This window comes from Brevibacterium sp. SMBL_HHYL_HB1 (genome assembly GCF_018208375.1).
GTDB lineage: Bacteria > Actinomycetota > Actinomycetes > Actinomycetales > Brevibacteriaceae > Brevibacterium > Brevibacterium intestinavium.
The window spans coordinates 115,343-172,069 of sequence record NZ_CP062936.1; the positions used below are offsets into that span (position 1 = coordinate 115,343).

The following is a 56,727-nucleotide window of genomic DNA, read 5'->3' on the forward strand; positions in this document are numbered from 1 at the left end:
AGGTCGACTCGCAGCTGGGGCGCAGCGCGCTCGATCCGGTGCTGGCGACCTTCACGGTCTCGGTCCCGATCGCCGTGTTCGTCCTGGGCGTCTGGCTGCTGGCGATCCGGGCCAATGCCGGCGGCGCGGTGAATGCGATCGTTCCGACCGCCTCCGTCCTCGTCCTCCTCGACCCCATCATTCCGGTCCCCACGTTCCTCACGACCTTCTTCATGGTCATCATCGTCATCACCCTCATCGTCTTCTCGCCGAAGGCCACGGACGGCGCTTCCCCGCCGAGGCGGCCGCCGGGTGAGCGGCTTGGCCGCCGGATGAGCGGCCCCGAAGCAGGACACGGAGCGGGCTGAGGGGGCCCGATGCGGGAACGGGACCGTTGCGGGATCGGCCGGTGCGGGAACGGGCCCGACGCGGGATGGGCCGGTGCGGGAACGGGCCCGACGCGGGATGGGCCGGTGCGGGAACGGGGCCGTTGCGGGACCGGGGCCCGGAGCCGGCTGAGGGCGCCGGTCAGAACGGCAGGCCGTGGTAGCGGTCGATGTGGCGCTGCTTGGCGGCGTCGACCCGGCGGGACATCTCGCCGGAATCGACTCGGGGCCGCAGAGCGCGGACGCGGCGGCGTTCGATCAGCCACAGGGCCAGCCGCAGCACGAGCCGGTCGATGCCGGTGACCTCCGTCGTCGTGTCGTGTCCGCTGTCGACGACGAGCTCCCTGGTCACGGTGATCGTGCGTTCGATGATGCGGCGGTGCTCGGCCAGGGGAGGGCGGATGGGGGCGGTGAGCGTGCTCATGACGGGGTTTCCTCTCCATCGATCAGGGGGAAGGCATTGAACTGGATCTGCACCGGACGGGAGCCGGGGTCGCTGCGTCCGCGGTACTTGTCGATGAAGGCCATGGTGGTCTTCTCGTATTCGGCGGCGATCTCGGCCAGCTGCTCCTTGGTCAGGTGCAGATTGCTCGTATCGCTGGCGGAGGCTTCGACCCATTCGAGCGGTATCCGCTTCTCGTCATAGGCGGCGTCGACGAAGTCCTCGAACGCGCGGGACATATTGCGGACGAGCTCTCGGTTGACGTAGTGAGAGGCGGTCCGTGTCGAGGGGTCGAGTTCGCGTTCGGGGCCCGGGACTCGCACGGCGCCGGGAATCCTCTCCCACCACTTCTGCCGACCGCCGCTCTCACCTGCGACCTCACGGATGAGGTGATGACGCGCCAGCTGGCGCAGGTGGTAGCTCGTCGAGCCGGAGGATTCGCCGAGGCGCTTGGCCAGGCTCGTCGCCGTCTGCGGTCCGTGATTCGTCAGCGCATCGTAGATCGCCATCCGCAGGGGATGGGCCAGGCCCTTGAGGGCCGAGGCATCGATCTCGCGCACGCCGTTCGGGGTGATTTCCTCGCTCATGATGCAAAGATACACTTGCAAAGAAAGCTTTGCAAGAGTTTCTTTGCGTCTGTGTCGGCGCGGCCTCTGTCTCGGCGACGAAGGTTCTGCCCTACAAGTTCGCGGTCGAACATGGGACGCTGGAGTCATGAGTGCACACTTCGTCGTTCCGCCCTATCTGCTCGATACGATCGCCGAGCGCGCGACCCAGCGCTTCCCCCGGGCCGCCGCGGCCGCCCGCAACTGCCGGATGTCCGACGACAGCAGCCGGGACCTGCGCCGTGCCGGCCTGCGCTACACCCCTCGCGCCGATCTCGGCAAGAACGAATCCGCTCAGGCGGCACCATCGGCGGTCGGTGCCGCTGCGACCGCCGGGCTCGAGCGTCTCATCCACGATGCCCAGAACACCGAGGTCCTGCCCGGCGAGCTCGTGCGCTCCGAGGGCGACGAACCCGTCGCCGACGAAGCGGTCAATGAGGCCTATGACGGTCTCGGCGCGTCCTACGCCCTGTTCTCCGAGGTCTTCTCACGCGACTCCCTCGACGGTCGGGGAATGCCGCTGATGGCCAGCGTCCACTACGGCACGGACTACGACAACGCGTTCTTCGACGGGCGGCTGATGGTCTTCGGCGACGGCGACGACGAGGTATTCACCGGCTTCACCGGGTCCGTGTCGATCATCGGCCACGAACTGTCCCACGGAGTCATCAACCACACCGCCGATCTCGAGTACTCCGGCCAGCCGGGAGCGCTCAACGAACACTGCGCCGATGTCTTCGGAGCCCTGACCGAGCAGCATGCGGCCGGGCAGAACGCCGAGGACGCCGACTGGCTGATCGGCGCCGGGATCTTCACCGCCGAGGTGACCGGCCGCGCCCTGCGCTCGATGATCGAACCCGGCACCGCCTATGACGACGATGTCCTCGGCAAAGATCCGCAGCCGAGCCACATGGACGACTTCGTCACCACCGAATCCGACAACGGCGGCGTCCACCTCAACTCGGGAATCCCCAACCGTGCGTTCGCGCTCGCCGCCACCGCCGTCGGCGGTCCGTCCTGGGCGAGCTGCGGACCGGTCTGGTACGGGGTGCTCACCGGTGATGCGATCACGACGCGCACCGACTTCGCCGAGTTCGCGGAACTGACCATCGCCGAGGCGGCCGAACAGTTCGGGAGGGGATCCGACGTCCACGACGCCGTCGTCTCCGGGTGGGAGGCCGTGGGGATCTCGCACGGCAGCTCGGGCCGAGGGAATCACGGGAGCAGCTGGTGAGCGACGAAAGGCCCGGGCCCAGGCAGGAGCCCGACCAGGACGGACAGGCGTGCGAACAGGCTGGGCGGTGCGGCGGCACGGACGGCTACGGGCGGGTGGTCGTCGAACGCTCCGGCGGGGTCGGCGGGATGCTCATGGCATGGGAGCTCGACATCGACTCCAGCGCTGACCGCGACGAGCTCGGCCGACAGGTGGCCGAGCTGCCGTGGTCCCAGGCCGACGCCGATGACTCCGCGGCCGCGCGCACCGGCGGGGCCGACAGCGCCGACGGCGGTGGCGGGGCCGATCGCTTCGAGTACCTCATCGAGAGCCGGTACGGCAGGGTCCGCTTCGGTGAGGCGCGAATGCCGCAGGAATGGAAGCGACTCGTCGACGATGTCCGGCACAGTCCCGAAGCGCGAAGACGCCGCCCCGGGCGCGGATGAACCCCGTCGGCGGACCCGAAGCGCGTCGGTGCCTTCGCCGCATGCCTTTAGGCTGGAGCCCATGACCGAGAACAGAACGACTGCGGAGAAGAACGAACGCGATCTCGAAGAGGAGATCCACACGGACCTCAAAGAGACCATGACCTACGGGTCCTACCTCGACCTCGACCGGCTGCTCGGTGCCCAGCACCCCGTCAGCAGGCCCGAGCACCACGACGAGATGCTGTTCATCATCCAACATCAGACCACGGAGCTGTGGTTCCGGCTCGTCATCCATGAACTCCTCGACGCCAGACGACTCATCGCTGAGGACGAGCTGCAGACCTCGCTCAAACGCATCGCACGCGTCAAGCACATCCAGAAGACCCTGACCGAGCAGTGGTCGGTGCTGGCCACGCTGACCCCCAGTGAGTACGTCGGGTTCCGCGACCATCTGGGACGGGCTTCGGGGTTCCAGTCCTGGCAGTACCGGGCCGTGGAGTTCCTGCTGGGCAACAAGAACAGAGCGATGCTTCCCGTCTTCGACGGTGAGCCCGAGGCCCGTGACCGGCTCGAGCAGTATCTCAACGAGCCGAGCATCTACGACGAGTTCCTCGCCTGCCTGGCCCGCCGCGGACTCCCGGTGCCCGCCCGGCTGCTCGATCGCGACTTCAGCGTCGCCCACACCTTCGACGAGGAGCTGCTGGAGACCTTCCGGATCATCTACGAGAACCCGCAGAAGTACTGGCAGGAATACGAAAGCTGCGAAGAGCTGGTCGACCTCGAGGAGAACTTCCAGTTCTGGCGCTTCCGGCACATGCGCACGGTCCAGCGGATCATCGGCATGAAACGCGGCACCGGCGGCTCGAGCGGAGTCGGATTCCTCCAGAAGGCACTCGACCTGACCTTCTTCCCCGAACTCTTCGACATCCGCACCGGCATCGAGAACGGGCCGGGCATCAGCCCCGAGGGCATCTGAAACGGGTCCCACGCCTCTGAACGAGCCCCCAGGCCTCCGGGCAGCGGCACCGCAGCGCAGCAGGCTCGGGCGCACATGCGGACCGCGACCCGCGCGGCACCGTCGCGCATGCGACACAGCAGGCTCGGGCGCGCACCTCAGCCGAGGATGAGCTGTCTGATCCGCGCAGAATACGGGGACTCGGGGTCGATGACATCGGCATGGTCGGCCCCCGGCAGCTCGGTGCGGGCAGCGGGGAAGACGCGGGAGAACCCGATATCGACGATGCCATCGGCATCCCCGTGGATCGACAGCACCTCGACCCGGGCCGGGATGAGTGCCGCCCGCGATCGCGGATCATGACGCAGATAGGCCGTCAGATCGTCCTCGGGAGTCTTGCCCATATAGTCCAGCACCGCTCCGTCGGCGAGGCCGCCTGCCACCTCGCGCAGGAGGTCGGTCACCGGTGCCAGCGGTCGCAGCCGGATCCGCGGTCCCTCCTCGGGCAGGTGACTGGCCCAGCCGAGCACGAGGCAGCCGCCGGCCGAATGCCCGGACACGATGAGGTTCTCCTGCGCCCGCCGACCGAGGCCCCAACCGGGCAGTTCGGCCCGGACCGAGGCGATGGCTGCGGTGACGTCGTCGAGCGCGTGTGGTTGCCCGCCGGCCCGACGATATTCCACGAGGGCCACGAGCACCCCGGACTCGGCCAGGGACACGGCCAGGGGGCGGGCATGGCTGAGGTCCGTGCGGGGACGGAAGTAGCCGCCGTGGACGAAGACCACCGTCGCCGAGGCGGTCGCCGGGTCACCGTAGACCTCGACGAACTGATCGGGGGAGTCGCCGTAGTCATGACGGAACACCGGCACGCCCGCGGCGGTTCCGGCCTCACCCGCAGGCGGTTTCGCGCCGACTGCGGCCAGGCGCGCCCCGGCAGCGGCGAGTGCGCCGATGCGCTCGGCCTCAGTGCTCATGACTGGACGCTCCCGATGCTCCGGTGTCCTCAGCGGTGCCGGCGGCGTCGGCCGCCTCGACGACCTCGGCCGCGTCGGCGCGTTCGACGAGATCGCGGACGCGCGTGAGTTCGGGCAGCTTCGGGTCGAGTCGGTCGCCCGAGGACTCCCCGCGCAGCCGCCGTCCGACCCAGGGCGCCAGGTACTGCTTGGCCCAGCGGGACTCCTCGCTCATGACCTCACGGATCGCACGGGTCGGGCGGGCCGGGACGCCGAAGCCCTCGACCGGCAGGGACTGGCCGCTTTCGAGCGTGGCCAGCGCCTGTTCGGCCACGAGGTGGTGGCCTTTGGGGGAGAGATGGATGCGGTCGTCGGCCCACATCTCACCGGCATAGAGCGAACGCAGCCCCCACAGGTCGACCATATGGCAGCCGTGCCGCTGCGCGATCGACCACAGATGGGCGTTGTAGACGCCGACGCGGGGGCGGACCGCGCGGATGAGCGGCGAACTGAACTCGGTGTCGAAGCCGTTGCACATGAGCACCTCGATGCCGGCCTCGCGCAGCGCGATCACGGCACGTTCGAACTTCCCGGCCAAGGCATCGATATCGGCCTTCGGCCGCAGGCAGTCATTGCCTCCGGCGCAGAGGCTGACCAGATCGGGTCGGATCTCCAGCGCGCGGGGAATCTGTTCGTCGATGATGCGGTCGAGCAGGCGACCGCGGATCGCGAGATTGGCATAGGAGACATCCGGGCTGCCCACAACCGACTCCGTGAGCATGAGAGCCAGACGGTCGGCCCAACCGCGGTAGCGGTCCTCCCCATGCGGATCGGGATCCATCAGCCCCTCGCTGAACGAGTCTCCGACAGCGACGTATGAGGTGATGGTCTCGAGCATCAGGGCTCCTTCTCTCTCTTCGGCGGCTCTCCCAGACTATACTCAGGCGCTGACACGAACCATCTGAGCCGAGACTGCGACAATGGTCGGCAGCGGACTGCCGCGGCCGGCAGACCCGACCGCTCCAACAGGCGGGCCCGACGTCCCAGCCGGCGGATCCGACCGTCCCGGCTGGTAGGCCCGGCTGCAGGACGCGGTGAGGGACGGCGTGGCAATCCGGTCGAAACATCACGTGGCGTAGACTCGTCTGCGCAGCCAGTCGTCGTCGCCGACCACCTCGCTAGGAGCACAATGTACCGTTCGGTTCCGGTCCCCGCACCCACAGATCTCGTGATCACCAACGCACGGATCGTGCCTGTGGCCGATGCGAACGGGAACCGTGCCGAGGCGATCGAATCGGGCTCGCTCATCGTCAGGGACGGCCGCATCGCCGAGCTCGTCACCGGCGCCGTCGAGACTGCGAACCTGGCCCCCGACACCGAGATCATCGACGCCGGCGGACGCTGGGTCCTGCCCGGCTTCATCGAAGCCCACGGCCACCTCGGCGTGCATGAGGACGGTGAGGGCTGGTCGGGAGACGACACGAATGAGATGACCGATCCCAACGGGGCCGGACTGCGCGCGGTCGACGGGATCGACCCCACCGATCTCGGGTTCAAGGACGCGCTGCGCGGGGGAGTCACCTCGGCGCTGATCAAACCCGGATCCGGCAATCCCATCGGCGGACGCACCGCCTTCGTCAAGACCTGGGGCCGGATCGTCGACGAGATGCTCGTGACCGAGGACCTGTCCGTGAAGTCCGCCCTCGGCGAGAACCCGAAGCGCGTCTACGGGGAGAAGTCCACCACCCCCTCGACGAGGATGGGCACCGCGAAGATCGCCCGCGACGCCTTCGTCGACGCCCGGAACTACCAGGCCAAACGCGCCCACGCCGAGGCCGAGGGCACCCCGTTCGACCGTGACCTGGTCAAGGAGACCCTGGCCGACGTCCTCGACGGCAAGCTCGCATGGGACCAGCACTGCCACCGCGCCGACGACATCGCCACGGCCATCCGCCTGGCCGAGGAATTCGGATACCGCCTGGTCATCAACCACGGCACCGAAGGCCATAAGATCGCCGACTACATCGCCGCGAAGGGCATCGACGTCATCCTCGGGCCTCTGATGACCACGCGCTCGAAGGTCGAACTGCGCGATCGCACCCTGGCCACGGCCGCAGTCCTGGCCCAGGCCGGTGTCCGCATCGCCCTGACCACCGACCACCCGGTCATCCCGATCAACTTCCTCATCCACGAGGCGTCGCTGGCCGTCAAGGAGGGCCTCGACCCGATCGTCGCGATCGAGGCCCTGACCATCAACCCGGCCGCGATCTTCGGACTCGAGGACCGTCTCGGCTCCTTGGCCGTCGGCCGCGACGCCGATATCGTCATCTGGTCCACTGACCCGCTCGACCTCGACTCGCGCGCCGAGACGGTCTTCGTCTCCGGCCGCCGGGTCTTCGACTTCGACGCCGAGACAGGAACCGCGGACATCGCCGATCCACACGGCCCGACACTCATCAGCGAGCCGTGAGCGAAGAGAATCTCGAAGACGCCACCACCGCCGAGGTGCCGGTCGAGGAACCGACCGCGTCCGGCCCCGTCCACGGTTCGTCGCCTGCCCCGGAAGCCGCCGGCAACCCGGAGGTCGGGTCCCAGGCACTGCGCGAGATGCTCGAACGCACTCGTCAGCAGCGCCTGGCCGAACTGAGGGAGACTCCGGCCGAAACCCAGCCCGAGGACGTCGCGAAGGCCGCGGCCGCGAAGGCGGCGAAACCCTCACGGCACGGCGGACGGTCGAAGCCGCGCACCGACCACCGCGGCGCCTCTGAGCGGATCGCCCAGCGCGTCGCCCGTCGCACCGTCGGCAAACTCGTCTCGGGCACCACCGCGAACACTCAGCCCGTGCCGATCGTCACCGCGCTCAAGGGCACCCCCTACCAGGCGCCGGTGCAGGCCACCGAACCGAGCGAGGACGAGGCGAGGATGGTCCTCGACCTCGCCGCCGACATCGCGGCGATGACGATGCGCGCAGGCGCCGGCACCCGGGACGTCGAGGTCTCGGTCATCGCCGCCTGCACCGCCTGCGGACTGTCCACCGTCGAGGTGGATCTGACCTCGAACACCCTCGTCGTGCACTATTCGACCTCCGATGGCCGACTGCTGACCGTGATGCGAGTCAACCGCGGCGAGTCCACGCACTATGCGAAGCTGGCCTCGGTGCACAAGCTCGTCACCGACCTCGTCGAGGGGCGCATCGAATTCCACGAGGCACGCAACCGTCTCGACGCGATCCGCTCCCAGCGCCGACCGTTCCCGCAATGGTTCACCACCGGCGCCTGGGGAGTCATGGTCGGCGCCCTCGTCCTGCTGCTCGGGGGAGGACCGGTCGCGGTCCCCCTGGGCATCGTCATGGCCATCCTCATCTTCCAGGTCGGCAAGTTCCTCGGACGCACGCACCTGCCGTCGTTCTTCATCACGGCGCTGCAGGCCGCCTCGGCGACGCTGATCGCCACGATCGCCGGCGACTTCGGCATCATCGCCTCACCGCAGTACCTCGTCGCCGCCGGCATCGTCCTGCTGCTGCCGACGCAATCACTGTATTCGGCCGTTCAGGATGCGCTGACGAACTTCCCGCTCACGGCCGCCGGACGGGTGGTCGGGGTGTTCATGACTCTGGCCGGCATCGTCTCCGGCATCGCGCTGGGCATCGTGTGCGGGCAGGCGATCGGGCTCAGCCATATCGATGTGCTCGTGCCGAAGACGAGTCCCCATGTGGTCACGGCGATCCTGTCGATGGTGGCGGCCGCCGTCGTGTCGATGTCCGGAGCCGTGGCGATGTCGGCCAGGCGGCGCTTCATCCTGCCGGCCGCGCTGGTCGGCCTGGCCTCGCACATCACGATGATGTCGCTGACGCTGCTGCAGATCGACAATGTGCTCGCCAGTCTGCTCGCCTCGACCGTCACCGGGTTCCTGTCGCGGCCGCTGGCCCTGCGCCTCGGTGCGCCGGCCGTCGTGCTCATGATCCCCGGCATCTACACACTGCTGCAGGGACTGTCGATCTTCACCGCCGTCTACCAGATCGCCTCGGAATCCGAGAACGTCTCCTTCGCTGTGGGACTGTCCTCGCTGTTCACCGCGATCCTGGCGAACGCGGCCCTGGCCGTCGGCGCGGTGCTCGGCAGCTATCTGGCGCTGCCGTTGAAGAACCTGAAGAATCTCAAGGGCCGCAGCTCGGCAGAGGAGACCGTCGAATCGGTCCGCAGCGCAGAGTCGACGACGGCCGTGATCGACTCCGTCCAGTCCACCTCCGCGAAGCCCCAGACGGGCGCCTCGGCAGCGAATCCCCAGACGGGCTCTTCGGCCGCGAATCCCCAGTCGGGCTCTTCGGCAGCGAACCCCCAGACGGGCTCTTCGGCCGCGAACCCCCAGACCGGGCCGGGGCAGACGCAGTCCTGAGGTCTCCCACGCCGGCGGCGGGTGCTGGACGCCGGCCTCGGTGCCGGAGTCAGTCCTGCGCGGGCAGGACCCAGTCGATGGGTGCGATACCCTTCTGAGCGAGCAGATCGTTGGTGCGTGAGAACGGGCGGGAGCCGAAGAATCCGCGGCTGGCCGACAGCGGCGAGGGATGCGGGGATTCGATGATGGCCACCTCGGCGACGCCCGACCTCAGCAGGGGAGCGAGACTGCGGGCGTCCCGGCCCCAGAGGATCGCGACCAAGGGCTGATCCCGTTCGATCAGCGCGGTGATCGCCCGCTCCGTGATCTCCTCCCAGCCCTTGCCGCGATGGGAGGCCGGCTGCCCCGGAGCGACAGTCAGGACCCGGTTGAGCAGCATGACTCCCTGCCGCGACCAGGCGCGCAGATCCCCGTGCGCGGCCGGAGGGACGCCGAGGTCGGCCTCGAGCTCCTTGTAGATGTTGCCCAGCGACCTCGGCAGCGGCCTGACATTCGGATCGACGGCGAAGGACAGCCCGATGGGGTGGCCCGGCGTCGGATATGGGTCCTGACCGACGATGAGGACCTTCACCCCAGCCAGCGGCTCGGAGAAGGCGCGGAAGACGGAGCCTCCGGCGGGCAGGTACTCGCGTCCGGCGGCGAGCTCTTCACGGAGGAAATCGCCCACCGCATGGATGCGCTCTTCCACTCCGGTCAGGGCCTGAGCCCAATCGGGGGACATGATCTCGGTCATCGGAGGTCTCGACGTCATGCAGGCGAGTCTAGTGAAGTGCGGACTCGAGTGTGCACATAGCGCAGATCGGGTGTGCACGATCGCCTATCGAACCGGTGTTCTGCCCGCAGACGGCACGCGTTATGCTCGGCCTGAAGGAGTTCATCGTCGAACGAAAGGACCGCAATGTCGGAATTCCCCGAGGCCAAGAACTGGAAGATGCTCATCGGTGGCCAGTGGGTCGGCGCCGCTGACGGTGACACCGCCGACGTCATCACGCCCATCGACCGCAACGTCGTCATCGCCACCGTGCCCAACGGCAAGGAGGCCGACGCCGACCGCGCCGTCCAGGCCGCACGGAATGCCTTCCCCGAATGGGCGGCCCTGCCGTTCAAGGAGCGCCAGAAGAAGCTGGTCGCCTGCGCCGACGCGCTCGACGCCGCCTCCGAGGAGCTGGCCCAGCTGACCGCGATCGACACCGGAAACGCGATCCGCACCCAGGCCCGCCCGGAGACGATCGTCCTGGCCGATCTGTTCCGCTACATGGGCGGCGTCGCCGGTGAGGTCAAGGGCAACACCCTGCCGGCCGGGGACAAGCAGCTGCAGTACACCAAGCGGGAGCCGCTGGGCGTTGTGGCCGGCATCCTGCCGTGGAACTCGCCGCTGATGATCGCGGCCTTCAAGACCCCTGCCGCGCTCGCCGCCGGCAACACCATCGTCCTCAAATGCGCCGAGGACGCTCCGCTGACGATCCTCAAGATGGCCGAGGTCATCGCCGACATCCTGCCTGCCGGCGTGCTCAACGTCGTCACCGGCAAGGGCTCGGTCATCGGTGAGGCGCTCAACGTCCACCCGGACGTCGACAAGGTCTCGTTCACCGGTTCGACCAGCGTCGGCCGGCATGTCGCCGAGGTGGCCGGCGGCCGTCTCGCGCACTCGTCGATGGAGCTCGGAGGCAAGAGCCCGAACATCATCTTCCCGGACTCCAACGACGACGACACCCTCGAGCAGGTGCTGCTGTCGACGCGCTTCGCCCGTCAGGGACAGTCGTGCACCATGGGTTCGCGACTGTTCCTCCACGAGGACATCTACGACGACTTCCTGGGCAAGCTCGTCGACGCCGTATCGAAGATGAAGGTCGGCGACCCACGCGATGAGTCCACCGACATCGGCTGCATCATCAACAAGAAGCAGTACGACCAGGTGGCCAGCTACATCGAGCTCGGCAAGTCGATGGACGGAGTGGAGATCGCCTACGACGGCTCCGACTCCCTCGAAGTCGGCGAGCCCGGCTTCTACCATGCTCCCGTCATCTTCTCGAAGGCGAAGAACGACTGGCAGACCAGCCGTGAGGAGATCTTCGGTCCCGTCCTGTCCGTGATTCCGTGGAAGGACATCGACGAGGTCATCGACATGGCCAACGATTCCGACTTCGGTCTCGCGGCCTTCGTCTTCACCAAGGACGTCGACGCGGCTCTGACCGTGGCCAACCGCATCGAGTCCGGCTGGGTGCAGGTCAACCAGGGCGGCGGACAGCTGGCCGGCCAGTCCTACGGCGGCATGAAGACCTCCGGCTTCGGTCGTGAGGCGTCTCTGGAAGGCATGCTCGAAGGCTTCACCCAGATCAAGCAGGTCAACATCCGCATCCGCTGAGCCGGCGCGAGTTCCCGGGGCTGAGCCGCCTCGGTGCCGGTCCGCGAATCACCCCGTCGCAGCGGTCATCGATCCGATGCCGTGCGGCGGGGTGACACCGTTCTCGGCCGGCGCGCCGCCCGGCCGCGAGCGAGCTCACAGGCCGGGCGGCGCGCCGAAAATTTCGGTCCCGTCGATCGAGCGATAATATAGAAGTCCAGTCATCTCTCGAAGGAGCACACTCTCTATGCCGCCGAACAACGACACCTCAGAACTGAGCGAGCTCGAGGTGGCCGTTCTGGAGTTCGAGCGGCGGTGGTGGAAATACGGCGGTGCCAAGGATCACGCGATCCGTGAGCGCTTCGACATGTCGGCCACCAGCTACTTCCAGATACTGAACTCGCTTCTGGACAACCCTGCAGCTCTGGCCAGCGATCCGATGCTGGTCAAGCGCCTTCGCCGAATCCGCAGCACGCGGCAGAGTGAGCGCGCCCAAGCCCGCGTCTCGAGGTAGACATGACTGACGAATTCGACGAGATCGAGCCCGGCCGGCGCAGCGGCGCCCATCGACAGGAGTCCGCCGCGTCGTCGAACATCGGCGCCATCTCACTGGTCATCGTGCTCGCGCTGGTCGCGGTCCTGCTCGTCGTGGCCGCCATCAACATCATCTTCTCGTCGATGGGCAACCCCGAATCGAAGATCGCCGACCCGCCGGCCTCTGAGGCCTCTGAGTCGACCTCGGCCGAGCCCTCGCCGAGTGAGAGCGAAGTCAGCGTCGCCGACGACTCGATCACCGTCGACGTCCTCAACGGCTCCGGTGTCGCCGGGGCAGCGAAGAACTTCTCCGAGGCCGTCGAGGAGAAGGGCTGGACGCTCGGGCAGGTCGGCAACTACTCGACGAACCTCACGGACTCGACCGTCTACTACCAGGGTGAGGACAACGCCGCCCAGGCGAAGCTCGTGGCCGAGTCGCTGGGGGTCTCGGCCACCGAGGCTTCCGAGGACTTCGACGCCGACATCACCGTGGTGATCTGCTCGGACATCGCCGACCGCGGGCCCGAACCCAGCGAAGGTGCGGAGTCCGAGGAAACCGGCGACGCGAACGGCTGAGCTTCCTCGGCGAGTACCCGGGTCAGGGACGCGGACGGTGGGCCGCCTCGGCGAGTACCCGGGTCAGGGACGCGACTTTCTGACCGTTTGGTCGGATTCCTTCTCGTCGGTTCCCGCTGTCAACAGGGCGAAAAGCCAAAGTTAACGAATCGATAACAGTCCTGTGCGGCCCGAAGTGGGGTGCGCGCCTGCGGTAGAGTTGCACCCAGCTAGGCAAGCACAGCGCCTTGTGTTCTGTTCGTGCTTCACCGAGATTATTCTCCCGAGGTCAATGAGAGAAGTCGCGGGGTCGGTTGAGTTTTACTAGCTTTCGCATACCAGATGCGGTCGTCTGATCGCGGCTGAGATGCGGGATTTCAATGGCACTGCACTGTATGGAGAAGTAATGGCACAAGGTACCGTCAAGTGGTTCAACGCTGAAAAGGGCTACGGATTCATCACCCTCGAAGGCGAAAACCAGGACGTGTTCGTTCACTGGAGCGCAATCCAGATGGACGGCTACCGCTCTCTCGAAGAGGGCCAGCAGGTTGAGTTCGAAGTTGGAGAAGGACAAAAGGGTCCTCAGGCGGAGTCCGTCACCCTCCTCTGAGACTGACTGCTGTAAGAATCTCAGAATGATCGCTGTCAGCACAGTCTTCTGATCCGCTGTGGGCGGGCGCCGGTTCCATCGGCATCCGGTTGCACGGGGAAAGCGCCGAGCAGGCAACTGCTCGGCGCTTTTCAGCTGTCCGAGGCGGGCTTCTTGGCGGAAGTTTCGCCGACAGCTCGCTCTGCGACAGGCAGCCCCGTATGCAACCAGGGCTGTCGGTCGCAGACCGAGCTCTCGACGACGAGCACCGGGAGTCGGGACGCTGAGGCAGCAGGGGCGTTCACAATGGGCCGAACTGCCGAGGTGGTGACGCCGAACCGGTCATCGTGTCGATGGTGCTGGCTCTCTCGCGCCCCGAGAATCCGCGGAACCTGTTCGAGAAGCCGCAGATCCGGCCGGCCTCCGGCACCCGGTGAGTACCCGGTGAGTGCCCCGTCGCGCTCCGCGGGGCTCGTGACCGCAGGTGACGAATATTTGCACTCGCATGGTGAGAGTGCTAAATCTAGTACTGGTGAAAACCGATGGGTTCCCACCAGCCGTCTCGAGAGCGTGGCCCTTATGTGGAATGGGACATATGGGCTCACTCTCTGCCGTCGCGGGCGTTGACGACTGCTCTGGTTACCCAGTCCACTCCATCAGGGAGGATCTAAGCCGCTATGGCAAAGATGATTGCATTCGACGAAGAAGCTCGTCGGGGACTCGAGGCTGGTCTCAACCAGCTCGCGGACGCGGTCAAGGTGACCCTTGGACCCCGCGGTCGCAATGTCGTGCTCGAAAAGCAGTGGGGAGCACCGACCATCACGAACGATGGCGTCTCCATTGCCAAGGAGATCGAACTCGAGGACGCCTACGAGAAGATCGGCGCCGAACTCGTCAAGGAGGTCGCCAAGAAGACTGACGACGTCGCAGGCGATGGAACCACCACCGCTACCGTGCTCGCTCAGGCCCTCGTGCGCGAAGGCCTGCGCAACGTGGCAGCCGGTGCTGATCCGCTCGGCCTCAAGCGCGGCATCGAGAAGGCCGTCGAGGCTGTCACCGATGTCCTGCTGAAGAACGCCATCGAGATCGAGACCAAGGAACAGATCGCCGCCACTGCCGGCATCTCCGCCGGAGATGCCGCCATCGGTGAACTGATCGCTGAGTCCATCGACAAGGTCGGCAAGGAAGGCGTCGTCACCGTTGAGGAGTCCAACACCTTCGGACTCGAGCTCGAACTGACCGAGGGTATGCGCTTCGACAAGGGCTACATCTCCGGTTACTTCGTCACCGACACCGATCGCCAGGAAGCTGTCCTTGAGGATCCCTACATCCTCATCGTCAACTCCAAGATCTCGAACGTGCAGGAACTGCTGCCCGTCCTCGAGAAGGTGCAGCAGTCGAACAAGCCGCTGTTTATCATCGCCGAAGACGTCGAGGGCGAAGCCCTGGCCGTCCTGGTGCTCAACAAGCTCAAGGGCACCTTCAAGTCCGTGGCCGTCAAGGCTCCGGGATTCGGCGACCGCCGCAAGGCGCAGCTGGCCGACATCGCCATCCTCACCGGTGGCCAGGTCGTGTCCGAGGAAGTCGGGCTCAAGCTCGACAGCGTGACCACCGATCTGCTGGGCACCGCCCGCAAGGTCGTCATCACCAAGGACGAGACCACCATCGTCGAAGGCGCGGGAGACGCCGAGGAGATCGCCGGACGGGTCGCACAGATCCGCGCCGAGATCGAGAACTCGGACTCCGACTACGACCGTGAGAAGCTGCAGGAGCGTCTGGCCAAGCTGGCCGGCGGTGTTGCAGTCATCAAGGCCGGAGCCGCCACCGAGGTTGAGCTCAAGGAAACCAAGCACCGCATCGAAGATGCCGTGCGCAACGCCAAGGCTGCCGTGGAAGAGGGAATCGTCGCCGGTGGCGGCGTCTCCCTGATCCAGGCGGGCAAGGCTGCCTTCGCCGACCTCGCACTCGAGGGTGACGAAGCAACCGGCGCCAACATCGTCAAGGTCGCCGTCGAAGCCCCGCTGAAGCAGATCGCCACGAACGCCGGCCTCGAAGCCGGTGTGGTTGCCGACAAGGTCGCCAACCTCGAGCCCGGATTCGGCCTCAACGCCGTCACCGGCGGGTACGAGGATCTGCTGGCTGCAGGCATCAACGACCCGGTCAAGGTGACCCGCTCTGCTCTGCAGAACGCCGCCTCGATCGCCGGTCTGTTCCTCACCACCGAGTCGGTCGTCGCCGACAAGCCTGAAAAGGCCGCAGCAGGTGCAGACGCAGCTGCCGGCATGGACGGCATGGGTGGAATGGGCGGCATGGGCTTCTGATAGCTCCTGCTGCTCGAAGAGCCGTGCCGGTGCCCGCAAGGGTGCCGGCACGGCTCTTCTCATATCCGCTCCCCGGCGGGCCCGCACCGGACCCATCCGCGGTCGTGCCCGGGCCCGTCCACACGCAGACTTGCGGTTCGACGGGGGTCTGGCGGCACCGGCGCATATCCGGCTACGCTGATCGTCATGAGCTTCACGGGAACCGATTCCTGCGGAAACAGTCCGAAGAATCTCTTCGTCGCCCGGTTCGAGCAGAACCTGTTCAACGGTGATCGTTCGGCCCTCGCCGAGGTGGTCGCCGATGACTGCGTGCTCCAGATCGTCAGCGCCGACGGAGCCAGCACGCACACCGGAGCTGCACAGGTCCTCGATGCTCTGGTGAGCCTGTCGGCCCAGGCACCGGCCTTCGGTCACCTCGAGGCCGCGATCACCCACGGCAAGGCCGCCGCGGCCTGGGGTCATTGGCAGCAGTCAGCGGACGGGGAGGACCCCCGCCACTTCTCGCACACGATGTGGTTCACCACGCACAAGGCGCAGGCCTTCGGCCAGATCCGGATCTTCCAGACCTGAGTCGACTCGGCCCCGGCGGCCGGCCCGGCCCCGGCAGCCGGCCCGTCCCTGAGTGGGTCCGCCCCCGACAGCTGGCCCGTCCCTGAGCCGGTCCGCCCTCGGCAGCCGGCCCGTCCCTGAGTCGGCCCGACCCCGGCAACCGGCCCGTTCCTGAGCCGGCTCGTCCGTGCGGTGCCGGTGCAGTCCCTCTGCGATCGGGCCCGCGCGTGCCGCTCCGGGCAGTCAGTCCCAGGGATTGTCGCGATGGTGGCGGCGGCCGCTGCGCCGCCTGCGCTGCTCGTCCCGGCGTGAGATCTGCCCCGGCGAATAGGGCGGCATGGGCGGGTGCGGCGGCTGCAGCCCGCGGCCCAGATCGGATTCGAAGTCCTCGGCGGAGCGGTCTTCCTGCTCGAGTTCGCGTTTGGCATCGGCATCGCCGAGGTGGGCCCGCGCCCGGGTCGTCAGCTCCCGTTTGCGATTGCGAATGATCTCGTCCTTGTGAGCGATGCGAGTGATTCCGCCGAAGAGCATCGGCAGGATGACGAAGATCGGCCAGAAGAAGATGAACTGACCGCTGGCGAACGAGGTGAACGCCCAGATGGCGAGGGTGAAGCCGGCCGGGCCGGCGATCATGCCGAGAATGGAGCGGCGCACACGGTCCCGGTAGTACTTGCGCGCGGCGGCGTCGATCTGCTCCGGAGTGATCGGCACCCGATCGTCCTCGAGGCGGGCCAGAGCCTGTGCCCGCTCCGCCTCGCCCAGTTGGCCGGGTTCGACCTCCGCCGGATCGGTGAGCACCAGATCGTCGATGAGCTCGGGGATCTCGCCCAAGGTCTTGAGCTTGCTGGCCGCCTCGGTGCGTTCGTCGAATTCCGCGACATCGAGCTGTCCGAGAGCATACGCCTCGGAGAGCACGTCGCTGACCACCGCACGATCGGCGTCGGAGGCTCGGACCTGCCCATATGATCGAGGATCTGCGCTGAAACGCGACCAGAGGGGACGAGCGTTCATATTGAATACTCTAACCCCGCCGCAGCGGAAGTGCCTGAGTGAAGTGTTGGAGAGCGCTGGACTAGACTCGGCCGGGTGGAACCCGTGGTCGTGCTCATCCTCTTCGCCGTGTTCCTCGGAGCTCTGTCGCAGAGAGTCACCGGCATGGGGTTCGGGCTGGTCAGCGGCCCCTTCCTCGTCCTCCTCCTCGATCCGTTCAGCGGTGTCATCCTCGTCAACATCTGCGGCATCGTCGCCGCATCCTCGGTCTTCGTCCGCACCTTCGCCGAGGTGGAATGGCCGTCGTTCCGACAGCTGGCCCTCGGCGCGGTGATCGGCACGGTCCCCGGCGCCCTCATCGCCTCCCGACTGCCCACACCACCGCTGCAGATCCTCATCGGTGCGCTGATCGTCGTCTCGCTCATCAGCTCGCTGACCCTCGGCCGGCTCGGCCGTCACATCCCGGCGAACCTCGGCACCCGACTGGGCACCGGGCTGCTCTCGGGAGCGATGTCGGCGGCCGCGGGCGCCGGGGGACCGGCGGTCAGCGCCTACGCGGTGCTGACGAACTGGCAGCAGCGGTCCTTCGCAGCCACCCTGCAGCCGTTCCTCGTCGCCGGGACCGTCTCGGCGGTGGTGATGAAGGTGATCGTCAACGGCGGGGCCTGGCCGCACCTGCAGATCGGCACGTGGATCGGTCTGGCTCTCGTTCTCGCGGCGGGTCTCATCGGTGGGGACTGGCTGTCGCGGCGCATCGACGTCGGGATCGCTCGGGGCGGAATGCTCGTCCTCGCGTTCGGCGGGGGAATCGCGGCGCTGATCAAGGGGGCTGTGGCACTGGTCTGAGGAGGCTGAGAACTGAGCAGTTGTGGGGCACAGGCTCAGACGTCTGTCAGTTTTGTCGGGCATACTGTTCGAGGACATAGTCAGCCGGGGAGGCATGGATCGTGACTGAAGTATTTCTGTTGCTGCTCATTGTGCTCGGGGCCGTTTTCTTCATCGGCCATCGCAAGGAGAAACAACGTCAGCGGGAGCTTCTCGCCGCCGAACTGCAGCAGGTGAAGAAGACCGCCGAGGAGGACGTCACCTCGTTCGGCGAAGAGGTCGCCGAACTCGATGTCATCACCGCTGGAGTCGAACTCGACACCGGAGGCGCCCAGGACTACAAGCAGGCTCTGGACTCCTACGACGTCGCGAAGGAGACGCTCGAGAAGGTCGACGAACCCTCCGATATCCGCAACGTCACCGAGGCGCTCGAAGACGGTCGCTACGCCGCGAAGTGCGTGCGCGCCCGCGTCGAGGGCAGACCTCTGCCCGTGCGTCGTCCGCCCTGCTTCTTCAACCCCCAGCACGGCCCCTCGGTCGAAGACATCGACTGGGCCCCGGTCGGCGGGCAGCTGCGCCCCGTGCCCGTGTGCGCCGCCGATGCCGAACGCGTGGCCGTCGGCGCCGAACCGGCCGTGCGCAAGGTCGTCACCGGTGACGGACGCACCCGACGCGCCTACTGGGAGGCCGGCCCGGCCTACGCCGAATACAATCGCGGCTACTTCAACTCCTATGCCGGCTCCGGCCTGCTGCCCGGCGTCCTCATGGGCGCGATGATGTTCGGCGGCATGGGCGGCGGCTGGGACAGCGCCTACGGAGGCGATATGGGCGGCGGAGACATGGGCGACGCCGGTGGTGACGGCGGTGGCCTGTTCGGCGGCGACGGCGGAGACGGCGGCGGCCTGTTCGGCGGCGACGGCGGCGGATTCGACATCGGAGACATCTTCTGATGGACACGATCGAGATCCGCGGCGAGTCGATCAAGCTCGGCCAGCTGCTCAAACTCCACGGAGTGGCCGAACACGGTGCCATGGCCAAAGACCTGATCGCCGACGGTGAGGTCACCGTCAACGGCGAGGTCGAGACCCGTCGCGGTGCGACGATCCGTCCCGGAGACAGGGTCGAAACCCTCGGCGAGGCCATCGAGGTGGCCACGGAGTAGCCGTCACCGGTCCAGCCATCGGCTCGACTCCGACCACCGGTTCGACTCCGATACGACAGACTTGAGGGCGTCCCCGCGGGGACGCCCTCAAGTCTGTCTGCGTGCGTCGATCTGTGCGCGTGAGCCGCTGCTGTGGCGGACTCCAGTGATGCTGCTCCTACTGCAGTTCGGGTGCGCCCGGGGTGTCGTTCATGCCGGGAGCGTCCCACAGAGCCGACCAGTTCGAGGTGTCGTCCTCGAACGGCAGCTCATTGGACAGAACGCCCTTGACCTGGATCTCCAGGGGGTTGTCCCGCTGCTTCGGTCCGGACTGCACGAAGGGATAGAACGTACCGCGTTTGTACTGGTAGACCAGGGCCATGCGGCGACCGTCGGGGTGGACGAAGTACACGGTGGTGCACAGCAGCATCGTGTCGAAGCCCTGGCTGACCAGCGCCGAGTTCACGGCGTGGATGTTCGTCACGAGGTTGACCACCTCGGCGTTGGCGTCGGCGACGACCTGCCAGGTGAATCCGTAGCCGTCGTTCTCCTGCCGCACCGAGGCGGACGGATCGGAGCTGATGAGGGCGACGCTCTCGGACTCCGCGGACTGGAACGCGGCCCCTTCGACCTGCCGGAAAGCCACGGCGCCGACACCGGTCGGGGTGAAGCCGGTGGCCGCCTGCAGGGTCAGCGCCGCAGGGGGCAGGGCGAAGAGGTCGTCGAGGTTGGCTCGCTTCGGTTTGGTCCGGCCGAGCAGTGCGTCGAAGAAACCCATGGAACTCCTAGTCGGGGTGGTGCGGTCGGGATGGTGCGGTGATCGGGCCGGCCCGGCGGACGCGGTCTCGAGCGCTCATGCGGCGGAATCGACTCAGCGCTCGGTCATTCGGGGCGCGAGAGCTGGGCGGAGATCTTCGACAGCTGATCGAGACGCTTCTCCAGCGAGGGGTGGGTCGAGAAGAGCTGGCCGATGGCGGCCTTGCCGCTGACGGCCGGGATGAGCGCCAGATGGTTCGCCGAGGCGGACGAGCGCAGGTCCTTCTCCGGGATCTTGCTCATGTCCCCGCTGAGTTTCGTCAGTGCCGAGGCCAGCGTCGACGGCGCTCCGGTGAGAATGGCCGCGGCACGGTCGGCGGCGAGCTCCCGGTAGCGGGAGAGACTGCGGATGAGGATGAAGGACAGTCCGTAGACCACGGCTCCGACGAGGATGAACAGCAGCTGGATCGGGATGCCGTTGTTATTGTTGCTCGACCGTCCTAAGCTCATGTAGTAGCCGGCCCGCATCATCAGCGCCGCGACCACACCGGTGACGCCGGCGACGGTCATCACGGTGACGTCGCGGTGGGCGACGTGGGAGAGTTCGTGGGCGAGAACCACTTCGACCTCGTCCCGGTCGAGCTTCTCGAGCAGCCCCCGGGTCACGCACACCACGGACCGTTCGGGAGACCGTCCGGTGGCGAAGGCGTTGGGGATCGCCGAATTCGACACGGCCACCCTCGGCTTCGTCGAATCGGAGAGCTGGCAGAGCCGGTCGACGATCGTATGGAGTTCGGGTGCCTCTTCGGCAGAGACCTCCCGACCGCCCATGGCTCGCATGGCGATCCTGTCGGAGAAGTACCACTGGAAGAAGAACGCGCCGGCGCTGACGAGGACGGCGATGATGACACCGCCGATGCTCTGGCCGACGATCCACCAGATCGCCAGGATGAGCACGACATAGATGAGCCCATTGAGGAAGATCGTCCATCCCATCCGCATGGTCAGTCCGTTGTCCTTGACGAAGCGATTCTTCATCGTTGTTCCTCTCTGGCAGTGGCAGAACCGGCCCACCGTCTCGTGCGAAGACAATGGGCCGGGTTCATCATTGCAGTATTCGGTTTCAGGCCGGGTCCGGGATGAAGCCCTCGCCCGTGAGCAGCTCTGCGATCTCGGCCAGAGTGGCGTCGACGAACGGGATGACGACATCGGAGGAGCCGAGGTAGTCAGCGGCGACCGGACTGCCATGGGTCGTGACATAGTCCTGGAGCGCGCTGAGTGCGGTCCTCACGGCTTCCTCGTTGCCGGCGTTGACGGCGTCCTCGACCTGGTTGTCGTACTTCTGCAGCAGAGTCTGATCGACATCGGCGACGTCGAACTGTCCTTCGCCCATGATGCGGATGATCATTGCTGATCATCCCCTTCGAGGGACTTCTGCTGCTCGGATTCGGATCCGGCGGGCAGGGACTCGCGCATCCGCTGGAGCTCCATCTCGACGTCGCTGTCGCTGGAGAGCGCGTCGAGCTGAGCGGTGATGTCGTCCTTCGACGTGCCCGTGACGTCCTCGAGGGCGCCGGAGGCGAGCAATTCGTCGACGGCACCGGCACGGGCCTGCAGCGAAGCGGTCTTGTCCTCGGCACGCTGCACGGCCATGCCGACGTCCCCGAGCTCCTCGGAGATGCCGGAGAAGGCCTCGCCGATCTTCGACTGCGCCTCGGCGGCGTTGTACGTGGCCTTCAGCGTCTCCTTCTTCGTGCGGAAGGCGTCGACCTTGGCCTGCAGACGCTGCGAGGCCAAGGTGAGCTTCTGCTCCTCGCCCTGCAGCCCTTCGTGCTGGCTCTGCAGGTCGTTGATCTGCTGAGTGAGACCGGACTTGCGGGTCAGGGCCTCGCGGGCGAGGTCCTCGCGTCCGATCTCCATGGCCTTCTGAGCCTGACCGGAGAGCTTGTCCTGCTGCTGCTCGAGCTGGTTCATCTGCAGTTCGAGGCGCTTGCGGCTGGTGGCGACATCGGCAACACCGCGGCGAACCTTCTGCAGAAGCTCCAGCTGCTTCTGGTACGAATAGTCAAGGGTTTCGTTGGGGTTCTCGGCTTTGTCCAGGGCCTTGTTGGCCTTGGCACCGAAGATCGTCGCGATCCGTTGGAAGATACTCATCCGTAGTCGACTCCTGCATTGGTTTGACCCGACGTTGCCAAGCCGTTCCACTCCGGTCCGGAGATTCTTGGCCAACACCGCCGCGAACTATCGCTCTCAGCCTACTAAGAAAGGCTGATAGTTTGCCAGACGCCGACCACGAGAACGACGAGACTTGCCGGCCCGATCGCAGGTGATCAGGGGGCGAAGAGACGCGAGTTCGCGGCTTCGACCTCCGAGTACTGCTGGGCCGCTGTGTTGAGTGCGCCGTGGATGGAGTCGAGGGATTCGAAGAGCTGTTTCTGTGCGCCTTCCCACTGATTGATCACTGCCTGGAAGTTCTGAGCCGCGCTTCCGCGCCAGCATTCCTGGAGGGCCAGCAGATTGCGCAGCATCGTCTGCGCCTCGGACACGAGATTGCGAGAAGTGCCTGCGGTGGCGGTGGCAGCGGACTGGACGCGTTCGGCGTCGACTTCGAAACTCATGATGGCTCCTCACGGTCTGGGGTGCGGTTCTCCCGCCCGGCGCGGGCGGGTCGAGACCAGTGCCGACCGCACGGTCCGGGGCGAAAAGAGCACGGAAAGAGGGTGTGGACAGCGCTCGGCTGTCCACACCCTCCCCGTGGGCGAGTCGTGACCGCGTCCCCAGGCTCATGTGGTTGAGTCCGCACGTGCAGGCGACCGCCTGTCCGCGGTCCGTGGACAGGCGGTCGGGCCTGCAGGGTTCCGGGGGACTTCGAGTCCGTGACCGCGGCTACTGCAGCACGAGCGTCACATCGACCTTCTGCTCCTGTCCGCCGCGCACCAGGGTGATCTCGACCGGTTTGTTCACCGGCTGCGCGCGGACGAGGGCACGCAGGGCGATGGCATTGTTCACCTTGGTGCCGGCCACCTCGATGATGTCGTCGCCGTCCTTGAGTCCGGCCTTGTCCGCGGGCGTGCCGCCCTGGACCGACTGCACCTTGGCGCTGCCTCGAGAGATGCCTCCGCTGTTGATGTGGCCGTCGGTGAGAGTGATGCCGAGGAAGGGATGCTGGGCCTTGCCGTTGGCGATGAGCTGATCGGCGATCATCACCGCCTGGTTGGAGGGGATGGCGAAGCCGATGCCGATCGACCCCGACCGTTCGCCCTCGCCGGCCTGGCTCAGCGAGGCCGCGGCCGAGTTGACTCCGATGAACCGACCGTTGCCGTCGACGAGCGGACCGCCGGAGTTGCCCGGGTTGATCGCGGCATCGGTCTGGATGGCATTCGTGATCGTCAGCTCCTTCTCCGATGAGGAGGCGTCCTCGCCGATGTTCTCCGTCGACACCGGGCGGTCGAGCGCGGAGACGATGCCCGTGGTCACGGAGTCGGCGAGGCCCAGCGGGTTGCCCAGAGCCATGACCGGATCGCCCACGTCGAGCTTCTTCGAATCGCCCACCTCCAGCGGTTCGACGCCGTCGGGCACCTGCTCGAGCTCGATGATGGCGATGTCCGTCGAGGGGTCGCGGCCGACGATCTCGGCCTCCGTGGTCTCACCGTTCTTCATGGTCACGGCGATCTCACCTCCCGGAGTGTCGGCGGGAGCGACGACGTGGTTGTTCGTGATCACGTGTCCCTGGTCGTCATAGAGCGCACCCGAGCCCAGGCCCTGCACCTGACCGTTGGTCCCGATCTGGATCGACATCACGCTTTCCGAGGTCTTCTCCGCCACCTGGGTCCAGTCCGGAGTCTCGATCGTCTGATCGGCGACCTTGCGCGGTTCATCGCCCTGGAGAGCGGACATCGCATAGTTGCCGCCGAAGGCGAGCGCGCCGCCGAGGAGGGCGGCGATGGCCGCGATCGCGATCGTCGCGCCCCACCCGGGGCCCTTCTTCTCCCGCCGAGGCGGCTGCTGCGGCCCGTAGGGGCCGAACCCGTCCGGCCCGCCGGGCTCACCCGGACCGGAGTAGGCACCCATGGCGCCGGGCTGCGATCCGATATTTGCCAGGTGGGTGCCGGCCCCTGCCGGGTGGCCACCCGCTGCGGGATAGGCGGCTGGGTAAGCAGAGTCCTGGGAGCCGGTCGGATACTGGCCCCCACCAGGAGGCTGTGTCCCGTTCGGATGCTGGGAACCCGAGGACGGCGGCTGAGGGCCGCCGGGGTACGCCTGCGAACCGCCCTGCCCGGGCTGGCCCGGCTGTCCGGATTGCTGCTGCCCATGTTGGATCCCCTGCTGCCGGCCCGCGTACTGGCCGCCCTGCGGGTGTCCCGGCTGCTGGCCCGGCTGCTGGGTCGGGTTCTGTCCGTTCTGCTGGTACGGGGACGGCGGCTGGGGCCGACCGGACTGCGGGCCGTGCTCAGGTTGCCGGCCTTGCTGCTGGGAGGGACGGCCGTCCGCACCGAAGCTGCCGTCCACAGGGCTCTGAGCCTGAGTGGGCTGTTCGGAGCCGGGGCGATCGTCCTGCGACGAGTGCCCTGACCGAGACGCAGACTGCGCCCCGGGCCGCGTCGCGGACTGGGACCCGGGCTGCGCATCGGGGCGGGGTTCGCCAGGTGCGACGGGAGGGCTCACACGTGCCGGGCCGCTGCTGCGCCCGGCGGCACCGTTCGCTCCGCGACCCGCGGACGAGGACGGGGAGTTCGGGAAAGTGCGCGGAACCTCGGGCGACGCGGGGTCGCGGCCCTCCCGGTTCGGGAACGTGCGGTAGTCCTGATCCCCGTGCCGTCCGCGGTTGCGGGACGTCTCATCCGGATCCTGGGGATGGTTGTTCTCACTCATCGCTCGTCCTTTCGTGCCTCCGCAGTGGAGTCGCCTGTTTCAGAGATGGGCAGGTCGATGCGGAACGTTGCACCGCCGCCCGAGGTTTCGTGGACCGAGATCGTGCCGTGGTGATTCTCCACGATCGCCTTGACGATCGACAGTCCCAGGCCGGACCCGCCGGTGTCCCTGGTCCGGGACACGTCGAGGCGATAGAAGCGCTCGAAGATCCGCGGGACCATCTCGGGGTCGATTCCCTCGCCGTGGTCCCTGACCTCGAAGCGGACCCGACCGTTCGGGAATCCGCGCAGGGAGTCATCGACCGTGATCGAGCCCGCCGCCGTGACATCGGGGACGATGCCCTCCGGCTCCTGCGCGTCAGCCTGATCGTTGCCGGCGGAGTCGCCTCGGCGGAAGATGCGGACCCCGCCGGTGACGAATCCGCGCTCACGGGTCTTCTCCTTCGCCCCGTTGCGCGTGCCGCTCCTTCCGTTCTGGCCCTTGGCCGTGGACTGGCCGTCGTCGGCGTCTCCGGAATCGGCGTCGGCGTCCTCGGGCAGTCCGACCACACCGACGGCGAACTCGATCGCGGCGTGCTCGGGAGTGTGGCGCACGGCGTTGCCGGCGAGGTTGACGATGACCTGGCGGATCTTCGGTTCGGATCCGCGGATCATCGGCACCGGCTGTGCGTCCTCACCGTCGAGTCCGATGAAGCTGATGTCGCGGTCCGGGGCCTGCGCGGCGGCATCGGCAGCGGCGTCCCTGACGACCTTGTGCATGTCGATGGGACCGATCTCGGCCGGTCGCTGCTCGTCGAGGCGGGCGAGCACGACGAGGTCGTCGACGAGCACACCCATGCGCTTGGCCTCGGACTCCATCCGCTCCATGGCGTTGGCGACGTCCTCGCTCTTCGTGATCGCCCCCTGCCGGTAGAGCTCGGCGTAGCCGCGGATCGTCACCAGCGGCGTCCGCAGCTCGTGCGAGGCGTCGGAGACGAACTGGCGGATGCGCTTCTCGGACCGGGTCTGCCCGTCGAAGGAGTCCTCGATGCGCCCGAGCATGGTGTTCAGCGCCGCCGACAGGCGCCCGAGCTCGGTGTTGCGCGGGTAGACGGGCACGCGCTGACTGAGGTCACCGGCGGCGATGCGAGAGGCGGTCTTCTCGATGTCGCGCAGCGGCCGGAACGTGTTGTTGATCGCCCAGTAGCCGACTCCCGCAACCATCGCCAGGGCCATCAGGCCGATGCCGATCATCGTGTTGCGGGCACGCTCGTTGATGTTGTCGATCTCGCGGTCGAAGGGCACCGCGATGGACACGAGCACATCGGTGTTCTTCACCTTCATGGCACGGGCCCGCCACTGCGAGTTCGTTCCGGCGACGGTGAACGGCTGGCCGCCCTGGGCATAGACCTTCTTCTCGTTGATCGTCGGCAGGATCGGCCGGTTGTCCGGCTCCGGGGCGACCGGGTCGCGGATGGGCTCGCCGTCGGTGTTGTAGAACTGCACATAGAAGCCCCCGGGCAGGAGGCTGCGCAGCTGGTCCCATGAGTTCGAATCGAGCGTCGTCGACGACCCATCCTCGTCGTCGGAGTCCGACCCGGACTGCAGCTCCGCGTTCTGGAACACATCACGATAGGCCTGCTGCGCCAGCGTCTCGGAGGCACTGATGAGGCGTTCATCGGTGCGTTGGACGAGGCTGTCGCGGAGGTTCTCCAACACCCATGCGCTCGTCCCCGTGAGGACGAGCAGCATGAGGAGCATCATGATGGCCAGCAGCTTGGTGGTCAGCGACCATTCTTCCCAGAAGCCGGGCCGGGTGGGACGGGGTTCTTTTGCCACGTATGTAATCTATCGCCCTTGCATGGACGACTACTTGGATTCCGGTGTGCGCAGCATGTAGCCGACCCCGCGCTTGGTCTGGATCATCGGAGTCCATTCCATCTCGACCGGGTGACCGGCGGCGTCCGTTTCCGGAGTGACGTCGATCTTGCGACGCAGATAGGAGATGTAGGACTCGACGATGCCGGTGTCGCCGCCGAAGTCGTACTCCCACACGTGGTCGAGGATCTGCGACTTCGACAGCACGCGGTTCGTGTTGAGCATGAGGTAGCGCAGCAGCTTGAACTCGGTGGGGGAGAGGTCGATGAGGATGCCGGAGCGGCGGACCTCGTGGGTGTCGTCGTCGAGCTCGAGGTCGCCCGCCACGATGACGGCGTTCTCCTCGTCCTCGAGGCTGCGGGTGCGGCGGAGGACGGCGCGGATGCGGGCGACGACCTCTTCGAGGCTGAAGGGCTTGGTCACATAGTCATCGCCGCCGACGGTCAGACCGGTGATCTTGTCCGAGGTGTCATCACGCGCGGTGAGGAAGACGACGGGAGCGTTCATGCCGATCTGGCGCAGGCGGCGAGTGACGGTGAAGCCGTCCATGTCCGGCAGCATCACGTCGAGGACGAGGAGGTCGACGTCGGTCTGCTCGGCCAGGCGCAGCGCCTCGGCGCCGTTGGCGGCGGAGACGACGTCGAAGCCGGCGAAGCGGAGACTGGTCGACAGGAGTTCGCGGATATTGGGCTCATCATCGACAACGAGCAGGGTGGCTTCGATGTCGGCATCGTTCTGTGCGGTAGTCATGGGACCAGTCTGAGACCCGTTTCTGGGAGTCGTCTGGATGGCAGCTGAATGCCATTGTGAAGTGCGACACAGAAAAGTTCCCAGGAAAGTCGATCCGAGTCCCGTTCGAGGCATTCGTTCTCAGGAACGGAGGGCGAATTTCAGGGAAGAGGATGGCTGCGATCAGGGCGGGCACAGAAATGCTCGCCGAGGCGGCCGTGCGTGGGTGGGCTCCGCTCAGCGTCGCCGGGGCGGCAGATGGCCGGGCGGCATCGGGGTGACGTGATGCGGTCGAGATGCAGGGTTCTCTCGAATCTCGCGCGGCGGACGGAGGTCCAAGAGCTGGTGCGTGACGGCGAAGCGCCGGACCCGTTCGGGGCGGTTGCGGTCGTAGACCACTTGGCCGACCGTGCCCTGCATCGACGGACTCTGCTGGACGAGGTGGCGGACCCAGCGCTCTCGGCCCTGGGCATCGATGAAATGAACCACTGCCAGACTCGGTGCTCTGGCCTGGGGGGCGGACGAATAGTCGACGACCCTGCCTTCGGCCAGGCCGATGCCGGAGTGAGGCGGGCGCTCGAGGATCGGATAGCGGGCCTTGCGGAAGGCGAGCAGGGAGACGGCGATGAGTCCGAGAGCGGCGGCGATCGCAATCACCCACCAGACCGGGGCCGCATCCGTCATGGCTGGAGCGAAGCCGAGGCCGAGCCCGCCGCCGGCTCCGAGTGCTGCCAGCTGGTATCGGAAGAATCGGGACAGGCTGCCGCCGGTGCAGAAGCGGCCGAGGGCTGCGAGCACGAGCAGAAAGCTGATGGTGGCAGAGACGAGGGCCACGATGACGGCGAGGGCGCTGAAGAGGAATTTTTCGCTCAGCAGCCCTTCGGAGCCCGCGGGAAGGAAGGCCAGCGCCGCAAGGGCGAAGCCCGACGTCAGCGTGGCCGACATGGTGATGATGCCTGCGAGGCCGGCGGCGAGCCTGCGTCCGGCGGTGATGCGCAAGGGCTGCAGTGACATGGTCGGCTCCTCTGTCAGATGTGGGAGTCGGCGTCGGAACGTCGGGCGCGGAAGGCCGCGACGTGGGTGCGGTTGGCGCATCCGCCGGTGTCGCAGAAGCGCTTCGAGCGGTTGCGGGTGAAGTCGGCCAGATAGGCGCGGCAGTCATCGGCGGCGCACCGGCCGAGCCGGTCGAGGTCGCCGGAGCGGATGAGGTCGATGAGGACGAGGGCGACATCGGCGGCCACGCGATCGGCCAGGCTCGCTGAGGAGCCGGTGGCATGCAGATGCCAGTCCCAGCCGTCGTGTTTGACCAATTGCGGCACGGAGCCGGAGTTGCCGAGGGTGAGATTGATCTCATTGACGACCGCCTCGGTGCCGGTTTCGAACTCCTCGTCGGTCTCGGCGTCGATGCTCGAATCGAGTGCGGCGGCGAACCGTGCCCGCAGGCGCAGCGTGTCCTCGACATCGCTTGCGGCCGCGATCAGCGGGCCTGAGAAGTCGTGTCGGGCCGCGAATTCGCGGAGTTTGGCGGTCGTCGTCAGCTCGTCACCGTCCGCGGCGATGTCCCCTGAGGTGTTGAGGAGGTCGACGAGCATCGTGAGATTCGAGCGGATGTCATAGGCAAAGGTCATGGCGAGGTCCATTCTGCCACATGATGTAAGGACCAAAATGCATTTGACTCATTTCAAGGCCGTGGTCGATACTGAAGCTGCACGGCACCGTACGCGCGGCGAAGCCGCCGTCGGTGCCGCGAACCGGCGCCCACGCGCCACCGAACCCAGACTCGCCGACCACGACATCCGCGCCATGCGCGGCAGATGCGCCGACCATGACGCATGTGCCGAGCACGGCCTGCGCACGTGCCCGCTGCGGCTCACCTGCCGCTGCAGCGCACGTGCCCGCTGCGGCGCGCATGCACGGGCCGTTGCGGCGCGCACGCGCGCCGAGTCGACGAGCCGCCTCGGCGGGGGCCTTGGCCTCTGTCCGATCCACCCGCGCACCAGCACTTCAGGAGGTCAAGAATGAGTCGTTCCGTCATCGTGGGGTTCCTGCTCACCCTTGCCTCCGCGTTCTTCTTTGCGGTGTCGGGACCGATCGCGAAGACGATGTACGCAATCGGCTGGACCCCGGGATCGGTCGTGCTCATCCGCTTGGCCGGATCGGCCGTCCTGCTGCTCATCCCCACCCTCATCGCCCTGCGCGGCCGGTGGGACGAAGTGCTCAGGCACTGGCGCACCGTCGTCACCTACGGCCTGGTCTCCATGGCCGGGGTCCAGGGCTTCTACTTCGTGGCCGTCGAACACCTCACCGTGGCTGTGGCCCTGCTGCTCGAGATGACCGCGCCGATGCTCATCGTGTTCTGGATCTGGGCGCGGACGCGGACGCGGCCGGCGACGGTGACGTTCATCGGCGTCGTGGTCTCGATGATCGGCCTCCTGCTCGTGCTCAACCTGCGCGGATCCTCGATCAGCATCTTCGGCGTGGTCATGGCCATGGCCGCGGCCGTGTGCCTGGCCAGCTACTTCCTCGTCTCCGCCAAGGACACGATCACTCTTCCGCCGGTTGCCCTGACGGGACTCGGCATGGGAATCGGCTCGCTGGCGATGTCGCTGATCGTGCTCGCGGGGATCATGCCCGCCGGTGCGGCCTTCGGCGATGTCGACTTCGGCGGGATCGCGATGTCGTGGATCGTGCCGATGTCGATGATCGTCGTCTTCACCGTCGGTGCCTACGTCACCGGCATCCTCGGCCTGCGCTACATCGGCGCGACCGTCGGCTCCTTCGTCAACCTCGTCGAGGTCCCGTTCTCCGTCATCGTCGCCTGGCTCGTTCTCTTCGAGATGCCCGCTCCCATCCAGCTCTTCGGCGGCGTGTTCATCCTCGGCGGAGTCGGGTTCATCAAGTGGGGCGAGGCCAGGCTGGCCCGTCGCGTGGCCCGGCGCGAGGTCGTCGCCCGCTCCGAGCACACCTCGCTCGTCGACGCCTGAGGGCCGTTCTCACGCTTACTGACGCCGGCGGTGCTCAGCCGGCCGTACTCAGCCGGCGGTGCTCAATCGGCCGTGCTCAGCCGGCCGTTCTCACCGGACTTCGATGCTGTAGCCGTAGCCCTGCTCGGTGAGGAAGCGGCGGCGCTGAGCGGCGAAGTGCTCATCGACGGTGTCGGCGGCGACCACGGTGTAGAAGGTCGCCGAGCCCTGATCCTCCTTCGGACGCAGGATCCGCCCGAGCCGCTGGGCTTCCTCCTGACGTGAGCCGAAGGCACCGGAGACCTGGATCGCCACCGAGGCGGCCGGCAGATCCACGGAGAAGTTCGCGACCTTCGAGACCACGAGGACCGGGATCTCACCGGACCGGAATTCGCGGAAGAGCTCCTGACGCTCTGCCTCCGGGGTCTGCCCGGTGAGCACGGGTGCGCCGAGTTCGGCCCCGATCTCCTCGAGCTGGTCGAGGTACTGGCCGATGACGAGGATCTGGGCGTCGGGATGGTCGGCGACGAGTTCGGACACGATCGGCAGCTTCGCATCCGAGGTCGCGGCCAACCGGTACCGGTCCTCACCGTCGGCGCGGGCATAGGCCGTCCGCGTCCCGCCGTCGAGGCGCACCCGCACCTCATGGCAGGCCGCCGAGGCGATGAAGCCGAGCCGTTCGAGCTCCTTCCACGGGACCTCGTACTGCTTGGGTCCGATGAGGGAGAACACCTCGTCCTCCCGCCCGTCCTCACGCACCAGGGTCGCGGTCAGGCCCAGACGCCGCCGGGCCTGCAGGCTCGCGGTCAGCCGGAAGATCGGCGCCGGCAGCAGATGCACCTCGTCGTAGATGACCAGACCCCAGTCCTTGGCGTCGAGGAGCTCGAGGTGGAGGTAGGAGCCCTTCCGCCGGGTCGTCAGAACCTGATACGTGGCGATGGTGATCGGACGGATCTCCTTCGTCGACCCCGAGTACTCACCGACCTCGTCCTCGGTCAGGGTGGTTCGGGCCAGGATCTCGTCCTTCCACTGCTTCGCCGACACCGAGTTCGTCACGAGGATGAGCGTCGTCGTCTGCACCCGCGACATCGTGGCCACACCGACGATGGTCTTGCCCGCACCGCAGGGCAGCACGACGACTCCGGACTCACCGGCCAGCGACTGGTCGATGGCCTGGCGCTGGTAGTCGCGCAGATGCCACTTCCCGCCGTGGGCGTCATCGGACAGGTCGATCTCGTGAGCCTCGCCGTCGACATAGCCGGCATGGTCGGAGACCGGGTGGCCCAGCTGCAGCAGCGCATGCTTGAGCTCACCGCGTTCCGAGGGGTGGACGAGCACGGATTCGGCGTCGATGCGCTTGCCGAACTTGCCGACGAGGTCCGGCTGGTCGAGGAGCTGATCGAGCAGGCCCGTCTCCGTCGAGGTCAGTGTCAGCCCATGGAGCGGATGGTCGATGAGGGTGAGCACACCGAAGCGGTCCATGATGTCGACGATTTCGACGAGCAGTTCGTGCGGGACCGGATACTTCGCGAACTCGAGCAGGACGTCGACGACGGATTCGGCGTCGTGTCCGCTGGCGCGGGCATTCCACAGTCCCAAGGGCGTGATCGTATAGGTGTGGATGTATTCGGGGGTCCGTGACAGCTGTGCGAACGGGGCGATGGCCACGGCCGCCTCGACGGCCAGGGGGTGCCCCGATTCCAGCAGCACAGTCCGATCGGACTGCACGATCAGCGGACCATTCATTCAAACTCCCATTCCCGAGTGCTCTGTCGTCGGGCGCTTCCTGTGCCGATTGCTCCGGGGCCGTTGCTCCGGGGCCGTTGCTCCGGGGCCGATTGCGCCGACGCCAGAGGGGACAACGCAGACTCCCGCCCAATTGTTCCCCCCCTCAGTCGGCAGGGCCCCCATCAGCGGGTGGGGCGGCGGGATCGACGCTGATGATGCGGGCGATGGACAGGGACGCCTCGGCGCCGGTGGACGTGACCGTCCCGCGCACCCGGCCGGCGTTGAGCGTGGCCGGCAGCATCTCGACGGTGCGCTCGCGGCCCTGCGAATCGGCGATCCGGATGAGGACGCGGGTCTTGGCCTCGGCCGCCTCCCGCAGCCGATCCATCAGTCCCAAGGGCTCGTCCGTGCTCGCCGGTTCACTCACCCCGGTCGGCGAGGAGCGCAGGATCCGGATGTACTCGCCGAGGTGGCCGTCGGTGACGCGCGGACGCCTGCGCACGTTCACCTCGGGTTCGGACTGGGTGATCACCCGTCGCCTGCGAGCCGGCGCGGTCGCGGAGTGGAGCAGGGCGTGATGGTCGCCGGCCTCGAGCAGGTGCATCGTCCGCTCCGGTCCCAGCTGAGCGATCGCGACCGTCGGAGCCAGCCTTTCGAGACCGGCCGGCAGCATCGCCTGATCGGAGAGGATGACGTCGAGGTCGACCGGGTCGTCGACGATGAGCACGGCTCGGGCCCCGGCCACGCGGACCCGACGCAGCTTGGTCGCGGTGCTGTTGACGAGGAACTCCAGGGTCGAGGGCAGCGCCTCGACACTGATCTCGGCGAGCTCGGCCAGGACGTCCTCCGGGCTCAGCCCCGACTGCATGCTCGCTTCGATGGTGTCGGCGTCGATGCGGTAGACCGTGCCCTGACCGCGGGCCTCGACGACGGCGTAGCGGCGCAGGATGTGGTGGACCCGCGGTTCGATCGGCCCGGTCGCCACGGCCGTGAGGTCCGATTGGATGAGCACCTTCTCGACTTCGCTGCCGAGGCCGTCGGTGACGGCGGCGATCACGTCGCCGGGCACCTCGATGGCCTCGAGGCCGATGCCCAGCGGTGCGATCGACGGGTCCTGGCGGGCGTACTCGACCATCGCCCTGTCCAGGCCCGCGGCCAGGCGGAGGCCGAAGCGGCTGGGCCCGAAGTGCTCGGGCTGCTGCAGGGGAGTGGTCGCCAAGCCCAGGTTCACGCAGGTGTGGAGCACCGATTCGGTCTTCGCGAAGTCGTGGGCCTGCAGCAGCGGATGTCGGCGCAGCACCTCGGCGTGGATCCACCGGGCGGACCGTGCCGTGCCCAGACCGATGTCGGCCAGGACGGCGAGGACGCTCAGCCGCAGCATCGGCATCGCGGGCACGGACTGGCCGTAGCCTTTGAACAGGGCCTTCTTCGGGGTGGCCAGCACGGTCAGGCGTTCGTTCTCACTCGCTCCGGCCGCGACCTGGGTGACATCGAGGGACTCGCGCAGCCACGCGGCCACGAGTCCCGCCCAGAGCTCGGCGCGATCGCCGGCGAGGACGGAGTCGGCGTCGTCGGCGGCCGTCCACTGCGGGTCGAGCGCATCGTCGAGGACGCCGATGAGGCGCAGCGACTTCGCCGCCAGCAGCAGCGTGATCGTCTGCTCGAGACCGAGGTCGAGGGTGCCGGCGAGCCGGGACACGTCCCGTTTGGAGATTCCGCCGCTGGTCAGCCGGGAGATCGGGGCAGCGGCGAGCTCGTCGACGAGACCGCGCAGAGAGGAGATCACCTCGGCGACGGCGGCCTGTTCGCTGTTGTGGATCAGCGGCTGTGCGATCGTGGCGGTGCTCGCATCGACTGTGGCCGGATCGATCTGCCAGGGACGGGCACGGCCGGACTCGGCCGCCGAGGTCGGCAGGAGGGTGATGGCTTCGGACTGGATCCGCCACACAGGGTGGGCGGCCAGGACGGAGGCGGTGTCGGAGGCTTCGGACGGACCGGTCCCGGACGTCGGCCAGGCCAGGCCGAGATCGCGCAGTCGGGGCAGGGCCGCCTCGGCGCGGGCGGGGTCGATATGAGGATTCTCACCGACGGCGATCTCCGAGGTCGTGCGGGCCGCCGTGGCCAGGCTGATGAGGACTTCGAGTTCGTCGGCGTCGAGGGCTTCGATCCCGCGGGAGACGCCGATGCGCGAGGAAGCGGCCGCGGCCAGGGCGCCGATCGTCGGTGACTCGGGTCGGAGGAGGTCGCGTCGTGTCCGGACGAAGGACTCGAACTCGGCATCTGCACTGTGGGACAGCCACTGGCTGAAGGTCATTGACATCGCCGCTCAGTCTATCGCGAGGGGTACAATGGAGGGGCAGTGCAGGACCATGGATCTCAAGGGAGGACGCGCATTGTCAGCCAATCGAGTCGACACGGCCGTAGTCGTCGCAGCGGTTGCCGCCGCAAGCATCGGGGCGCTCGGTCTCATCGGTGTCCTCGTCCAGGCATGGATGGGTCTCACCCCCAGTCCGTTCCTCACCTATCTGCCGATGCTCCTGGTGCCCATCGCCGTCGTCCTGGCCTGTGCGGCCATGATCCGCGCGGCATACCGACGCAGACGGACCGAGGTGGGCCACAGCTGATTCCAATGCTCGTGCCGCCGGTTCGCCGCTCGGGCACGAGCCGAACACGCGCTGCCCGCTCCGGGTCCCGGACTCCGAGCCGTCGGATCCCGGCACCGTTCTCCGGTCGCCGACTGACTTCGGACACGCCGGTTCCTGGACGCCGCTGATCCGGGCCCCTGGCTGACTCGGTGCAGTCTGACTGCGGTACAGGTCGATCTGCGCTCCGGCCGGTCACGGGACAGCTTGTTACAGGGGTTGCTGGTCTCGGAGCAGGGCGGTCTCGGCACTGACCGGGCCCGACATCGGACCCGGGCCTCGGATCCCGGCCTCGAACGCCAGCCTCGGGACAGCGGGGGACTGAGCCGCCGGGGCAAGCGCCAGAGGCCGATGCGGACTGCCACCGCTGCAGATCGACTCGACCGGATCGACTCGGACCGCCGAGCGTCATCGCCGGGTGCGACCGGACAGAAGGCGGCCACCGCCTCGACACGACAGACTCGCTTGCAAACAACAGACTCGCCTGCGCCAGGCACACACCCGCCTGCGCCAGGCACACACCCGCCTGCGCCAGGCACCAGCACCGCCCGCTCCGAAGCGGGTGCCATGAGAAGAAAGGACATCATGCCCACCGGACGCGTGAAATGGTTCGATGCCGACAAGGGCTTCGGCTTCGTCATCGCCGAGGACGGCTCCCAGGCCTTCCTCCATTCCTCCGTGCTGCCCGAGGGACTCGTGGTCACGAAGGGCACCCGACTCGAATACGATGTCGTCGAATCCCGCCGTGGAGCACAGGTGCTCAAGGCCCGCCCATTGAATACCCCCGGCAAGGTGGCGAAGGTGCGCCGTCGCCCCACCGCGGAGATGGCAGTTATGGTTGAGGATGTCATCAAAGTACTGGATGACCTCAACAACGGACTGCAGCACGGCCGCTACCCGGACCCGACGCACGGGAACAAGGTGGCCAGCCTGCTGCGGGCGATCGCCGACGATTTGGAGTCCTGATGTCATCACTGTTCAGTGATTGGCTGGCCCGGCAGAGCGCCGCGCCCGAGGCACACGCACCCGCCCCCGAAGCGCAAGCTGACGTCGCCGCCGAGGCGCCCGCCCCCGATGCGCGTCCGGCCGAAGCGGAGGCCGCCCCTGTCGGCGCCGATGCCTCCGGTGCCGTCACCGCCGAACCCGTCGCGGAGTCCGGTGCCGGGACCGCCGGGGCCGCGAGCACGGCAGGTGCGGCGAAGACCGCGCGCTCCGGCCGGGCCAAGCCGGAGAAGATCGTCCTCGACACCCAGCTGGCTGCGGCGATCGACATCGCCCGGAGCGCCATCGCCGAGGTTGCCGGCAGCTCCCTCGTCGGTGAACATCTGGGCACCGTGGCCGAAGGCACCCGCCTGGTCACCCACTTCTTCGTGTGCAACGACCCGAACTACCGGGGCTGGCGCTGGGTGGCCGTGCTCGCCCGCGCCCCGCGCGCGAAGAAGGTCACGGTCTGCGAGACGGCTCTGCTGCCGGGCCCCGACGCCCTCGTCGCACCCGAATGGGTGCCCTGGGAGGAGCGTCTCGAGCCCGGGGACATGACTCCGCGGGACACCCTGCCCAAGCTCGACCAGGACCCGAACCTGCAGCCGGGCTTCCAGCAGACCGAGGACAACTCGGCGGACAACGTCGACCAGATCGCGAACTTCGAATTCGGTCTCGGCCGTGAGCGTGTGCTCTCGGCCGACGGACTGGCCGCGGCCGCCAGCCGCTGGGAGCATTCGGAAGCCGGCGGGGAGGGCGAATTCGCCGCCCGGGCCGCGGCGCACTGCGGCAGCTGCGGCTACCTCATGCCGATCGCCGGTTCGCTGCGCCAGAAGTTCGGTGTCTGCGCCAACGCCTGGTCGCCCTTCGACGGCCGCGTGGTCGGACTCGAATCCGGCTGCGGTGCGCATTCGGAGACCGATGTCCGACGGCCCAATCACGAACCCGCCGAGGCTGTGGTCGACGACTATTCGGGCGAACTCGAGTACCAGGAGGGCTGAGCAGCCAGATGTCCCAGACGTTCCGGTCGCTGTCGGAGCCGAACTACCGGCACTGGTTCGCCGGTGCCCTGATCTCCAACACCGGAACGTGGATGCAGCGGACGGCGCAGGACTGGATCGTCCTGACCATGCTCACGGACAACAACGCCTCGGCACTGGGCTTCACCATGGCCCTGCAGCTCGGCCCGCAGCTGATCATGTTCCCGTTCGCGGGCAACCTCGTCGACAAGTTCGACAAACGCCGACTGCTCATGGTCACCCAGTCGCTTCTGGGCAGCATCGGTCTCATCCTCTTCGCCCTGGTCATCACCGATGTCATCGTGCTCTGGCACGTCTACGTGCTCGCCTTCACCCTCGGCATGCTCACGACGCTGGACAATCCGGCCCGCCAGGCCTTCGTCTCCGAGCTCGTGGGCGAGAAGCTGCTGCCGAACGCGGTCAGCCTCAACTCCGCCTCCTTCAACGGCGCCCGCATGATCGGACCCGCCGTGGCCGGTGTGCTCACCGCTCTCATCGGCGCCGGCCCGGTCTTCCTCATCAGCGGCCTGGGATTCGCCGCGACGCTCACGGTCCTCATCCGCCTCGACAGGTCCCGGCTGCATCCGTCCGGACGCAGGGGCCGGGGCGGTGTGCTCGGCGGTCTGAAGTACCTGCGCCAGCGCCCCGACATCACGGTCGTGCTGATCGTGCTGTTCATCATCGCGACCTTCGGATTCAACTTCAACATCTACACCTCCACGATGGCGAAGATCGAGTTCGGCAAGGATGCCAGCGGCTTCGGTCTGCTCAACTCGGTGATGGCGATCGGCTCGGTCACCGGCGCACTGGCCTCGGCGAGGCGGGAGAAACCGCGGCTGCGCTTCATCTTCGGCGCCGCCGGAGGCTTCGGGCTGGCGGTGGGTCTGGCTTCGGTGATGCCCAACTACTATCTCTTCGCGGCCTCGCTGATGTTCGTCGGCTTCGCCTCGCTGACGATGATGACCTCGGCCAACGCCTATGTGCAGACGACCACCGCGGCGAACTATCGGGGACGCGTGATGGCGATCTATGCGGCCGTCGTCATGGGCGGAACCCCCATCGGTGCACCCTTGGCCGGCTGGGTCGCCGATGCCTTCGGTCCGCGCATGGCCTTGGCCGTCGGCGCCGCCTCGGGGATCATCGCCTTCACCGTCGGGCTGGTGTGGATGATCACGGCGAAGGACCTGCGCGTCCACCGCGACCCGAAATCGCGGATCCGGCTGCACGTGAGCTATCACGGCAGGCACGGTCACTCCTGAGGTGTCCCACAGATGTTCGGACACGGCCTGCTGATGCGAGTCGCAGCCGCCCGGACACGGCAGGCACTCAAGTGCGTCGCATAGAATTCGACGGGACACCTCGGCGAGCGGAACGGACGGACTGTGAACACTGACATCATCACCTCGGTGCTGGTCGGCCTGGCGATCCTCGTCGGCTGTCTGGGCATCATCGTGCCGATCCTGCCGGGCTCGATCCTCATCGCGATCGCGGTGCTCGTGTGGGCGATCGTCATCGGCGGTCCCATGGCGTGGATCGTCTTCGCCGTCGTCGCCGTCTGCGTCGCGGCCGGAATGAGCTCCTCTCTCGTGCTCACCGGCCGCAAGCTCAAGTCCATGGAGGTGCCGAACACCTCGGTGCTGCTGGGCGGAGTGCTCGCCGTCATCGGCTTCTTCGTCATCCCGGTGCTCGGGCTGCCCATCGGCTTCGTGGCCGGCCTGTTCCTCGCCGAATACGCGCGCCTCAAGGACACGAAGACCGCCTGGACGTCGAGCTGGGAGTCGATCAAGGCGATCGGCCTCGGTGCAGGCATCGAGTTCATCCTCGCGCTGCTGGCCGCCATCGCCTACGGCATCGGCGTCTTCATCCACTTCTTCGGTTAGGGACCGAGTCGCACGGTCCGAAAGGGCGAGAACCACAGTCCGATCGCTGTGAGAGCGAAGATCGCGGCTGCGAGGACCAAAGCGAATTCGGCCCCGGTGGCGGCGGCGAGGAATCCGGCCAGAGGCGAGACTATGACGATGACGGCACGGTTGATCGAACGCATCGTCGTGTTCGTCCGCGCCTGGAAGCGGTCGGAAGTGATCGACTGCCGGTAGGCCATCTCATGAGAGTTGCTCAGCCCGATTCCGAAACCGTGCAGGAACATCCCGGTGAACAGGATGATCGCCGAGGCGGCTGTGGACCGGCCATTCCCCGACCCGCCGTGCGCGGCGAGTCCGGCCGAGATCAGGACGAGGACACCGACGGCTGAGCAGATGTGGGCGAGGATCACGGTCCGTCCGGTTCCCGCGCGACGTCCCACTGCCCCTGAGCTCAGTGCCCCGGCAATGCCGCCGAGACCGCTTCCGCCCATGACGATGCCGAAAGAAGTGGTGTCGAGGCCGACGTCGCGGAGGAAGTACGCGGCAGTGACCGAGGCCAGGATGGCCTGCCCGGCGAACCAGACGTGTGTCCAAACGGCGAGGTCACGCAGTGCTCGAGACGCATACACCCACCTCAGTCCGCCCATGACCTCGTGTCCGAGCCGCCTCTGCGACGGTTGAGGCGACTGCCGCGGCTGCGGTCGCAGAGGCCGCGTCGGTGATGGAGCCGAGGTCTCGGTCCCAGCTTGCGGCAGCCTGGGTTCTTCGACGCGGATGAGTGCGACGACGATCGCTGAGAACAGGAAAGTCGAGACATTGATGAGAACGGCCAGGGGAGCGGAGATGAGTGCGAGAAGCGCACCGCCGAGGGCAGGACCGGCCGTCTCTGCTGCCGCATTCGTGCCATCGATGCGGGCGTGGGCGGGCTGCAGGCCGCTCCGGACGACGAGGCGGGGCAGAAATGCCTGCGAAGCGCTGTCGTTGACCAGCGTCGCTGTTCCCAGAAGCGCGACGAGCAGAATGAGCGTGCCGAGTCCGAGCAGATCGGCGAACCACAGGGCGGGGATCGCACACAGCAGAAGTGCCCGCACCAGGTCGCTTCCGATCATGACCGGTCTGCGTCTCACCCGGTCGATCAGCGCTCCGAGCACGAGACCGAACAGCAGGTAGGGCAGCCAGCGCGCGGCGCTCAGCCAACCCAAACCGACGGTCCCCGCATGCAGATGGTCGACGACGATGACCTGCAGGGCGATCAGGGTGATCCAGCTGCCGAAGCCGGAGACGGTTTCGCCCGCCCAGAACCAGCGGAAGGCTCGAGGCAGCGCCGCAGTCATCGCCTCAGCCTAGCAAAATCCACCCGACGGACGTCTTTCGGCCACGGCAGCAGTCCTCTGCTCACAGGGCCAGTCCTCTGCTCACAGGGCCAGGTGGGCGATCTCCGGTGCCCCTTCGCCGAGTATCAGCCTGGCCACCCCGTCGCCGATGAGTGGGCCCATCGTGAGACCACCGGCGCCGAACCCCGAGGCCAGCCACAGTCCGTCCGCGCCCGGAACCGCTCCCGCGTAGGGCAGCGCCCCCCTCTCGCGTCGCCATGGGTCGCACTCCGACTCGGGTCTCGAGGACCGTCGCCTCGGCGAGCCCCGGGGCGATCCGCAGTGCGTCGTCGAGAACCCGCTTCGTTCCGGCGGCCGTCGCGCGCACGTCGAAGCCGACGCCGTCCTCCCGGGTGGCGCCCGCGACGATGCGGCCTCCGTCGAACGGAGTGATGTAGTGATGGTCGAGCGGGTGAATCGTCGGCCACGGCGATGTGTTGACGCCGCGCAGCTCCAGATGGAGCAGCTGGCCGCGTTGAGGAGCGATCCCCACAGAGTGGCCGAGCCGTCCGAGGAGGTCGGCGCTCCGCGCTCCACCTGCGATGACGAGCGCGTCGAAGCCCTCCGTCGCCGAGGCGGTGCGCACCGACCATGTTCCCCTGCCCGAAGCGGTGATGGCCTGGGCGGAGTCGGCGACGAACCCGGCGCCCTGCTGCCTCGCCCCGGTGAGGATCGCATCGCGCAGAACCCGCCCGTCGACGCGGCCGCCTCCGGTGATGAGCAGTCCGGTCATGTCCGGGGCGATCGGAGGAAAGAGCTCGGCAAGCTCCGCTGCATCGAGATCGTGGATCTCGCCCGCGACTGTCCCGGCGGCCGCGACACGAGAACGGATGGTCGCTGCCGCCTCGGCGAGGGTTTCCGGGTCGTTGTTGACGACGAGGGCACCGGACCTGCGATAGCCGAGGTCGGGGATGCCGAGCGCACTCAGCTGTTCGAGGAACGCGGGATAGAAGTTCCCTCCGGCCGCGTACGTCTCGTAATAGGCGCCCGTGCTCGTCGACACCCACGGTGCGATGATCCCCGCGCTGGCAGCTGTCGCCTGCCCGGCCATGGCATCGTCGACGATGGTGACGTCGACGCCGCGGGAGGCGAGGCCGAAGGCGACACCGGCCCCGGCGATTCCGCTGCCGATGACGCCGACTCGGGCTGAGCTGTCGACGGTGCGCGCGGTTGTGTCGATCGCGGTGCTGGTCACAGTGGGCCTCCCCGGCAAGTCCTCACGACGACGATCGCCGTCGGTCTGAGACGAGCCTACGCTGGGCAGCAGGATCGAGTTCCGAGCGGAGGTCTCCCGTCCTGCTGGCGGCATCCCTCACCGCAAGCACGGGAACGCCCCGTTGCAACGGAGCGTTCCCGTGCTGAGCAGAGAAGTTGCGGGCAGAGGCGTCGGCCTGCCGGAAGGGACTGCCTCGCTGTGCCCTGCCTCGCCGTGTCCTGCTTCAAGGTGCCCTACTTCAGGGCGTCGACGACGAAGTCGATGCAGGCCAGCAGGGCCTTGACGTCAGCCGGGTCGACCGAGACGAAGGTCGCGATGCGCAGCTGGTTGCGACCGAGTTTGCGGTAGGGCTCGACGTCGACGACACCGTTGTCCCGCAACGCCGAGGCCACGGCCGCGGCATCGATCGACTCGTCGAAGTCGATGGTGGCCACGACCGGCGAACGGTCGGCCGGCTCGACCACATAGGGTCGGGCCGCCTCGGCGGCATCGGCCCAATCGTAGACGAGTCCGGAGGACGTCCGGGTCCGTTCGGCCGCCCAGGCCAGGCCGCCGCTTTCGTTGATCCACTCGATCTGCTCGGCCAGCAGCAGCAGTGTCGCCACCGCCGGGGTGTTGTAGGTCTGGTCCTTGCGCGAGTTCTCGATCGCGGTGACGAGATCGAGCGAGGTCGGGATCCAGCGTCCGGAGTCCTTGATCTCCTGCGCCCGCGCAATCGCCCGCGGGGACAGGATCGCCACCCACAGGCCGCCGTCGGAGCCCATGTTCTTCTGCGGGGCGAAGTAGTAGACATCGGTTTCGGCGATGTCGACGTCGAGCCCGCCGGCCCCGGAAGTCGCGTCGATGACGACAAGAGCGTCGTCGTCGATGTCGTCGGGGCGGGCGATCGATGTGGCGACACCGGTCGAGGTCTCATTGTGCGGCCAGGCGAACACATCGGCGGCGAGCTCGCCGGAGGTCGCCTCGGCGGGGGAGGGGACGAGACCGGCGGAGGCCAGGGCCGCGGGACTGGGGATCGCAGACGTGCCCGGATCGGCGGCGAGCACGAGCGAGGACTCAAGATGGGGTGCGCCGTCGGTGGCCTTCGCGAACTTCTGACCGAACTCGCCGAAGGTCGCATGCGCGGCGCGGCGGCGGACGAGGCCGAAGGCGGCGACGTCCCAGAACACCGTGGATCCGCCGTTTCCGAGCACCACCTCGTAGCCTTTGGGCAGGTTGAACAGATCGGTCAGGCCGGAGCGGATGCGGCCGACGAGGTTCTTCACCGGAGCCTTGCGGTGGCTGGTGCCGAGCACCGTCGACGCGGCCTCGTTGAGTGCCTCGATCTGGGCGGGGCGGATGCGGGCCGGGCCGGACCCGAAGCGTCCGTCGGCGGGCAGGAGTTCGTCTGGGATCGTTATCTTCGTCGCAGTCACTCTCGACATTCTACGGCGGGTGGGCCGGGGCCGGACATCGGCCCGTCATATGGGGACCGGGATCAGCCGTTCGGTGGGGATCGGGCTCCCGGTCCAGCCTGCTGGCCGAATACTCGGACGCATGCGATGACTCGTGTCCGGGCCGGGACGTAGAGTGTGAACATGACTGAGCCCGTCGATCGACTGCCGCAGACGCGGAAGTCCTACGATTCCGGAATCTTCGACCACCCGGACGCCTCTCCGCTGGCCCTGTTCAGGCAGTGGTACGACGAGGCGGCCGAGTACGTCCGCGAACCCAACGCGATGACCGTCTCCACGCTCGACGCATGGGGTCCGAGCTCCCGCATCGTCCTGCTCAAAGGCCTCGACGAACGCGGCCTCCTCTTCTTCACCGACTATGACTCGGCCAAAGGCAAGCAGCTGCGCGACGATCCCCGCATCGCCGTGAACTTCCCGTGGCAGGACATGGAACGCCAGGTCCGCATCCGCGGCCGCGCCGAGGTGGCCTCCCCCGAGGACTCGGACTCCTACTTCGCTGTGCGCCCCCGCGGCTCGCAGATCGGTGCGACCGTGTCCAAGCAGTCCCAGCCGGTGGCGGACCGGAAGCAGATGCAGGCCGAATACGACGCCGCCGAGGCCGAGTTCGAGGGTCGGGACATCCCGCGGCCCGAGCATTGGGGCGGGTTCCGGGTCCATGTCTTCGAGATCGAATTCTGGCAGGGCCAGCAGAACAGATTCCACGACCGTTGGGTCTTCCGCCGCTCCGACGGCAGTCACGAACCGGCCGATCTCTCCGACGCCTCGGCGTGGTCGGCCGTGCGGCTCTACCCCTGAGGGCACGAGAAAACAGAGGCGTCCGAGGCTGCCGGCACAGACGAAACAGAGACAGACAAGGCAGAGGCAGACGAGACAGAGGCAGACGAGACGAGAGACAAGCGAGTCTGAGGCAGACGAGACGAGAGACAAGCGAGTCTGAGGCAGATGCGCTGGACAGGGGGGTGGCTGTGGCACCGACGACCCCAAACGCCGGCGCCGTGAAATATTCGACCCGCTTCGAGTGTTACGCGCGGGCCGGAATGGTCACTGCGTCCACGGCGGGCGTGGACTGCTGCATCTCGTTCGGAGGACGGAAGGGACCGGGCAGCGGATCCAGGAACAGGCACGGTCGGCACGCGAGTTCTGCACCGTGCACAGGGCGGACGATGTCAACGTCGGCTGAGTCTGCTCGAACGGGCAGGAAGATATGATCGATTCAAGATAAGATTGACTGAGTTCGCAATGGCTGCGAGACCGCGGAACGGTCGAGTCGCCGTTGCCGGGTCGCGGGACCTGAAGAAGATGGACGCCCCAATGGTCCGCAGTGGCCAGAAGACGAAGAGTGGAGTGGCTGGTCAGAAGTGAACGACCTCATTGATACAACCGAGATGTACCTCAAATCGATCATCGAACTCGAAGAACAGTCGATCGTGCCGTTGCGTGCTCGCATCGCCGAACGCCTGGAGCACTCCGGGCCCACCGTGTCGCAGACCGTGGCCAGGATGGAACGCGACGGTCTGCTCCACGTCGGCAATGACCGCCACCTCGAGCTCACCGCAGAGGGGCGCCGGATCGCCACCGACGTCATGCGCAAGCACCGTCTGGCCGAACGGCTGCTCTCCGATGTCGTCGGGCTGGAGTGGGAGCTCGTCCACGATGAGGCCTGCCGCTGGGAGCATGTGATGAGTGAGCAGGTCGAGCGCAAGCTCGTCTCGCTCCTGCCCGAAACCTCATCGGGGCCCTACGGCAACCCGATCCCCGGACTCGACGTCATCGGCGGTGAAGCCTCGGAGAACACCGAGGTGATCGACCTCGCCACCGCGATCGGCCGCGATGGCGCCAAGAAGCTGACGATCGCCTGGCTGGCCGAACCGCTGCAGGTCGACATCCACCTGCTCCAGCAGTTCCAGGTCGCCGGCGTCCTGCCGGAGAGCGAAGTCGAGATCTCCCGCAACGGTGAGTACATCACCGTGCAGGTTCCCGGGGCGCAGGACGTGCTCGACCTGCCCGTGGAGACGGCCTCGCACGTCTTCGCCTATCGGAAGTGACCCGCGACCGGGTTGAAACGGAACTGACCGGCGTCCGGTTTGACGCAACGCGGCCGAGTTGACGCAACGCGGCCGCACCGGCAGACGGGACGTGACCCCGACTTCGATGGTGACCACCCACGGGCCGGCCTTCGGTAACGAAGGGGTCGGTCCTGACGTCTCGATTCGTTACAAATGAATGTGATCCGTGACCCAGGGAGTGGCCGAACACCCCCTGGGTCACGTCGTATAACGAGGAAATGTTACGAAGATTTCGAGCCTTTTTAAGCTTCTGACCTGGGCTTATATGGAAAACATCACGGTTTCCCTCCCGTGGTTGTGACAGAAACGTGACAATTGATCACCGATTGGTTACAGTTGTTGAGGTCGTTCACGCAATGACGACTTCACCGCGAGAGCCGAACGCCACGCTCGCTGTGAGAAACCAAGGACCGACAGTGGCGATTGGCCCGGAAAGCCAATAGGTACGAGAGGGAAAACGTGGCAACTAAGCAGCATGGCCGCCGCGCCGCAGATGCCAAGGTCAAGACTCCGCTGACCGAGCTCACTGAACTTCTGAACACCAACTCCGGTGTCTTCGGCCGCCGCGCAGCAGTGGTCGCTGCCAGCGGTGGTCTGCTCACCGCAGCGGTGATGCCCGCGGGACAGGGCGCCGACGATCAGGCTTCCGTCTCCGCCGAGGCCGAGACCCAGCCGCAGGTCGAGTTCGAGAACCAGACCGTGACCATCGGTGATGACTCGAAGGACGAGAAGTCCGAGAAGAAGACCGATTCGTTCGGCGTCGAATCCCAGTCCGTCAAGGCCAAGGCTGCTCCGGAACCCGAGCCGGAGCCCACCCCCAGCGAAACCTCCACTGAAGAATCCGGTGATTCGGCCGGTACCTCCGGAGAGACCGCCAACAGCGGCTCGTCCGACTCGGACAAGAAGGAGAGCAAGGACTCCGACTCCTCGGACTCCGGCTCCTCCGACTCCGGTTCGATCGACGGCTCGAAGGCCGAGCAGGTCCTCGCCTGGGCTGCCAAGGGCGTCGGAACCCCCTACGTCTCCGGCGGAACCTCGCCGAGCGGCTGGGACTGCTCGGGATACACCTCATGGGTCTACAGCAAGGTCGGCGTCAACCTGCCCCGCACCTCCGGTGCCCAGAAGGGCGCGGGCAAGGTCGTCTCCCAGTCCGAGGCCAAGCCCGGCGACCTCATCTGGCATCCCGGTCACGTCGGCATCTACGCCGGCGGCGGACAGATGTACGATGCCGGCTCACCGAGCTCGGGAACCTCGAAGCGCAGCTACAGCTGGATGGGCAACGTCACCTTCATCCGCGTTCTCTGATCAGCTTCAACGACAGCTCCCCGTTCGACTCGACGGTCCTCGAGTCGGGCGGGGAGCTTTCGTATGCCCGAGAACCTGCGCCGATCAGCGCCGAGGCGAGGCTGGTATCGACTGTGCACGGTGCCTTCGACGGGTCCGCACGCGCTGTGTTGGGGTGAACGGAAACCGAAGTCTCCGTGTCGCGGAGCGTATGAATTGGGTCACAGGCGCTTGCGGCGTTATTCTGGAGAGGATTGAGTTCCATGCGCGCATCGAGCCGCCAGGCCCGATCCGGACGAACGTGAGGAAAGCTGATGGAGCATAGTCGAATGGACCGAATAGCCGCTCCAGTCTCTGGTGCGGAGTACATACGTGTCTCCGTGCTCTCTTTCCAGGCGTCGTGCCCATGAGCACGGCGCCTTTTGTGTTCCCTGGGGCCGGGGCAGCCGGTTTCGGCCCGTTAGCGATGAAGATGAGGGGCGAGATATGAAGACTCTCGTGCTGAATGCCGGATACGAGCCGCTGTCGATCGTACCGTTCACACGCGCCGTGGTGCTCGTGCTGACCGGCAAAGCGACAGTGCTGGCCGCTGAGGACGTTCCGGTGAGATCGGAGCATGTGAGTCTCGATCAGCCCTCTGTCATCCTGCTGACCCGCTATGTGCGCCCGCCGAACAGTCGTCGCGTCTCCCTGTCGCGCCGGGGAGTCCTGCGCCGCGACAACCACCGCTGCGCCTACTGCGGCAAGGCCGCCTCGACGGTCGACCATGTGGTTCCTCGCTCGCGTGGGGGAGTCAACAGTTGGGAGAACCTCGTCGCCTGCTGCCGGGAGTGCAATAACCGCAAGGGCAACCGCACCCTGGCCGAGCTCGGCTGGAAGCTCGACTTCCGGCCCCAGGAGCCCCGGCTCGGGCAGCTGTGGATGCGCGGAATCGACAAGCCCGTCGAGAAGTGGCGGCCGTTCCTCGAGTACTCGTACGCCGCCTGACGCAGCGGGCATCGTCTCGGATCGGTGGGGGGCATCGTCCCAGATGAGCTCGAGTGTTGTCCGGACTCTGACCGGATTCGGATAACGATGTGACATAGGGCAAGTGCTCACTGCGTTTGTGTTCTAGGGTGGGGTTCAAGAGAAGTCCGCTTCGACACGAGGAGCTTGCGATGAGTGAGCAGGACAGCACGCGGAACTCGGACAGCGCACCGGCCGGTGAGCCCGAGGCCGTCGTCGTCGGCATCGACGGATCCCCGCCGAGCCGGAACGCCCTGGCCTGGGCGATTCAGGAAGCACGCTCCCTGGACAGGCCGATCCGCCTCGTCGGGGCCTATACGATTCCCAGTGTGGCCGCGGCTGCGATCGACGTGTCCTACGTGCCCATCGACGACAGCTCGATCCGTGCGGCCGTGACGAACACGCTCAAGGAAGCCGCCGCCGAGGTCAAGGCCGCCGGCGTCCCCGTCGAAGCCGTCATCGAGATCGGCGACGCCGCGGGTGTGCTCATCGATGAGTCGAAGACAGGCTGTCTGAGCGTGGTCGGATCGCGCGGGCGCGGAGGATTCGCCGGCAGGCTGCTCGGCACGGTCTCCAGCGCCCTGCCTGCGCACTCGGCTTGCCCGACCGTCGTGGTGCCCGCCTCGTGGGAGGAGGGGAGCGGCCGTCCGGCTCACCCGACCTCGTCGCGTCCGATCCGCCAGGACGGTCGTGAGGTCGAAGGGTACGACTCCAACGCCGAGGCGGTCGAAGGTCTGCGCTTCGACGGAAAGGTCGTCGTCGGCGTCGACTCTCTCGGGGCCGAATCCCCGGCCCTGTGGAAAGCCGCCCGGTTGGCGGTGCGTCGGGGGTCTCCGCTCCACATCGTCGCGGTGATCACGACGACGGTGATCGGTCCCGAATGGCTGCCGAGCACCGCTGATCTCGAGCGTCTCGTCAACGAGGGCGCCGACAAGCTCGTCGTCGCCAAACAGCGCCTGGCTGAGGAATTCCCGGACCTCGACGTCACCTGGACGCTCTTCGACGGTCAGCCCGCCGAGGTGCTCGTCCGCGCCTCCGACACCGCCGAGGTCCTCGTCATCGGCTCCCGCGGTCGCGGAGGCTTCGCCGGCCTGCTGCTCGGCTCGACCTCGCAGTCGGTTCTGCCCTATTCGCAGTGCCCGACGATGGTCGTGCGAGTCACCCGCGACCACGGCAGGCGCAAGCAGCACGAGGATCCGGCCGAGCCGGGGCTCTGAACGGCAGAGGTCCATTCTCCGCCTCCCGCGGGTCGGGGTCGGGAAACCGTGACAAACGCCGAGGCGGCCGATCGGAAAGAATCGGCCGCCTCGGTGCTCTGTGTTCACTGCTGTGTGTTCGGTCGGCGCCCCCGGGCGGATTCGAACCGCCGACACCCGCTTTAGGAGAGCGGTGCTCTATCCCCTGAGCTACGGGGGCGTGATGGTCGTCGTCAACCACGATCACCCAGTGTAGCGTAGAAGAAACCTCAGTGTTCCACGGTGTGCCAGCACCTATTGCGAACAGTTTCTCGTTAGGGTCGAATTGTGTCGGATTCCGTTGTAGACGAACAGTTCCCAGAACTCGGAGATGTCTTCGCCGAGTGGAAGAAGCAGGCCGCCCATCTGGGCGGTCGCGACACTATGCTTCATTTCCGGGACTCGCGTGACGGCAGCATCGACCTCTCCGGAGCTCACCCTTCCGGACTGGCACAGCTGCTGGCCGGCCGCGCCACCCGCCTGTCGAGCCTCATCCGCGATCACGACATCCTCGCCGACGCCCGTCGTCGTGCGAAGTCCATCCGATCGAAGGCAGAGCAGCTGAACAACGAACGCGGAATCCGCGCTGCTCATCTGGCGATCGGCTTCGCCTCGTGGACGGAGAAGGACGCCAAGTACAAGTTCAACGCGCCGGTGGTCATGCGCCACATCACGCTCGTGCCTCGCGGATCCCGGGTCGAGGACTTCGAGATCGTGCTGGGCAACGAGATCACGATCAACCCGGCACTGGTCCAGCACCTCAGCGCGGAGTACGACCTCGAGGTTCCCGTCGACGAATGGGTCGACGCGACGGGAGGGCCCCAGGGCTTCGATCCGGGTCCTGCCCTCGACCGGCTCCGGGACCTGGGGCAGTCGGTTCCCGGACTGCGCATCAACCAGCGTCTGATCATCTCGACGTTCGCGAACATCGCCACCCCCTTCTCGACGGATCATCTGCCCACCCAACACCCCGTCCTGCGTGCGCTGGCCGGCGACGAGGAGGTGCGAGCCGCGCTCGGCGGGCCCTCGTATGTGCCGCAGCCGACGGCCGCCGAGGAGACGGATGAGGACGACGTTCACGGCCAGCCGACCGTGCCGATCACCGATGAGCCCCTCTCCGCATCGACCCCGGGCTCAGCAGCCCGCGACACGGCCGAGCCCGAAACTGATGCCGATGACACGGCTGCGCCCGAGACTCCCGATGATGGGGCCGCCGATGCAAAGGCCGCCGATGCGGAGTCCGAAACGCCGGCCGAGACCGACACGAAGACCCAAGCACCGGCCGATGATGTGAAGACCGAAGCGCCGGCCGAAGCTGGCGAGAGGACTGAGGCGTCGGCCGAGACCGACGAGAAGACCCAAACATCGGTCGCCGCCGACGGAACCGCTGCCGCCGACGCCGCAGCCGAGGCCGAATCCGCCGATGCCGAGGACGAGGACGCCGTTCCGGCCGCACTCCAGGAACCGATCACCCCGCTGCCGGACCGGAAACCGCAGGAGGAGTTCCTCGTCATCGACGTCGACGGTGATCAGCAGGCCGTCGTCGATGCCGCCGTCTCCGGACACTCGGTCGTCGTCGACACCCCGCCCGGTACAGGAGCCACCCAGGTCGCCGTCGCCGTGGCCACGACACTGGCCCACACCGGCAAGAGCGTGCTGTTCCTGGCCCAGACCTCCGACGCGCTCGACGATTTCTCCTCCCGCCTCGCCTCGGTGGGACTGAGCGACTTCGCCGTCGACACCCGCGAAGGCTCGGAGAACATCCGCAAACAGCTCATCGGACTCATCGGTTCGGCCGAGAAGTCCGAACGACCGGACCTGTCGAAGCTGCTCTCCGAGCTCAACGAGCAGCGGGCCACACTGTCCGACCACGTCTCCTCCCTCCATCGCAGGCGCGAGCCTTGGGATGTCTCCGTCTACGAGACCATGCAGCACCTCGCGGAGCTGACCTCGGGTGAGAACTCCCCGCAGACCCCGGTGCGCTTCGACGAGGACATCCTCGGCGCCAGCGAGGACCGTCGGAACATCCTGCGCGGCAAACTCGGCCAGCTCGCATCCCTGGGGGCCTTCACCCTCGATGTCGAAGACACCGTCTGGTTCGGTGCCGACCTCAATTCCGTCGAAGAGGCCGAAGCCGCCCGCACCGTGGCCGAACGCCTCGGCCGGATGATCCCGGACCTCGTGTCCGCGACCGAGCCCGTGCTGGCCAAGGCCCAGCTCAACCCCCGCCGCAACATCGACGGCTGGGCGAAGGCGATCCGCGTGCTGCTGCGAGTGCGCAAGACCCTCGACAGCTTCGCCCCCGATGTCTACGACCACCGCCTCGACGACCTCATCGCCGCCACCGGCACACCCGAGTACCGGGCCGAAGTCGGCGTGGAGATGGGCATGCTGCAGCGTCGTCGACTGAAGAAGTCGGCTCAGGAGTTCCTCCGGCCCGGCGCCGAGGTCGCCGACCTCCACTCCGCCCTCATCGATGTCCGCGCTCAGCGTGTGATCCTGTCCGACCTCTCCGGTCACGACGGGCGCCCGCAGATCCCGCGCGGTGTGCTGGAAGCCGATGAGATCCTCCAGAGCGTCGAAGCCGATATGGCCAAGCTCTCGCCGATCCTCGAGACCACTCCGGACGGGGGAGACCTCGGTTCGATGCTCATCGAGGAGCTGCAGGCCCGCACCGAGGCGATGGGCCGTGACTCGGAGAACCTGGCCGAACTGCCCGAACGCTCCCGACTGCAGCGTGAGCTCGACGCCGAGGGGCTGACCGACCTCATGGCCGATCTGCGTCGCCGCAAGGTCGACGACTCGCTGGTCGGACCCGAATTCGACCTCGCCTACTGGGCCTCGGTGCTGCAGACCATGGCCAGTGAGGATCCGGCGATCGGCCGTCACGACGGTGCCGCCCTGCACCAGGTGGCCGAGGACTTCCGTGAGAACGACCGCGCCTTCGTCGCCGCCGGTGCCTCCCGGCTGCGCTACAACCACGCTCAAGCTTGGAAGCGCGGGATCGACTCCGACCCGATCTCCGCCGGAGTCATCAAGCAGGAGCTGCTGGCGAAGCACACCTCGGTGAAGCGGATCTCCTCCCAGGCGCCCGAACTGCTCACGACCCTGGCACCGGTGTGGATGGGCAGTCCGTACACGGTTCCCGAACTGTTCTCCGCCCTCCCGCTCTTCGACGCCGTCGTCATCGCCGATGCCGGCCGGCTGTCGGTCGCCGACGTCGTTCCCGGCATCACCCGAGCCCGCCAGGTCATCTCCCTCGGCGACTCCCGGCTGCTGGGACCGCGTCCGTTCTCGATCGCGGTCGACCGCTTCGGGATGGACGACGGGAATCATCCGCGTTCGGTGCAGGACCGCCTCGGCGAGTTTCTGCCGCGCATGCGGCTGTCGAACTCCTACCGGCTGTCCCCGGTGGGCCTGATCGATCTGGCCAACCGGCACTTCTACGATTCGACGATCTCGACGCTGCCGACGGCGCACACCGGCGAAGGCAGCGGTCTCGAGTTCTCCTATGTCGCCGATGGCCGGGGCCCCACGGACATCGGCACCGGTCGGGTCGAGAGCCCCGATGCCGAGGTCAAACGCGTCGTCGAACTCGTGCTCAAGCACGCGCGCAACCGGTCTCGGGAGTCCTTGGCCGTCGTCGCGCTGACCCCGCACCACGCGCAGCGTGTGGCCACCGCGATCTCACGGGCGATGAAGGACCTGCCCTATGTCGCCGCGTTCTTCAGCGATTCGTCGAAGGAGCCCTTCGTCGTCACCGACGCCGAACGCGTTCAGGGGATGTCCCGAGACGCTGTGATCTTCACCCTCGGCTACGGTCGGACCGTCCACGGCCGGGTCATCCACGACCTCGGCCCGCTGTCGGGTGCCGACGGCAGGCGGATCCTGGCGGCCACGATGACGCGGGCCCGGAAGCGGCTGACCCTGGTCTCGAGCATCGAGGCCGAGGACTTCGACCGGAACAAACTCAGCGGGGGAGCGGTGATGCTGCCGCGCCTGCTCGAGGAGATGGCCGCCGGCGGCGTCAGCCAGCCCGGCCCCCACGGTGAGATCTACGATCCGCTGATGGGCGATATCGCCGATCGTCTGCTCCAGCTCGGCGTCGTCGCCCACGAACACTACAACGGCATCGATCTGGCCGTGGCGAACTCGACCGAGGACGAGCACGGCATGATCATCGCCGTGGCCGGTGACGGCCCCGAATACGCCTCGATGCGCAGTCTGCGCCAGCGCGACCGGGTCCTGCCCGAACAGCTGGCCAGGCGCGGGTGGAAGTTCATGCGCGTATGGTCGACCGATGCCTTCGTCGACCCCCAGACCGAGACCGAGAAGATCTTCGATGCCTGGCGCGAGACCGTGGAGACGATGAGTCCGCAGGCCGTGCTCAATGCCGCGCGGGCCGCCTCGGTGGTCGTGGGCCGCACCGGCAGTCGACCGAAGCTCGTGCCCGGGCTGCCGATGCACAAGTACTCCGCCGAGGGCCTCGACCAGATGATCGATTGGATCCAGTCCGATGCCGTCGTCCGTGGGGACGGGGAGATCAAGGACCTCCTCCGCACGGCTCTGGCCCAGAAGGGCAGCTCCACTCGCGGCGATTCCCAGCTGCAGGCCGCCGTCGACCGCTACCGTCAGCGTCATGCCCAGGCGAAGAAGGTCACCGGCGCCGAGGTGCTCATCCCGCGGTCCGACTCGACCGGTCCTGTGGAGGACGAGATCCTCCCGAGCTTCGACACCGGCAAGATCAGGGCCGATGAGCTCCGGTCCGCCGGTCTCGTCGAAACGGCGAGCAATGAACAGGTCGCCGAGGAGGCCGACGCCTCCGATGACACCGATGACGAAGCGAGTTCGTCCTCGAGCACCGAGGCGAACGCCGCAACCGGTGGGAACGCCGCAACCGGTGCGAAGGACGACGATGCCTGAGGACCGCAGCGAGGCCGAATGTTCGGGTGCCGCTGAGGACTCCGAGGCGGCTGAGCAATCTGCCGAGACCGAGGCGGCTGCCGCAGAGCGCAGGGCCCGTCTCGAGGCGGCCAAGCGCAGCTATCGCGCCACTCTGCGCAATGAGGCCGACACGGGCGGCGGCGGATTCAGCGAGGACTACTACCGATCGCAGAAACCGCCGCACTGGTCATAGGCGACTCGGCCATCACAACGGCTGACCAGACGCGTGAGAAGGGCCCGCCTCCCGGAGGCGGGCCCTTCTCTGTCGCGGGTGGGATCGACCAGGGTGCAGTCGGATTCAGTGCCGCGGAGGCTGGTTCGGGTCTACGGGGCCGCCTTCGCCGGCCGGGCCTTCGGCGGGTCCGCCTGCGGCTGCGGTCTGGTTACGCAGGATCTCGCGGATGTCGCCGAGCAGATCCTCGGTGGTCGGAGGAACTTCTTCCTCGGGAGCTCCGCGCTTGCGCAGCTCATTGAGCTTGTTCATCGGGACGATGATGATGAAGTAGACGATGGCGGCGACGATGAGGAAGTTGATGGCCGCGGTGATGACCGCACCCAGATCGATCGTCGTCTCTTCGACGTTCTCCTTGATCTGGAAGGACAGTGCCGGACCCTCGGCACCACCGACAGCGGCGATGAGCGGATTGATGATCTTGTCGGAGAATGCGGTGACGATGGCGGTGAAGGCGCCGCCGATGATGACCGCCGTAGCGAGTTCGACGACATTCCCCTGAAGAATGAAGTCTCTGAATCCCTTAAGCATTAGAGAAAGCCTCTCGGTGTGTATGTTCACTGAAATGCGGTTGAGAACAGCTCAATTACGTTCCAATAGTACACATCGCTAACTTGTTGCCAGCAGATTTCCCCTGTGAGTCTCAGCAAAGGCTTTATCGCCGACTTTGCACGAGAAGGCCGCCTCATTCGCACCAGGAGACCGCCTATCAGTGTGCCCCGGCAGCTCGTCCCGACCGAGAAGCGTCGGCAAGCTCAGTTGGGCAGTATTGCGAAGCTGATCGGCAGTCCCGCGAATTCGGCGACGCGACCGGCGTCCTCGGCAGAGAGGATTACTGAGACAAGCTGTCCTGATTCGCCGGCTATTCCCTCCGGCTTGTCGACGAGGCGGGCGATCGTGACCTTTTCGACGACGACCTCTGAACCTCCATCGGGCAGGGAGGAGAACAGGCGAATCCTCTGCCCGGGCTGCAGCAGCGCCGCCGAAGCATCATCGGCCAGCCGGATCGGCATGAGCAGGCTGTCGCTGCCTTCGGGCAGGGCCTGCTGATCGAGCACGATCGAGGAGGTCAGGGGCGAACCCTTCGACAGGCCGGCCGAGCTGTGCCGTCCAGTCACCTCGGCGATGGAAGTGAAGGACTTATCGGGGACGAGCTCGGGTGGGAAGTCCGCGAGGCCGAGATCCTGGGAGCGCAGCTCGGCGCCGGGCGCGAGGTCCGTCGTGGCGACGACGATCGCGGTTCCGGCCCGGTTCGGAGTCAGGGTCCAGACGATGAGGGCGCAGGCGCAGGCCAGGCAGAGTGCGGCGAGGATCCGTCGCGGTCGGAAGCGCGATGACCGCGCCCAGGACGAGGCTGTGCTTCGGATGCGCTGCAGAAGGCCCATGCGTTGAGCCTGCGATGACCGGTGCGGCCGGGCAAGTGAGCGAATCCGGCCTGTGGACGCTCAACGGCTGTCCACAGGTGGACGGTGCTCAAGTGGTGATCGAACTCAGCTCGCGGCGGGAGTGCTTGCTGCCGAAGACTCGGACGAGCTCGAGGACTGAGAGCTCGAGGCCGCGGGCGAGGAGTCCTTCGTCGACGAGGACTCGGAGCGCGAGGAGCCGACGGTGCTCGAATTGGACGCACGGGAGTCGGTGGCGTAGAAGCCCGAACCCTTGAAGCTGATGCCCACGGTGCCGAAGACCTTCTTCAGGTGGCCCTGGCATTCGGGGCAGACGGTGAGGGAGTCGTCGCTGAAGTCCTGATGGATATCAAAGGCGTGACCACAGCTTTTGCATGCGTAGGAGTAGACGGGCATTCGAGACCTTTCTTCGACAGCTAGATTATAGTGCACGCCGGCCGTCGCGTGCGCACCGGTCCGAGATTTGCACATGGTTATCCACACGAGAACACGCTCGAGTGGGCTCTGATTCCCCGAGGGAGCGATCAGGCTCGCTCGTCAGTGCCCTCCGGTCGTGTTCAAGCGCCGTCCGATTGTGTTCGAGCGCTGTCGAAGGTGCGCAGGCCGTGTTCGGTCACGGCCGCCGGGATGCGCAGATCCCAGTCCTTGGCGACCAGACCGGGCAGGTCGAGTTCCCGGGCGAAGCAGACCCCGATCACGCGAGGCCCCCCTTCCAGCGGGGCGACTCCGTGCGGGCCGAAGGTGCGATCGTAGAAGCCGCCCCCATTGCCCAAGCGGGCGCCGTCGGCACCGAAGCCGAGGGCGGGAATGAAGACGAGGTCGAGACCGACCTCCGCCGAGAGCAGCTGTGCTGGGCTGAGCAGCTCGGTGTCCTGGTGCGGCTCCCGGATGCCCCACCGGCCCTGCGGCTCCAGGCTCGCCATCGATCCGGTGACCCGCCCGAACCGCAACGGTCGGCCGACCTCAGTGACCACGGGCAGATAGACGGTCCCGCCGGAGGCGAGGAATCGGTCGAGTGCGGGGTCGAGGTCCGGTTCTCCCGGCAGCGCCGCATAGGCGAGAAGGGACCGGATCGGGCGCGAGCGGATGAGGTCCCACGCCGGCGCGGCCACGGATCCGGGGCCCGCCTCGGCGGGGTGGGGCGCAGGGGAGACGAGGATGTCGGCGAACCGGGACCCGCCTCGGTGTCGGGAGGGTTCGCGCGAGCCGAACGGATGCGAGATCGCAGCTGCGCCTTCGAAGTTCGTGGATCCACGCTCCTCAGCCTATCCGCAGGCGGGAGATTCGTTAAGATGACTTCATGAGTGATGTAGTGCAGCGTGCCGTTCGCAAGGCCGTGATCCCCGTCGCCGGTCTGGGAACCCGTTTCCTTCCGGCGACCAAGGCCACCCCCAAGGAGATGCTCCCCGTCGTCGACAAGCCGGCGATCCAGTACGTCGTCGAAGAGGCCGTCGATGCCGGCCTCCGCGATGTCCTCATGATCACCGGGCGCAACAAGCGACCGCTCGAGGACCATTTCGACCGGGTCGACGGGCTCGAGGCCGCGTTGGCGCAGAAGGGCGATGACGAGAAGCTCGCCGCCGTGCGGCATCCCTCTGAGCTGGCCGATATCCACTATGTCCGGCAGGGAGATCCCAAGGGTCTCGGTCATGCCGTGCTCAAGGGGCGTCAGCACGTCGGCGACGAGCCCTTCGCCGTGCTGCTCGGCGATGACCTCATCGACGAGCGCAGCCCCATCCTGCCGAAGATGATCGAGGTTGCGGAGAGGACAGGCGGCAGCGTCGTCGCCCTCATGGAGGTCCCGCCCGAGGCGATCCACCTCTACGGCTGCGCCGCCGTCGAGGCCACCGATGACGATGAGGTCGTCAGGGTCACCGGTCTGGTCGAGAAGCCCGCCAACGGG

The 56,727-nt window shown here is 67.1% G+C and carries 54 protein-coding genes and 1 tRNA gene (2 of these 55 only partly in view); 29 read left to right on the forward strand and 26 right to left on the reverse strand.

Annotated elements, in window-relative coordinates:
* Window positions 1–347, forward strand: the end of a protein-coding gene (locus IG171_RS00530) for a low temperature requirement protein A (protein ID WP_249203897.1). The gene continues 907 nt to the left of window position 1, outside the view; the window shows 347 of its 1,254 coding nt (coding positions 908–1,254); its start codon lies beyond the left edge, outside the window; its stop codon occupies window positions 345–347.
* 160 nt (window positions 348–507) lie between these two features.
* Here the strand turns inward: IG171_RS00530 and IG171_RS00535 are convergent, their stop codons facing one another.
* Both IG171_RS00535 and IG171_RS00540 read right to left on the reverse strand, forming a co-directional pair.
* Window positions 508–789 (reverse strand): hypothetical protein, encoded by a 282-nt coding sequence (locus IG171_RS00535; RefSeq protein WP_212129026.1) that lies wholly within the window; start codon window positions 787–789, stop codon window positions 508–510.
* Window positions 786–1,394 (reverse strand): helix-turn-helix domain-containing protein, encoded by a 609-nt coding sequence (locus IG171_RS00540; protein ID WP_212129028.1) that lies wholly within the window; start codon window positions 1,392–1,394, stop codon window positions 786–788. Before IG171_RS00540 ends, IG171_RS00535 begins: the two co-directional genes overlap by 4 nt.
* A 127-nt stretch (window positions 1,395–1,521) precedes the next feature.
* Between IG171_RS00540 and IG171_RS00545 the strand changes: the two genes are divergently transcribed.
* The 3 genes from IG171_RS00545 (at window position 1,522) to IG171_RS00555 (ending at window position 4,029) form a co-directional block, all read left to right on the forward strand.
* Window positions 1,522–2,646, forward strand: a complete 1,125-nt coding sequence (locus IG171_RS00545) for a M4 family metallopeptidase (protein ID WP_212129030.1) — start codon at window positions 1,522–1,524, stop codon at window positions 2,644–2,646.
* Complete coding sequence (locus IG171_RS00550) at window positions 2,643–3,071, forward strand: protealysin inhibitor emfourin (protein ID WP_212129032.1); 429 nt, start codon at window positions 2,643–2,645, stop codon at window positions 3,069–3,071. The genes IG171_RS00545 and IG171_RS00550 overlap by 4 nt, the downstream gene beginning before the upstream one ends.
* 61 nt (window positions 3,072–3,132) lie before the next feature.
* A complete protein-coding gene (locus IG171_RS00555) occupies window positions 3,133–4,029 on the forward strand; it encodes a tryptophan 2,3-dioxygenase family protein (protein WP_212129034.1) in 897 nt (298 codons plus the stop codon).
* Between the two features lie 137 nt (window positions 4,030–4,166).
* Here IG171_RS00555 and IG171_RS00560 read toward each other — a convergent pair whose 3' ends face one another.
* Both IG171_RS00560 and IG171_RS00565 read right to left on the reverse strand, forming a co-directional pair.
* Window positions 4,167–4,982: an alpha/beta hydrolase gene (locus IG171_RS00560; RefSeq protein WP_212129036.1), complete on the reverse strand. Its 816-nt coding sequence runs from the start codon at window positions 4,980–4,982 to the stop codon at window positions 4,167–4,169.
* Window positions 4,972–5,859 carry an SGNH/GDSL hydrolase family protein gene (locus IG171_RS00565; protein ID WP_212129038.1) on the reverse strand — a complete coding sequence of 296 codons (888 nt, stop codon included), beginning with the start codon at window positions 5,857–5,859 and terminating at the stop codon, window positions 4,972–4,974. The genes IG171_RS00560 and IG171_RS00565 overlap by 11 nt, the downstream gene beginning before the upstream one ends.
* 291 nt (window positions 5,860–6,150) lie before the next feature.
* On the opposite strand from IG171_RS00565, the gene IG171_RS00570 reads away from it, so the two are divergent.
* Window positions 6,151–7,431, forward strand: a complete 1,281-nt coding sequence (locus tag IG171_RS00570) for an amidohydrolase (RefSeq protein WP_212129040.1) — start codon at window positions 6,151–6,153, stop codon at window positions 7,429–7,431.
* On the forward strand, window positions 7,428–9,356 hold the full coding sequence (locus IG171_RS00575; protein ID WP_212129042.1) for a threonine/serine exporter family protein: 1,929 nt from the start codon (window positions 7,428–7,430) through the stop codon (window positions 9,354–9,356). The genes IG171_RS00570 and IG171_RS00575 overlap by 4 nt, the downstream gene beginning before the upstream one ends.
* Before the next feature lie 49 nt (window positions 9,357–9,405).
* Here the strand turns inward: IG171_RS00575 and IG171_RS00580 are convergent, their stop codons facing one another.
* Window positions 9,406–10,107 (reverse strand): uracil-DNA glycosylase, encoded by a 702-nt coding sequence (locus IG171_RS00580; protein WP_212129044.1) that lies wholly within the window; start codon window positions 10,105–10,107, stop codon window positions 9,406–9,408.
* 147 nt (window positions 10,108–10,254) lie between these two features.
* Between IG171_RS00580 and IG171_RS00585 the strand changes: the two genes are divergently transcribed.
* The 6 genes from IG171_RS00585 to IG171_RS00610 all read left to right on the forward strand — a co-directional run bounded on the left by IG171_RS00585 (window position 10,255) and on the right by IG171_RS00610 (window position 16,269).
* Window positions 10,255–11,721, forward strand: a complete 1,467-nt coding sequence (locus IG171_RS00585) for an aldehyde dehydrogenase family protein (RefSeq protein WP_212129046.1) — start codon at window positions 10,255–10,257, stop codon at window positions 11,719–11,721.
* Between the two features lie 226 nt (window positions 11,722–11,947).
* A complete protein-coding gene (locus IG171_RS00590; RefSeq protein ID WP_212129048.1) occupies window positions 11,948–12,214 on the forward strand; it encodes a DUF3263 domain-containing protein in 267 nt (88 codons plus the stop codon).
* Window positions 12,215–12,216: 2 nt separating this feature from the next.
* On the forward strand, window positions 12,217–12,810 hold the full coding sequence (locus IG171_RS00595) for a LytR C-terminal domain-containing protein (protein WP_212129049.1): 594 nt from the start codon (window positions 12,217–12,219) through the stop codon (window positions 12,808–12,810).
* A 385-nt stretch (window positions 12,811–13,195) separates the two neighbouring features.
* Window positions 13,196–13,399 carry a cold-shock protein gene (locus tag IG171_RS00600; protein ID WP_212129051.1) on the forward strand — a complete coding sequence of 68 codons (204 nt, stop codon included), beginning with the start codon at window positions 13,196–13,198 and terminating at the stop codon, window positions 13,397–13,399.
* Between the two features lie 656 nt (window positions 13,400–14,055).
* Window positions 14,056–15,699 carry a chaperonin GroEL gene (groL, locus tag IG171_RS00605; RefSeq protein ID WP_212129053.1) on the forward strand — a complete coding sequence of 548 codons (1,644 nt, stop codon included), beginning with the start codon at window positions 14,056–14,058 and terminating at the stop codon, window positions 15,697–15,699.
* A gap of 186 nt (window positions 15,700–15,885) precedes the next feature.
* A complete protein-coding gene (locus tag IG171_RS00610; protein ID WP_212129055.1) occupies window positions 15,886–16,269 on the forward strand; it encodes a hypothetical protein in 384 nt (127 codons plus the stop codon).
* Between the two features lie 222 nt (window positions 16,270–16,491).
* On the opposite strand, the gene IG171_RS00615 is transcribed toward IG171_RS00610, so the two are convergent.
* Window positions 16,492–17,175: a DUF1707 domain-containing protein gene (locus IG171_RS00615; RefSeq protein ID WP_249203899.1), complete on the reverse strand. Its 684-nt coding sequence runs from the start codon at window positions 17,173–17,175 to the stop codon at window positions 16,492–16,494.
* Between the two features lie 159 nt (window positions 17,176–17,334).
* On the opposite strand from IG171_RS00615, the gene IG171_RS00620 reads away from it, so the two are divergent.
* From IG171_RS00620 to IG171_RS00630, 3 genes are all read left to right on the forward strand, one after another.
* Window positions 17,335–18,084 carry a sulfite exporter TauE/SafE family protein gene (locus IG171_RS00620; RefSeq protein WP_212129059.1) on the forward strand — a complete coding sequence of 250 codons (750 nt, stop codon included), beginning with the start codon at window positions 17,335–17,337 and terminating at the stop codon, window positions 18,082–18,084.
* A 101-nt stretch (window positions 18,085–18,185) separates the two neighbouring features.
* Window positions 18,186–19,013 (forward strand): hypothetical protein, encoded by an 828-nt coding sequence (locus tag IG171_RS00625; protein WP_212129062.1) that lies wholly within the window; start codon window positions 18,186–18,188, stop codon window positions 19,011–19,013.
* On the forward strand, window positions 19,013–19,225 hold the full coding sequence (locus tag IG171_RS00630; protein WP_212129063.1) for an RNA-binding S4 domain-containing protein: 213 nt from the start codon (window positions 19,013–19,015) through the stop codon (window positions 19,223–19,225). Before IG171_RS00625 ends, IG171_RS00630 begins: the two co-directional genes overlap by 1 nt.
* Before the next feature lie 157 nt (window positions 19,226–19,382).
* Here IG171_RS00630 and IG171_RS00635 read toward each other — a convergent pair whose 3' ends face one another.
* The 10 genes from IG171_RS00635 to IG171_RS00680 form a co-directional block, all read right to left on the reverse strand.
* Window positions 19,383–19,982 (reverse strand): hypothetical protein, encoded by a 600-nt coding sequence (locus IG171_RS00635; RefSeq protein ID WP_212129064.1) that lies wholly within the window; start codon window positions 19,980–19,982, stop codon window positions 19,383–19,385.
* 104 nt (window positions 19,983–20,086) lie between these two features.
* Window positions 20,087–20,998, reverse strand: a complete 912-nt coding sequence (gene htpX, locus IG171_RS00640) for a zinc metalloprotease HtpX (protein ID WP_212129065.1) — start codon at window positions 20,996–20,998, stop codon at window positions 20,087–20,089.
* 85 nt (window positions 20,999–21,083) lie between these two features.
* On the reverse strand, window positions 21,084–21,368 hold the full coding sequence (locus IG171_RS00645) for a hypothetical protein (protein ID WP_212129066.1): 285 nt from the start codon (window positions 21,366–21,368) through the stop codon (window positions 21,084–21,086).
* Window positions 21,365–22,114, reverse strand: a complete 750-nt coding sequence (locus tag IG171_RS00650; RefSeq protein WP_212129067.1) for a PspA/IM30 family protein — start codon at window positions 22,112–22,114, stop codon at window positions 21,365–21,367. The genes IG171_RS00645 and IG171_RS00650 overlap by 4 nt, the downstream gene beginning before the upstream one ends.
* Before the next feature lie 176 nt (window positions 22,115–22,290).
* Window positions 22,291–22,578 (reverse strand): WXG100 family type VII secretion target, encoded by a 288-nt coding sequence (locus IG171_RS00655; RefSeq protein WP_212129068.1) that lies wholly within the window; start codon window positions 22,576–22,578, stop codon window positions 22,291–22,293.
* Window positions 22,579–22,846: 268 nt separating this feature from the next.
* Window positions 22,847–24,832, reverse strand: a complete 1,986-nt coding sequence (locus IG171_RS00660) for a trypsin-like peptidase domain-containing protein (RefSeq protein WP_212129069.1) — start codon at window positions 24,830–24,832, stop codon at window positions 22,847–22,849.
* The gene (locus IG171_RS00665) at window positions 24,829–26,649 is read right to left on the reverse strand and encodes a HAMP domain-containing sensor histidine kinase (RefSeq protein WP_212129071.1); all 1,821 of its coding nucleotides are present in this window, start codon (window positions 26,647–26,649) and stop codon (window positions 24,829–24,831) included. The genes IG171_RS00660 and IG171_RS00665 overlap by 4 nt, the downstream gene beginning before the upstream one ends.
* A 30-nt stretch (window positions 26,650–26,679) precedes the next feature.
* The gene (locus tag IG171_RS00670) at window positions 26,680–27,438 is read right to left on the reverse strand and encodes a response regulator transcription factor (protein ID WP_209323837.1); all 759 of its coding nucleotides are present in this window, start codon (window positions 27,436–27,438) and stop codon (window positions 26,680–26,682) included.
* Window positions 27,439–27,654: 216 nt separating this feature from the next.
* Complete coding sequence (locus IG171_RS00675; RefSeq protein ID WP_212129073.1) at window positions 27,655–28,431, reverse strand: hypothetical protein; 777 nt, start codon at window positions 28,429–28,431, stop codon at window positions 27,655–27,657.
* 14 nt (window positions 28,432–28,445) lie between these two features.
* Entirely contained in the window at window positions 28,446–29,045 is a 600-nt protein-coding gene (locus IG171_RS00680; RefSeq protein ID WP_212129076.1) for a CGNR zinc finger domain-containing protein, read from the reverse strand.
* Between the two features lie 390 nt (window positions 29,046–29,435).
* Between IG171_RS00680 and IG171_RS00685 the strand changes: the two genes are divergently transcribed.
* Window positions 29,436–30,401 (forward strand): DMT family transporter, encoded by a 966-nt coding sequence (locus IG171_RS00685; protein ID WP_212129078.1) that lies wholly within the window; start codon window positions 29,436–29,438, stop codon window positions 30,399–30,401.
* A 90-nt stretch (window positions 30,402–30,491) separates the two neighbouring features.
* Here the strand turns inward: IG171_RS00685 and IG171_RS00690 are convergent, their stop codons facing one another.
* Both IG171_RS00690 and IG171_RS00695 read right to left on the reverse strand, forming a co-directional pair.
* On the reverse strand, window positions 30,492–32,126 hold the full coding sequence (locus IG171_RS00690; protein WP_212129080.1) for a DNA repair helicase XPB: 1,635 nt from the start codon (window positions 32,124–32,126) through the stop codon (window positions 30,492–30,494).
* Between the two features lie 145 nt (window positions 32,127–32,271).
* Window positions 32,272–34,428 (reverse strand): helicase-associated domain-containing protein, encoded by a 2,157-nt coding sequence (locus tag IG171_RS00695; RefSeq protein ID WP_249203901.1) that lies wholly within the window; start codon window positions 34,426–34,428, stop codon window positions 32,272–32,274.
* A 73-nt stretch (window positions 34,429–34,501) separates the two neighbouring features.
* Between IG171_RS00695 and IG171_RS00700 the strand changes: the two genes are divergently transcribed.
* The 5 genes from IG171_RS00700 to IG171_RS00720 all read left to right on the forward strand — a co-directional run bounded on the left by IG171_RS00700 (window position 34,502) and on the right by IG171_RS00720 (window position 38,630).
* Entirely contained in the window at window positions 34,502–34,732 is a 231-nt protein-coding gene (locus IG171_RS00700; protein ID WP_212129081.1) for a hypothetical protein, read from the forward strand.
* A gap of 603 nt (window positions 34,733–35,335) precedes the next feature.
* Window positions 35,336–35,716 carry a cold shock domain-containing protein gene (locus tag IG171_RS00705; protein WP_212129082.1) on the forward strand — a complete coding sequence of 127 codons (381 nt, stop codon included), beginning with the start codon at window positions 35,336–35,338 and terminating at the stop codon, window positions 35,714–35,716.
* A complete protein-coding gene (locus tag IG171_RS00710) occupies window positions 35,716–36,732 on the forward strand; it encodes a DUF3027 domain-containing protein (protein WP_212129083.1) in 1,017 nt (338 codons plus the stop codon). Before IG171_RS00705 ends, IG171_RS00710 begins: the two co-directional genes overlap by 1 nt.
* A gap of 8 nt (window positions 36,733–36,740) precedes the next feature.
* Window positions 36,741–38,009, forward strand: coding sequence for an MFS transporter (locus tag IG171_RS00715; RefSeq protein ID WP_212129085.1), 1,269 nt, complete (start codon window positions 36,741–36,743; stop codon window positions 38,007–38,009).
* 123 nt (window positions 38,010–38,132) lie between these two features.
* Window positions 38,133–38,630, forward strand: a complete 498-nt coding sequence (locus tag IG171_RS00720; protein WP_212129086.1) for a DUF456 domain-containing protein — start codon at window positions 38,133–38,135, stop codon at window positions 38,628–38,630.
* On the opposite strand, the gene IG171_RS00725 is transcribed toward IG171_RS00720, so the two are convergent.
* From IG171_RS00725 to serC, 3 genes are all read right to left on the reverse strand, one after another.
* Complete coding sequence (locus tag IG171_RS00725) at window positions 38,627–39,946, reverse strand: MFS transporter (RefSeq protein WP_212129087.1); 1,320 nt, start codon at window positions 39,944–39,946, stop codon at window positions 38,627–38,629. The two genes, IG171_RS00720 and IG171_RS00725, sit on opposite strands and share 4 nt — an antisense overlap.
* 61 nt (window positions 39,947–40,007) lie before the next feature.
* Window positions 40,008–41,180, reverse strand: a complete 1,173-nt coding sequence (locus tag IG171_RS00730) for an FAD-dependent oxidoreductase (RefSeq protein WP_212129088.1) — start codon at window positions 41,178–41,180, stop codon at window positions 40,008–40,010.
* A 254-nt stretch (window positions 41,181–41,434) separates the two neighbouring features.
* Window positions 41,435–42,616, reverse strand: a complete 1,182-nt coding sequence (serC, locus tag IG171_RS00735; protein ID WP_212129089.1) for a phosphoserine transaminase — start codon at window positions 42,614–42,616, stop codon at window positions 41,435–41,437.
* A gap of 162 nt (window positions 42,617–42,778) precedes the next feature.
* Between serC and pdxH the strand changes: the two genes are divergently transcribed.
* The 5 genes from pdxH (at window position 42,779) to IG171_RS00760 (ending at window position 48,227) form a co-directional block, all read left to right on the forward strand.
* A complete protein-coding gene (gene pdxH, locus IG171_RS00740) occupies window positions 42,779–43,450 on the forward strand; it encodes a pyridoxamine 5'-phosphate oxidase (protein ID WP_212129090.1) in 672 nt (223 codons plus the stop codon).
* 563 nt (window positions 43,451–44,013) lie between these two features.
* Window positions 44,014–44,700 carry a metal-dependent transcriptional regulator gene (locus IG171_RS00745; protein WP_212129091.1) on the forward strand — a complete coding sequence of 229 codons (687 nt, stop codon included), beginning with the start codon at window positions 44,014–44,016 and terminating at the stop codon, window positions 44,698–44,700.
* 480 nt (window positions 44,701–45,180) lie between these two features.
* On the forward strand, window positions 45,181–46,026 hold the full coding sequence (locus IG171_RS00750; protein WP_212129092.1) for a C40 family peptidase: 846 nt from the start codon (window positions 45,181–45,183) through the stop codon (window positions 46,024–46,026).
* Between the two features lie 465 nt (window positions 46,027–46,491).
* Window positions 46,492–46,992, forward strand: a complete 501-nt coding sequence (locus tag IG171_RS00755) for an HNH endonuclease (protein ID WP_212129094.1) — start codon at window positions 46,492–46,494, stop codon at window positions 46,990–46,992.
* A 170-nt stretch (window positions 46,993–47,162) separates the two neighbouring features.
* Window positions 47,163–48,227 (forward strand): universal stress protein, encoded by a 1,065-nt coding sequence (locus IG171_RS00760; RefSeq protein WP_212129096.1) that lies wholly within the window; start codon window positions 47,163–47,165, stop codon window positions 48,225–48,227.
* Window positions 48,228–48,353: 126 nt separating this feature from the next.
* On the opposite strand, the gene IG171_RS00765 is transcribed toward IG171_RS00760, so the two are convergent.
* A tRNA-Arg gene (locus tag IG171_RS00765) sits at window positions 48,354–48,426 on the reverse strand.
* Window positions 48,427–48,533: 107 nt separating this feature from the next.
* Between IG171_RS00765 and IG171_RS00770 the strand changes: the two genes are divergently transcribed.
* Both IG171_RS00770 and IG171_RS00775 read left to right on the forward strand, forming a co-directional pair.
* Window positions 48,534–53,168 carry a DUF4011 domain-containing protein gene (locus IG171_RS00770; protein ID WP_212129098.1) on the forward strand — a complete coding sequence of 1,545 codons (4,635 nt, stop codon included), beginning with the start codon at window positions 48,534–48,536 and terminating at the stop codon, window positions 53,166–53,168.
* A complete protein-coding gene (locus tag IG171_RS00775) occupies window positions 53,161–53,382 on the forward strand; it encodes a hypothetical protein (RefSeq protein ID WP_212129100.1) in 222 nt (73 codons plus the stop codon). The genes IG171_RS00770 and IG171_RS00775 overlap by 8 nt, the downstream gene beginning before the upstream one ends.
* A 105-nt stretch (window positions 53,383–53,487) precedes the next feature.
* Here IG171_RS00775 and mscL read toward each other — a convergent pair whose 3' ends face one another.
* From mscL to IG171_RS00795, 4 genes are all read right to left on the reverse strand, one after another.
* Window positions 53,488–53,952 carry a large conductance mechanosensitive channel protein MscL gene (gene mscL, locus IG171_RS00780; protein WP_212129102.1) on the reverse strand — a complete coding sequence of 155 codons (465 nt, stop codon included), beginning with the start codon at window positions 53,950–53,952 and terminating at the stop codon, window positions 53,488–53,490.
* Window positions 53,953–54,176: 224 nt separating this feature from the next.
* On the reverse strand, window positions 54,177–54,806 hold the full coding sequence (locus IG171_RS00785; protein ID WP_212129103.1) for an SAF domain-containing protein: 630 nt from the start codon (window positions 54,804–54,806) through the stop codon (window positions 54,177–54,179).
* Between the two features lie 105 nt (window positions 54,807–54,911).
* On the reverse strand, window positions 54,912–55,220 hold the full coding sequence (locus IG171_RS00790) for an FmdB family zinc ribbon protein (RefSeq protein WP_212129105.1): 309 nt from the start codon (window positions 55,218–55,220) through the stop codon (window positions 54,912–54,914).
* 161 nt (window positions 55,221–55,381) lie between these two features.
* Entirely contained in the window at window positions 55,382–55,936 is a 555-nt protein-coding gene (locus tag IG171_RS00795; protein ID WP_249203902.1) for a 5-formyltetrahydrofolate cyclo-ligase, read from the reverse strand.
* 188 nt (window positions 55,937–56,124) lie between these two features.
* Here IG171_RS00795 and galU point away from each other — a divergent pair, with 188 nt between their 5' ends.
* Window positions 56,125–56,727, forward strand: partial view of a UTP--glucose-1-phosphate uridylyltransferase GalU gene (galU, locus tag IG171_RS00800; protein ID WP_212129107.1) — the 5' portion only. The gene runs 300 nt beyond the window's last position; 603 of the gene's 903 nt are visible here — the first part of the coding sequence; it begins with the start codon at window positions 56,125–56,127; its stop codon lies beyond the right edge, outside the window.

Bases quoted from the DNA above. Each gene is read 5' to 3' on its own strand.
- IG171_RS00590 (WP_212129048.1), top strand. From the start codon at position 11,948: ATGCCGCCGAACAACGACACCTCAGAACTGAGCGAGCTCGAGGTGGCC.
- IG171_RS00650 (WP_212129067.1), bottom strand. From the start codon at position 22,114: ATGAGTATCTTCCAACGGATCGCGACGATCTTCGGTGCCAAGGCCAAC.
- IG171_RS00630 (WP_212129063.1), top strand. From the start codon at position 19,013: ATGGACACGATCGAGATCCGCGGCGAGTCGATCAAGCTCGGCCAGCTG.
- IG171_RS00690 (WP_212129080.1), bottom strand. From the start codon at position 32,126: ATGAATGGTCCGCTGATCGTGCAGTCCGATCGGACTGTGCTGCTGGAA.
- IG171_RS00680 (WP_212129076.1), bottom strand. From the start codon at position 29,045: ATGACCTTTGCCTATGACATCCGCTCGAATCTCACGATGCTCGTCGAC.
- IG171_RS00545 (WP_212129030.1), top strand. From the start codon at position 1,522: ATGAGTGCACACTTCGTCGTTCCGCCCTATCTGCTCGATACGATCGCC.
- IG171_RS00725 (WP_212129087.1), bottom strand. From the start codon at position 39,946: ATGACTGCGGCGCTGCCTCGAGCCTTCCGCTGGTTCTGGGCGGGCGAA.
- IG171_RS00760 (WP_212129096.1), top strand. From the start codon at position 47,163: ATGAGTGAGCAGGACAGCACGCGGAACTCGGACAGCGCACCGGCCGGT.
- IG171_RS00560 (WP_212129036.1), bottom strand. From the start codon at position 4,982: ATGAGCACTGAGGCCGAGCGCATCGGCGCACTCGCCGCTGCCGGGGCG.
- IG171_RS00685 (WP_212129078.1), top strand. From the start codon at position 29,436: ATGAGTCGTTCCGTCATCGTGGGGTTCCTGCTCACCCTTGCCTCCGCG.
- IG171_RS00695 (WP_249203901.1), bottom strand. From the start codon at position 34,428: ATGTCAATGACCTTCAGCCAGTGGCTGTCCCACAGTGCAGATGCCGAG.
- pdxH (WP_212129090.1), top strand. From the start codon at position 42,779: ATGACTGAGCCCGTCGATCGACTGCCGCAGACGCGGAAGTCCTACGAT.
- IG171_RS00775 (WP_212129100.1), top strand. From the start codon at position 53,161: ATGCCTGAGGACCGCAGCGAGGCCGAATGTTCGGGTGCCGCTGAGGAC.
- IG171_RS00580 (WP_212129044.1), bottom strand. From the start codon at position 10,107: ATGACGTCGAGACCTCCGATGACCGAGATCATGTCCCCCGATTGGGCT.
- IG171_RS00715 (WP_212129085.1), top strand. From the start codon at position 36,741: ATGTCCCAGACGTTCCGGTCGCTGTCGGAGCCGAACTACCGGCACTGG.
- IG171_RS00555 (WP_212129034.1), top strand. From the start codon at position 3,133: ATGACCGAGAACAGAACGACTGCGGAGAAGAACGAACGCGATCTCGAA.
- IG171_RS00705 (WP_212129082.1), top strand. From the start codon at position 35,336: ATGCCCACCGGACGCGTGAAATGGTTCGATGCCGACAAGGGCTTCGGC.
- IG171_RS00655 (WP_212129068.1), bottom strand. From the start codon at position 22,578: ATGAGTTTCGAAGTCGACGCCGAACGCGTCCAGTCCGCTGCCACCGCC.
- IG171_RS00595 (WP_212129049.1), top strand. From the start codon at position 12,217: ATGACTGACGAATTCGACGAGATCGAGCCCGGCCGGCGCAGCGGCGCC.
- mscL (WP_212129102.1), bottom strand. From the start codon at position 53,952: ATGCTTAAGGGATTCAGAGACTTCATTCTTCAGGGGAATGTCGTCGAA.
- IG171_RS00710 (WP_212129083.1), top strand. From the start codon at position 35,716: ATGTCATCACTGTTCAGTGATTGGCTGGCCCGGCAGAGCGCCGCGCCC.
- IG171_RS00790 (WP_212129105.1), bottom strand. From the start codon at position 55,220: ATGCCCGTCTACTCCTACGCATGCAAAAGCTGTGGTCACGCCTTTGAT.
- IG171_RS00675 (WP_212129073.1), bottom strand. From the start codon at position 28,431: ATGTCACTGCAGCCCTTGCGCATCACCGCCGGACGCAGGCTCGCCGCC.
- IG171_RS00670 (WP_209323837.1), bottom strand. From the start codon at position 27,438: ATGACTACCGCACAGAACGATGCCGACATCGAAGCCACCCTGCTCGTT.
- IG171_RS00785 (WP_212129103.1), bottom strand. From the start codon at position 54,806: ATGGGCCTTCTGCAGCGCATCCGAAGCACAGCCTCGTCCTGGGCGCGG.
- IG171_RS00540 (WP_212129028.1), bottom strand. From the start codon at position 1,394: ATGAGCGAGGAAATCACCCCGAACGGCGTGCGCGAGATCGATGCCTCG.
- IG171_RS00570 (WP_212129040.1), top strand. From the start codon at position 6,151: ATGTACCGTTCGGTTCCGGTCCCCGCACCCACAGATCTCGTGATCACC.
- IG171_RS00585 (WP_212129046.1), top strand. From the start codon at position 10,255: ATGTCGGAATTCCCCGAGGCCAAGAACTGGAAGATGCTCATCGGTGGC.
- IG171_RS00610 (WP_212129055.1), top strand. From the start codon at position 15,886: ATGAGCTTCACGGGAACCGATTCCTGCGGAAACAGTCCGAAGAATCTC.
- IG171_RS00600 (WP_212129051.1), top strand. From the start codon at position 13,196: ATGGCACAAGGTACCGTCAAGTGGTTCAACGCTGAAAAGGGCTACGGA.
- IG171_RS00645 (WP_212129066.1), bottom strand. From the start codon at position 21,368: ATGATCATCCGCATCATGGGCGAAGGACAGTTCGACGTCGCCGATGTC.
- IG171_RS00755 (WP_212129094.1), top strand. From the start codon at position 46,492: ATGAAGACTCTCGTGCTGAATGCCGGATACGAGCCGCTGTCGATCGTA.
- IG171_RS00635 (WP_212129064.1), bottom strand. From the start codon at position 19,982: ATGGGTTTCTTCGACGCACTGCTCGGCCGGACCAAACCGAAGCGAGCC.
- groL (WP_212129053.1), top strand. From the start codon at position 14,056: ATGGCAAAGATGATTGCATTCGACGAAGAAGCTCGTCGGGGACTCGAG.
- IG171_RS00535 (WP_212129026.1), bottom strand. From the start codon at position 789: ATGAGCACGCTCACCGCCCCCATCCGCCCTCCCCTGGCCGAGCACCGC.
- htpX (WP_212129065.1), bottom strand. From the start codon at position 20,998: ATGAAGAATCGCTTCGTCAAGGACAACGGACTGACCATGCGGATGGGA.
- IG171_RS00565 (WP_212129038.1), bottom strand. From the start codon at position 5,859: ATGCTCGAGACCATCACCTCATACGTCGCTGTCGGAGACTCGTTCAGC.
- IG171_RS00660 (WP_212129069.1), bottom strand. From the start codon at position 24,832: ATGAGTGAGAACAACCATCCCCAGGATCCGGATGAGACGTCCCGCAAC.